Origin of the sequence: Listeria cornellensis FSL F6-0969, assembly GCF_000525855.1 — a bacterium.
GTDB classification, from domain to species: Bacteria; Bacillota; Bacilli; order Lactobacillales; family Listeriaceae; genus Listeria_A; species Listeria_A cornellensis.
Genome location: NZ_AODE01000007.1, coordinates 1 through 57,671, shown reverse-complemented (window position 1 = coordinate 57,671; position 57,671 = coordinate 1). Strand labels below are relative to the sequence as shown.

The 57,671-nt window shown below is 42.9% G+C and carries 51 protein-coding genes, 9 pseudogenes and 1 riboswitch (1 of these 61 running past the window's edge); of the genes and pseudogenes, 20 read left to right on the top strand and 40 right to left on the bottom strand.

Annotation, left to right across the window (positions count from 1 at the left end):
• Window positions 1–642: the 5' end (the start) of an ABC transporter permease/substrate-binding protein gene (locus PCORN_RS02745; RefSeq protein ID WP_036077329.1), read on the bottom strand. Its footprint begins 870 nt before the window's first position; 642 of the gene's 1,512 nt are visible here — the first part of the coding sequence; its start codon is at window positions 640–642; its stop codon lies off the left edge, out of view.
• Window positions 639–1,614 (bottom strand): annotated as a pseudogene (locus PCORN_RS02740) (ABC transporter ATP-binding protein). Before PCORN_RS02740 ends, PCORN_RS02745 begins: the two are co-directional and overlap by 4 nt.
• A gap of 243 nt (window positions 1,615–1,857) precedes the next feature.
• Between PCORN_RS02740 and PCORN_RS02735 the strand changes: the two are divergent.
• Window positions 1,858–2,322 (top strand): DUF1877 family protein, encoded by a 465-nt coding sequence (locus PCORN_RS02735; RefSeq protein ID WP_036077328.1) that lies wholly within the window; start codon window positions 1,858–1,860, stop codon window positions 2,320–2,322.
• 273 nt (window positions 2,323–2,595) lie between these two features.
• Here the strand turns inward: PCORN_RS02735 and PCORN_RS02730 are convergent, their stop codons facing one another.
• The 6 genes and pseudogenes from PCORN_RS02730 to PCORN_RS02705 all read right to left on the bottom strand — a co-directional run bounded on the left by PCORN_RS02730 (window position 2,596) and on the right by PCORN_RS02705 (window position 9,683).
• Window positions 2,596–3,897, bottom strand: a complete 1,302-nt coding sequence (locus PCORN_RS02730; RefSeq protein ID WP_036077326.1) for a pyrimidine-nucleoside phosphorylase — start codon at window positions 3,895–3,897, stop codon at window positions 2,596–2,598.
• A 20-nt stretch (window positions 3,898–3,917) separates the two neighbouring features.
• Entirely contained in the window at window positions 3,918–5,099 is a 1,182-nt protein-coding gene (gene deoB / locus PCORN_RS02725; RefSeq protein ID WP_036077324.1) for a phosphopentomutase, read from the bottom strand.
• 14 nt (window positions 5,100–5,113) lie between these two features.
• Complete coding sequence (locus tag PCORN_RS02720; protein WP_036077322.1) at window positions 5,114–6,295, bottom strand: NupC/NupG family nucleoside CNT transporter; 1,182 nt, start codon at window positions 6,293–6,295, stop codon at window positions 5,114–5,116.
• Window positions 6,296–6,486: 191 nt separating this feature from the next.
• A pseudogene (locus PCORN_RS02715) lies at window positions 6,487–7,501 on the bottom strand (LacI family DNA-binding transcriptional regulator).
• A gap of 66 nt (window positions 7,502–7,567) precedes the next feature.
• Window positions 7,568–8,242, bottom strand: a complete 675-nt coding sequence (gene deoC / locus PCORN_RS02710; protein ID WP_036077320.1) for a deoxyribose-phosphate aldolase — start codon at window positions 8,240–8,242, stop codon at window positions 7,568–7,570.
• Between the two features lie 504 nt (window positions 8,243–8,746).
• Window positions 8,747–9,683, bottom strand: a pseudogene (locus tag PCORN_RS02705) (sugar-binding transcriptional regulator).
• 262 nt (window positions 9,684–9,945) lie between these two features.
• Between PCORN_RS02705 and PCORN_RS19205 the strand changes: the two are divergent.
• On the top strand, window positions 9,946–10,170 hold the full coding sequence (locus PCORN_RS19205; protein WP_051999196.1) for a hypothetical protein: 225 nt from the start codon (window positions 9,946–9,948) through the stop codon (window positions 10,168–10,170).
• Window positions 10,142–10,798, top strand: coding sequence for a class A beta-lactamase (gene bla / locus PCORN_RS02700; protein ID WP_051999195.1), 657 nt, complete (start codon window positions 10,142–10,144; stop codon window positions 10,796–10,798). The genes PCORN_RS19205 and bla overlap by 29 nt, the downstream gene beginning before the upstream one ends.
• Window positions 10,799–10,916: 118 nt before the next feature.
• Here bla and PCORN_RS02695 read toward each other — a convergent pair.
• From PCORN_RS02695 to PCORN_RS02605, 19 genes and pseudogenes are all read right to left on the bottom strand, one after another.
• A pseudogene (locus PCORN_RS02695) lies at window positions 10,917–12,150 on the bottom strand (MFS transporter).
• A 138-nt stretch (window positions 12,151–12,288) separates the two neighbouring features.
• A complete protein-coding gene (locus tag PCORN_RS02690) occupies window positions 12,289–12,747 on the bottom strand; it encodes a MarR family transcriptional regulator (protein ID WP_036077316.1) in 459 nt (152 codons plus the stop codon).
• Between the two features lie 74 nt (window positions 12,748–12,821).
• Window positions 12,822–13,632 (bottom strand): annotated as a pseudogene (locus PCORN_RS02685) (amino acid ABC transporter ATP-binding protein).
• Complete coding sequence (locus tag PCORN_RS02680) at window positions 13,629–14,339, bottom strand: amino acid ABC transporter permease (RefSeq protein ID WP_036077313.1); 711 nt, start codon at window positions 14,337–14,339, stop codon at window positions 13,629–13,631. The pseudogene PCORN_RS02685 and the gene PCORN_RS02680 overlap by 4 nt, the downstream one beginning before the upstream one ends.
• 21 nt (window positions 14,340–14,360) lie before the next feature.
• Complete coding sequence (locus tag PCORN_RS02675) at window positions 14,361–15,065, bottom strand: amino acid ABC transporter permease (RefSeq protein WP_036077311.1); 705 nt, start codon at window positions 15,063–15,065, stop codon at window positions 14,361–14,363.
• A gap of 21 nt (window positions 15,066–15,086) precedes the next feature.
• The gene (locus tag PCORN_RS02670) at window positions 15,087–15,914 is read right to left on the bottom strand and encodes an amino acid ABC transporter substrate-binding protein (protein WP_036077309.1); all 828 of its coding nucleotides are present in this window, start codon (window positions 15,912–15,914) and stop codon (window positions 15,087–15,089) included.
• 11 nt (window positions 15,915–15,925) lie between these two features.
• Window positions 15,926–16,465 carry a GNAT family N-acetyltransferase gene (locus PCORN_RS02665; RefSeq protein WP_036077307.1) on the bottom strand — a complete coding sequence of 180 codons (540 nt, stop codon included), beginning with the start codon at window positions 16,463–16,465 and terminating at the stop codon, window positions 15,926–15,928.
• A gap of 12 nt (window positions 16,466–16,477) precedes the next feature.
• Window positions 16,478–17,803, bottom strand: coding sequence for an LLM class flavin-dependent oxidoreductase (locus PCORN_RS02660; RefSeq protein ID WP_036077305.1), 1,326 nt, complete (start codon window positions 17,801–17,803; stop codon window positions 16,478–16,480).
• A 17-nt stretch (window positions 17,804–17,820) separates the two neighbouring features.
• A complete protein-coding gene (locus PCORN_RS02655; protein WP_036077303.1) occupies window positions 17,821–18,822 on the bottom strand; it encodes an LLM class flavin-dependent oxidoreductase in 1,002 nt (333 codons plus the stop codon).
• On the bottom strand, window positions 18,798–19,082 hold the full coding sequence (locus tag PCORN_RS02650; protein ID WP_036077301.1) for a glutaredoxin family protein: 285 nt from the start codon (window positions 19,080–19,082) through the stop codon (window positions 18,798–18,800). Before PCORN_RS02650 ends, PCORN_RS02655 begins: the two co-directional genes overlap by 25 nt.
• A gap of 16 nt (window positions 19,083–19,098) precedes the next feature.
• Entirely contained in the window at window positions 19,099–19,644 is a 546-nt protein-coding gene (gene ssuE / locus PCORN_RS02645) for an NADPH-dependent FMN reductase (RefSeq protein ID WP_036077300.1), read from the bottom strand.
• A gap of 102 nt (window positions 19,645–19,746) precedes the next feature.
• A riboswitch (SAM riboswitch) is annotated at window positions 19,747–19,857 on the bottom strand.
• A 146-nt stretch (window positions 19,858–20,003) separates the two neighbouring features.
• Window positions 20,004–20,447, bottom strand: a complete 444-nt coding sequence (locus tag PCORN_RS02640) for a hypothetical protein (RefSeq protein WP_036077298.1) — start codon at window positions 20,445–20,447, stop codon at window positions 20,004–20,006.
• Window positions 20,448–20,533: 86 nt separating this feature from the next.
• On the bottom strand, window positions 20,534–20,935 hold the full coding sequence (locus PCORN_RS02635) for a hypothetical protein (protein ID WP_036077296.1): 402 nt from the start codon (window positions 20,933–20,935) through the stop codon (window positions 20,534–20,536).
• Entirely contained in the window at window positions 20,916–21,140 is a 225-nt protein-coding gene (locus PCORN_RS02630) for an ATP-binding cassette domain-containing protein (RefSeq protein WP_036077294.1), read from the bottom strand. The genes PCORN_RS02635 and PCORN_RS02630 overlap by 20 nt, the downstream gene beginning before the upstream one ends.
• Complete coding sequence (locus tag PCORN_RS02625; RefSeq protein WP_036077292.1) at window positions 21,133–21,549, bottom strand: ATP-binding cassette domain-containing protein; 417 nt, start codon at window positions 21,547–21,549, stop codon at window positions 21,133–21,135. The genes PCORN_RS02630 and PCORN_RS02625 overlap by 8 nt, the downstream gene beginning before the upstream one ends.
• A gap of 90 nt (window positions 21,550–21,639) precedes the next feature.
• The gene (locus PCORN_RS02620) at window positions 21,640–22,173 is read right to left on the bottom strand and encodes a hypothetical protein (protein ID WP_036077290.1); all 534 of its coding nucleotides are present in this window, start codon (window positions 22,171–22,173) and stop codon (window positions 21,640–21,642) included.
• Between the two features lie 415 nt (window positions 22,174–22,588).
• Window positions 22,589–22,927 (bottom strand): avidin-fold protein, encoded by a 339-nt coding sequence (locus PCORN_RS02615; RefSeq protein WP_036077287.1) that lies wholly within the window; start codon window positions 22,925–22,927, stop codon window positions 22,589–22,591.
• 100 nt (window positions 22,928–23,027) lie between these two features.
• Window positions 23,028–23,606 carry a nitroreductase family protein gene (locus tag PCORN_RS02610; protein ID WP_036077285.1) on the bottom strand — a complete coding sequence of 193 codons (579 nt, stop codon included), beginning with the start codon at window positions 23,604–23,606 and terminating at the stop codon, window positions 23,028–23,030.
• Window positions 23,607–23,844: 238 nt separating this feature from the next.
• Window positions 23,845–25,185 carry a metallophosphoesterase gene (locus PCORN_RS02605; protein ID WP_051999194.1) on the bottom strand — a complete coding sequence of 447 codons (1,341 nt, stop codon included), beginning with the start codon at window positions 25,183–25,185 and terminating at the stop codon, window positions 23,845–23,847.
• Between the two features lie 204 nt (window positions 25,186–25,389).
• Here PCORN_RS02605 and PCORN_RS20685 point away from each other — a divergent pair, with 204 nt between their 5' ends.
• From PCORN_RS20685 to PCORN_RS02595, 3 genes are read left to right on the top strand one after another with little or no spacing between them, the layout of a single operon-like run.
• Window positions 25,390–26,064, top strand: coding sequence for a DNA cytosine methyltransferase (locus PCORN_RS20685; protein ID WP_277620146.1), 675 nt, complete (start codon window positions 25,390–25,392; stop codon window positions 26,062–26,064).
• 7 nt (window positions 26,065–26,071) lie between these two features.
• Window positions 26,072–26,395 (top strand): DNA cytosine methyltransferase, encoded by a 324-nt coding sequence (locus PCORN_RS20680; RefSeq protein ID WP_277620145.1) that lies wholly within the window; start codon window positions 26,072–26,074, stop codon window positions 26,393–26,395.
• Complete coding sequence (locus PCORN_RS02595; RefSeq protein WP_036077284.1) at window positions 26,395–27,195, top strand: Eco47II family restriction endonuclease; 801 nt, start codon at window positions 26,395–26,397, stop codon at window positions 27,193–27,195. Before PCORN_RS20680 ends, PCORN_RS02595 begins: the two co-directional genes overlap by 1 nt.
• A 302-nt stretch (window positions 27,196–27,497) precedes the next feature.
• Here PCORN_RS02595 and PCORN_RS02590 read toward each other — a convergent pair whose 3' ends face one another.
• Window positions 27,498–28,352, bottom strand: coding sequence for an HNH endonuclease (locus PCORN_RS02590; protein ID WP_036077282.1), 855 nt, complete (start codon window positions 28,350–28,352; stop codon window positions 27,498–27,500).
• Window positions 28,353–28,746: 394 nt separating this feature from the next.
• Between PCORN_RS02590 and PCORN_RS02585 the strand changes: the two genes are divergently transcribed.
• Window positions 28,747–29,142, top strand: coding sequence for a (deoxy)nucleoside triphosphate pyrophosphohydrolase (locus tag PCORN_RS02585; RefSeq protein ID WP_036077280.1), 396 nt, complete (start codon window positions 28,747–28,749; stop codon window positions 29,140–29,142).
• Window positions 29,143–29,170: 28 nt separating this feature from the next.
• Here PCORN_RS02585 and PCORN_RS02580 read toward each other — a convergent pair whose 3' ends face one another.
• Window positions 29,171–30,577 carry a DEAD/DEAH box helicase gene (locus PCORN_RS02580; protein ID WP_051999193.1) on the bottom strand — a complete coding sequence of 469 codons (1,407 nt, stop codon included), beginning with the start codon at window positions 30,575–30,577 and terminating at the stop codon, window positions 29,171–29,173.
• A gap of 923 nt (window positions 30,578–31,500) precedes the next feature.
• Between PCORN_RS02580 and PCORN_RS02570 the strand changes: the two are divergent.
• The 3 genes and pseudogenes from PCORN_RS02570 to PCORN_RS02560 form a co-directional block, all read left to right on the top strand.
• Window positions 31,501–32,654, top strand: a pseudogene (locus tag PCORN_RS02570) (CapA family protein); the annotation flags it as partial.
• Between the two features lie 16 nt (window positions 32,655–32,670).
• Window positions 32,671–33,636 (top strand): cation diffusion facilitator family transporter, encoded by a 966-nt coding sequence (locus tag PCORN_RS02565; RefSeq protein ID WP_036077276.1) that lies wholly within the window; start codon window positions 32,671–32,673, stop codon window positions 33,634–33,636.
• A 217-nt stretch (window positions 33,637–33,853) separates the two neighbouring features.
• Window positions 33,854–35,335, top strand: a complete 1,482-nt coding sequence (locus PCORN_RS02560) for a DHA2 family efflux MFS transporter permease subunit (protein WP_036077273.1) — start codon at window positions 33,854–33,856, stop codon at window positions 35,333–35,335.
• Window positions 35,336–35,891: 556 nt separating this feature from the next.
• Here the strand turns inward: PCORN_RS02560 and PCORN_RS20000 are convergent.
• On the bottom strand, window positions 35,892–36,695 hold the full coding sequence (locus tag PCORN_RS20000; protein ID WP_241433047.1) for a hypothetical protein: 804 nt from the start codon (window positions 36,693–36,695) through the stop codon (window positions 35,892–35,894).
• Window positions 36,696–37,086: 391 nt separating this feature from the next.
• Here PCORN_RS20000 and PCORN_RS02550 point away from each other — a divergent pair.
• A pseudogene (locus PCORN_RS02550) lies at window positions 37,087–37,993 on the top strand (AEC family transporter).
• A gap of 69 nt (window positions 37,994–38,062) precedes the next feature.
• On the opposite strand, the gene PCORN_RS02545 reads toward PCORN_RS02550, so the two are convergent.
• The 3 genes and pseudogenes from PCORN_RS02545 to PCORN_RS02535 all read right to left on the bottom strand — a co-directional run bounded on the left by PCORN_RS02545 (window position 38,063) and on the right by PCORN_RS02535 (window position 40,943).
• Window positions 38,063–39,013 (bottom strand): quinone oxidoreductase family protein, encoded by a 951-nt coding sequence (locus PCORN_RS02545; protein ID WP_036077270.1) that lies wholly within the window; start codon window positions 39,011–39,013, stop codon window positions 38,063–38,065.
• Between the two features lie 54 nt (window positions 39,014–39,067).
• Entirely contained in the window at window positions 39,068–40,189 is a 1,122-nt protein-coding gene (gene rlmN / locus PCORN_RS02540) for a dual-specificity RNA methyltransferase RlmN (RefSeq protein ID WP_036077267.1), read from the bottom strand.
• A gap of 63 nt (window positions 40,190–40,252) precedes the next feature.
• Window positions 40,253–40,943, bottom strand: a pseudogene (locus PCORN_RS02535) (aspartate/glutamate racemase family protein).
• Between the two features lie 205 nt (window positions 40,944–41,148).
• Here PCORN_RS02535 and PCORN_RS02530 point away from each other — a divergent pair.
• Together PCORN_RS02530 and PCORN_RS02525 are read left to right on the top strand one after the other, a co-directional pair.
• Window positions 41,149–41,918, top strand: a pseudogene (locus PCORN_RS02530) (ABC transporter ATP-binding protein).
• On the top strand, window positions 41,905–43,833 hold the full coding sequence (locus PCORN_RS02525) for an ABC transporter permease (protein WP_036077265.1): 1,929 nt from the start codon (window positions 41,905–41,907) through the stop codon (window positions 43,831–43,833). The pseudogene PCORN_RS02530 and the gene PCORN_RS02525 overlap by 14 nt, the downstream one beginning before the upstream one ends.
• A 74-nt stretch (window positions 43,834–43,907) precedes the next feature.
• Here PCORN_RS02525 and PCORN_RS02520 read toward each other — a convergent pair whose 3' ends face one another.
• Entirely contained in the window at window positions 43,908–44,729 is an 822-nt protein-coding gene (locus PCORN_RS02520) for an alpha/beta hydrolase (RefSeq protein WP_051999192.1), read from the bottom strand.
• 531 nt (window positions 44,730–45,260) lie between these two features.
• Between PCORN_RS02520 and PCORN_RS02515 the strand changes: the two genes are divergently transcribed.
• The 6 genes from PCORN_RS02515 to PCORN_RS19995 all read left to right on the top strand — a co-directional run bounded on the left by PCORN_RS02515 (window position 45,261) and on the right by PCORN_RS19995 (window position 49,478).
• Window positions 45,261–45,680 (top strand): permease prefix domain 1-containing protein, encoded by a 420-nt coding sequence (locus PCORN_RS02515; protein WP_036077263.1) that lies wholly within the window; start codon window positions 45,261–45,263, stop codon window positions 45,678–45,680.
• Window positions 45,677–46,315, top strand: a complete 639-nt coding sequence (locus PCORN_RS02510) for a hypothetical protein (RefSeq protein ID WP_036077260.1) — start codon at window positions 45,677–45,679, stop codon at window positions 46,313–46,315. The genes PCORN_RS02515 and PCORN_RS02510 overlap by 4 nt, the downstream gene beginning before the upstream one ends.
• Before the next feature lie 64 nt (window positions 46,316–46,379).
• Window positions 46,380–46,808 (top strand): hypothetical protein, encoded by a 429-nt coding sequence (locus PCORN_RS02505; RefSeq protein ID WP_036077258.1) that lies wholly within the window; start codon window positions 46,380–46,382, stop codon window positions 46,806–46,808.
• 439 nt (window positions 46,809–47,247) lie between these two features.
• Entirely contained in the window at window positions 47,248–48,153 is a 906-nt protein-coding gene (locus PCORN_RS18130; RefSeq protein WP_159102513.1) for a hypothetical protein, read from the top strand.
• 172 nt (window positions 48,154–48,325) lie between these two features.
• On the top strand, window positions 48,326–49,153 hold the full coding sequence (locus PCORN_RS18125; RefSeq protein WP_241433050.1) for a polysaccharide lyase family 8 super-sandwich domain-containing protein: 828 nt from the start codon (window positions 48,326–48,328) through the stop codon (window positions 49,151–49,153).
• Window positions 49,062–49,478, top strand: a complete 417-nt coding sequence (locus PCORN_RS19995; protein ID WP_241433049.1) for a polysaccharide lyase beta-sandwich domain-containing protein — start codon at window positions 49,062–49,064, stop codon at window positions 49,476–49,478. The genes PCORN_RS18125 and PCORN_RS19995 overlap by 92 nt, the downstream gene beginning before the upstream one ends.
• Window positions 49,479–49,543: 65 nt before the next feature.
• Here PCORN_RS19995 and PCORN_RS19200 read toward each other — a convergent pair whose 3' ends face one another.
• The 6 genes from PCORN_RS19200 to PCORN_RS02475 are packed head-to-tail and all read right to left on the bottom strand — an operon-like array spanning window position 49,544 to window position 55,478.
• On the bottom strand, window positions 49,544–49,711 hold the full coding sequence (locus PCORN_RS19200) for a hypothetical protein (protein ID WP_159102511.1): 168 nt from the start codon (window positions 49,709–49,711) through the stop codon (window positions 49,544–49,546).
• Window positions 49,689–51,293 carry an HTH domain-containing protein gene (locus PCORN_RS02495; protein WP_051999188.1) on the bottom strand — a complete coding sequence of 535 codons (1,605 nt, stop codon included), beginning with the start codon at window positions 51,291–51,293 and terminating at the stop codon, window positions 49,689–49,691. Before PCORN_RS02495 ends, PCORN_RS19200 begins: the two co-directional genes overlap by 23 nt.
• 4 nt (window positions 51,294–51,297) lie before the next feature.
• Window positions 51,298–52,473 carry a MalY/PatB family protein gene (locus PCORN_RS02490; RefSeq protein WP_036077254.1) on the bottom strand — a complete coding sequence of 392 codons (1,176 nt, stop codon included), beginning with the start codon at window positions 52,471–52,473 and terminating at the stop codon, window positions 51,298–51,300.
• Between the two features lie 57 nt (window positions 52,474–52,530).
• Entirely contained in the window at window positions 52,531–53,592 is a 1,062-nt protein-coding gene (locus PCORN_RS02485) for a zinc-binding metallopeptidase family protein (RefSeq protein WP_036077368.1), read from the bottom strand.
• Window positions 53,546–55,018 (bottom strand): PTS fructose-like transporter subunit IIBC, encoded by a 1,473-nt coding sequence (locus tag PCORN_RS02480; protein ID WP_036077253.1) that lies wholly within the window; start codon window positions 55,016–55,018, stop codon window positions 53,546–53,548. The genes PCORN_RS02485 and PCORN_RS02480 overlap by 47 nt, the downstream gene beginning before the upstream one ends.
• Before the next feature lie 16 nt (window positions 55,019–55,034).
• Window positions 55,035–55,478: a PTS fructose transporter subunit IIA gene (locus PCORN_RS02475; protein WP_036077251.1), complete on the bottom strand. Its 444-nt coding sequence runs from the start codon at window positions 55,476–55,478 to the stop codon at window positions 55,035–55,037.
• 525 nt (window positions 55,479–56,003) lie between these two features.
• Between PCORN_RS02475 and PCORN_RS02470 the strand changes: the two genes are divergently transcribed.
• Entirely contained in the window at window positions 56,004–57,494 is a 1,491-nt protein-coding gene (locus PCORN_RS02470) for an SdrD B-like domain-containing protein (RefSeq protein ID WP_036077249.1), read from the top strand.
• The last annotated feature ends 177 nt before the right edge of the window (window positions 57,495–57,671 follow it).

Below are 57,671 nucleotides of genomic sequence, written 5' to 3'. Positions count from 1 at the left end.
TGTGATCGTGATAAGTGTGCGTTTGAATGTCGCTTTTTCCATGTAGCGCAGAATGACGTCAAATAGAATCGCGAGTAAGGCTGCTGGAATAGCTCCGAGTAGGATTAAGCTGTTGTCGTTGCGGTCGATTCCGAGTAGGATTAGATCCCCTAGTCCACCGGCTCCGATAAGAGCAGCGAGTGTCGCGGTTCCGATGATCAAGACCATCGCTGTGCGGATTCCAGCCATAATAACTGGCATCGCAAGCGGTAATTGGACTTTATATAATTTTTTCCATTTGTTCATTCCCATTGCTTCGGCGGCTTCCATCAAAACTGGATCAATTTCTTTAATACCAGTATATGTATTCCGCAAAATTGGCAGTAAGGCATAGATAACGAGCGCAATAATCGCTGGTACTGTGCCGATTCCGACAAGTGGAATAAGTAAACCTAGCAAGGCAAGTGATGGAATTGTTTGTAAAATAGCGGTCACTTGGATAATTGGTTCTGCCGCGCGCTTGTGGCTCGTCAAGTAGATTCCAAGCGGTACAGCGATGAATACGGCGATAAATAGCGAGACGAAGGATAATTCAATGTGTTGGACTAAAGCGGCCCAGAGAGCGTCCTGTCGTATCTGAAACGTATCGAATAATTGACTCATACGCGCTCAGCCTCCCTTTCTAGTTGCTTCGCCAGGAATTGGATGACGTGTTGTTGTGTGATGGTGCCAACTGGTTTCCCGTCTTTTTCAACGGATACAGATGCCTGATTTGCTAGTTGTTGCAGTAACACTTCTACCGCGACACGCTCCGCAAAATCGGCTACTCCGTTGATTGCTTGCGCCTCAAAATAGCCTTGTTCCACCATATCTTGTACGGTAAATTTAGATGATAATACGTGTTTGTTCACGTTGCCTGACTCCAAGAAATTCTGCACAAACTCATTCGCTGGATTTTGCAAAATTTCATTTGGTGTGTCGCATTGTACGACTTCCCCATCCTTCATAATACAAATCCGATCGCCGAGCATGAGCGCTTCTTGCATATCATGCGTGACGAACACAATGGTTTTTTTTGATTTGGCGCTGTAACACGATTATGTCTTGCTGCAATTTTTGGCGACTGATTGGGTCGAGCGCGCTGAACGGTTCATCCATTAAAATGATTTCGGGATCAGCAGCTAGAGCACGGACGACACCGACACGCTGCTGCTCTCCGCCAGAGAGCTCAGATGGCTTCCGGTTCCGATAACTTTCTGCGTCCAGACCAACGCTATTTAGCAATTCGGTAATCCGATCATGCGTTTTTTCCTTCTCCCATTGCTTCAGTTCTGGTACAATCGCGATATTTTCCTCAATCGTCATATGTGGGAAAAGCGCAATTTGTTGCAGTACGTAGCCAATATTCCAGCGCAGTTCATGAATATTATAATCACTAATTCGCTTTTCATCAATATAAATGGTGCCTGTTGTCAGCGGAATAAGACGGTTTATCATTTTCAGCGTCGTCGTTTTACCGCAACCACTCGGTCCAATCAATACGAAAAACTCGCCATCTATTATGTCCAAATCGATATTTTTGACGGCATGTTCGCCATTTTGATATTGTTTCGTTACATTTTCGAAGCGTATCATGGGTCACTTCCCTTTCCATTTCGTCATTAAAAGCATGTTTATTATGTTACCCTAATTTCCAAAACTAGAAACATTTGTTCTTAATTCTACCACTATCGACTATAAAGTTACACAGTTAAGCATTTCGTTGACAAATCAACTAAAATTGAGCATAATAAACTTTATCATAGTGAAGTAACTACCATCGCCTTCTTTATCAAGCAACAAAACCAACAAAGGACAACTTGAAAGGGGAATGACAAATTGGGATTACATGGGTACTACTATTATATTGACGAGCCAGGGATGCGAGAAATAAAAGCGGGGGATGAGTCTGTTTTCACGCTACCGATGCTTCTGTCACTAGATGAATATTGGGAGATTATTCATTATATATTTTGCGGGAAAACAAAAAATGGGAAAACTCCGTGGGGCTATATTGTTCCACTTAAAATCGAAAATGAAATTCGCGACTCCCTAGCCACCGTTTACTTCATCTACCCAGAGCAAGTACGCATGGCCAAGGATGCCTTATTTAGCATCACAGAGGAAGAATTCGTCGCGACGTATAGTTTTAAAGAATTAAAGAAAGCCGGTTTATACGGGATTAACTGGCGTACAAAGAAAGATAAGTTAGAAAAAGAATTACGAATTAACTTCCAAGCGTTGCGTACATTTTTTAATAAAGTAGCACAGAGCGATGATTGCATTATATTTTATGTTGTATAACGAAGTGCTGAAACAGCCCGTTTAGCCTCGACAGAAATTGTTAGAGGGCGCAGTAAAAGTCCTCCTTTGACTTTTGCGGAGGCCACGAAATTTCCGAGAGGCTGGCTGTTGAAGCCGGATCCGAAGGCGCCCAAGTATGACGCAGAGCAAAGAAGGTAGTTTCATTTCATTCCACTGCATATTGAGGTTCTAAAAAAGCAAACAACGCTTTTTTAGAACCTCAACAAAGCCACCGATTCAGACTCTTCAATCGGTGGCTTTTTTCTCGTCCTATTATTCCGTAATAATCGTATGAATCAACTTCGGCGCCACGGCCTTATCACTCACTCGAATATTCTCGTAAATCTTCGCCTCAACTGCCTTTACATCTTCCTTATTCGCGTAAATCGTCACAAGTGGCTCACCAGCTTCCACCTTATCTCCAACTTTCTTACGCAACATAATGCCAACTGCCAAGTCAATCTCGTCCTCTTTCGTCGCGCGTCCAGCTCCTAAAAGCATGGCAGCAATTCCAATTTCATCTGCCACAATTTCAGAAACAACACCGCTTTCCTTCGCTGGTACATCGATTTTGAATTTCGCTTGTGGCAATTTACTCGGATCATCGACAATCGAGCCGTCGCCGCCTTGGTTATTCAAGAAGTCCTTGAACTTCGCCAAAGCCTTCCCATTCGCCATCACTTCTTTCAACATCGCGCGAGCTTCATCCAAGTCCTTCGCTTTCTTAGCCAAAACAACCATTTGACTTCCTAAAATTAAAACTAATTCCGTCAAATCTTCCGGTCCTTCACCTTTTAGCGTATCAATCGCTTCTTGCACTTCCAAAGCGTTTCCAATCGCAAAACCTAGTGGCTGAGACATGTCCGAAATAACCGCCATCGTTTGGCGCCCAACATTGTTCCCAATTCGAACCATCGCATGTGCTAGATTTTCCGCATCTTTGTCTGTTTTCATGAATGCGCCAGCACCCGTTTTAACGTCCAACACGATCGCGTCTGCGCCTGCTGCGATTTTCTTACTCATAATTGAGCTCGCAATAAGCGGAATCGAATTAACCGTTCCTGTAACATCGCGTAACGCATATAATTTTTTATCAGCAGGAGTTAAGTTTCCAGATTGGCCGATAACAGCTACTTTATCGCGATTCACAAGGTCGATAAACTGTTCTTTCGTGATCTCCACGTGGAAACCTTCAATCGCTTCTAATTTATCGATTGTGCCTCCTGTGTGGCCCAACCCGCGTCCTGACATCTTCGCAACTGGCACATCAAGCGCTGCAACAAGTGGTGCCAATACAAGCGTCGTCGTGTCGCCTACACCACCTGTTGAGTGTTTATCAACCTTGATGCCTTCAATCGCTGACAAATCAATCGTTTCACCAGAATTGACCATCGCCATCGTTAAATCCGCGCGTTCCCGGTCTGTCATATCTTGAAAGAAAATCGCCATAGCCAAAGCGCTGACTTGATAATCTGGAATCTTGCCAGCCGTGTAACCATCGACTACAAATTGGATTTCTTCGGTCGTTAACTCTTTACCATCACGCTTTTTCGAAATTACGTCTACCATTCTCATATTCGTTCACCAATCCTTTTTTATTTTAAGTCGTTTAGGAAGCTTGTGCCGTATTCAGGCATTTTCACTTTAAAATTATCTGCGACAGTTGCGCCTAAATCGGAGAATGTTTTGCGCAAATCAAGTTCTTTGCCACCGTCTTTGAATTGTTTCGAATAAGCTAAAAGTGGCACGTATTCGCGTGTGTGGTCGGTGCCACGGTATGTTGGGTCGTTTCCGTGATCGGCTGTGATAAGTAGCAAATCGTCTTCTTGCATATTCGCAAACACTTCTGGAAGTCTTGCGTCAAAAGCTTCAAGCGCGTCACCATAACCGATTGGATCGCGACGATGTCCAAACAACGCATCAAAATCAACCAAGTTTAAGAAACTCATGCCGTGGAAATCTTCCGTCAACAAATCGATAAATTTATCCATGCCATCCATATTTGACTTCGTGCGAATCGATCTTGTTACGCCTTCATCATCAAAGATATCCGAAATTTTTCCGATTGCGATCGAATCTAAACCGCCATCTTTCAAGTGATCCATCACCGTTTTATCAAATGGTTTTAGCGCGTAGTCATGACGGTTGGAAGTACGTTCGAATGTTTTCGCTGTTTTACCAACAAAAGGACGGGCGATAATGCGACCTAACATGTAAGGCTCATCGCGCGTAATTTCGCGGCAATACTCACAAATACGATACAATTCTTTGAGTGGGATTAATTCTTCGTTCGCCGCGATTTGTAAAACAGAATCCGCGGACGTATAAACGATTAAAGCGCCTGTTTCCAGCTGTTCTTCACCAAGCTCTTCCATGATTTCCGTACCACTCGCCGGTTTATTTCCGATTACTTTACGACCAGAGAAGTCCTCGATTTTTTGAATCAATTCGTCTGGGAATCCGTCTGGGAACACGCGGAATGGTGTGTCGATGAATAACCCCATAATCTCCCAATGTCCCGTCATCGTGTCTTTCCCTGCGGACGTTTCTTGCATTTTTGTGAAATAGGCTTGTGGCTTGTCTGCAACTGGTACGCCTTCGATTTCGCGAATATTAGATAGACCGAGCATCGCCATATTCGGCATCTTTAGCCCTCCTTTTTCGCGGGCAATGTGTCCTAACGTATCGACGTCGAAATCGTCAAATTGTGCCGCATCTGGCGCTTCCCCAATACCTACCGAGTCCATAACTACAACGTGAATTCTTTTAAATGCCATTTTCAAAAACCTCCTTAATAGATTAAGCCAACGATTGTGGCTGTTAAGAAACTAACTAATGTGGCGCCGAATAACAGTTTCAAGCCGAATCTAGCAACAACGATACCTTGTTTGTCGTTCAAGCTTTTGACTGCCCCAGCGATAATGCCGATGGATGAAAAGTTCGCGAAAGATACTAAGAATACAGATACAATCGCGGTTGTTCTGCCTGAGAAGTTGAAATTGCCTTGTGCTAAGTCAGTCATCGCGACGAATTCATTGGATACCATTTTTGTTGCCATAATGCTCCCGGCTTTGACTGCTTCATCCCATGGAACACCGACCAGAAATGCAAATGGCGCAAAAACGTAACCGAGTAACTCTTGGAATGAAAGTCCGAAAATACCGCTGAAAATCGCATTGATCATCGCAATAATCGCAACGAATCCGATCAGCATCGCAGCAACGGTAATCGCCACTTTGAAACCGTCCATAATGTATTCGCCTAACACTTCGAAAAAGCTTTGTTTGGCTTCTTCTTTGACTTCGAGAATATCTTCTTGCTCGGTGACTTCGTATGGATTAATCATGGAAGCGATAATGAAACCGCCGAATAGGTTAAGAACTAGCGCAGTTACGACATACTCTGGCTTTAAGAGTACCATATAAGAGCCGACGATGCTCATCGAAACGGTTGACATCGCGGAAGCACAAAGCGTATATAGACGATGCTTTGGCAGTAAGCCCAGCTCTTTTTTCACGGAAATGAAGACTTCAGATTGACCAAGAATCGCGGACGCAACGGCGTTATATGATTCTAATTTCCCCATTCCGTTGACTTTACTCAGCACAAGGCCGATATATTTAATGATAAACGGTAGAATGCGCCAATGTTGCAAGATCCCAATCAATGCAGAAATAAAGACGATTGGCAATAACACGCTTAGAAAAAAGGACATTTGATCCGTGTTAACGATTCCTCCAAATACAAAATTCACACCTTCTGCAGCGTATGATAACAGTTTACCAAAACCATCTGCAATCCCGCCGATAAGCCAGTTTCCTGCGCTCGTGTTCAGTAGGATGAAACCTAAGATGAACTGTAAAACAATCATGACGATAATCGGTCTAAATTTTACCTTTCTGCGGTCGTTACTCGCAATCCAAGCGATACCTAAAACAACAATCAAACCAATAATACCAATTAGATATTTCATTATGAATCCCCCAATAATTTAAAGTATGGAACAATTATTGCTATGTTTGGTAAAACGGTTTACTAGTAATAGCGAAACCTTTTTTAGCAAGCGTTTACATTCACTTTTCAAAAAGTAAAACGTTTTACCAAAAGTAAGTATATCATCATTAACAAGAGATGGGAAATGATATCCCTCTCTCGTCTTGATTTCTATTTTGCATCAAGCCTCTTAGCGCTTTCGCGGACAATAAGTTGGAGTGGCATTTTTTTTATTCGCCATTTTTTCAGTTGGTTTTTGAATCGCTTTAAGTAAGTATTCTGCCGCAGTTTTGCCGATGTCATAGATTGGTTGGCGAATAGTTGTTAGCGTGGGCGCCATGTATTCCGCAAGCTCGATATCGTCGAAACCGATGATGGAGAGATCATCTGGAATCGTTATACCTAGTTCAAGGGCTGCCCGATAAGCGCCAACTGCCATCTGATCATTTGTCACGAATAGGGCTGTGATATCCGCGGTTTCCAGCAGTTTTTTCGATGCGATATAGCCACCCGGCATCGTTTGGTCGCCTTCCATAATCCACGTTGGCGAGCCTGATATTCCGTGTTCTTTTAGAGATGCTTGATAGCCCTGCAAACGCTCTTCCACAGAATAAAAGGAATCGTCTGACGTTATTATCCCAATATTCGTGTGCCCGAGTGAAATCAGGTGTTCCGTCGCCATGTATCCGCCTTCATAATCATCAATAAAAATATTGCCTTCCTCACGATGATGCCGTTTGCGATCGAGCAAAATATACGGTTTATGCAGTGTCTCCAACTGAGCAAACACATTTGATGCTAAAATATTCGGACTCGCGATAATCAAACCATCCACGGCCCGATGTAAAAGCTCCTCGACGTATAAATCTTCGCGGGTGCTGTCCTGCGACGAGTTACACAATAAAATCATATAATCATGCGCATTCAAATAATCCTCTGCGCCCTTCACCATCTGCGAAAAAAATGGGTCCGTTACTTCCGGTACAATCATGCCAATCGTATTCGTCCGATTCGTCACCATATTTTTCGCAAAAAAGTTCGGTTTATAGGCTAAATCTTTTGCGGTTTGAAACACTTTATTACGCGTTGTTTCACTAAAACGACTTCCTTTACCGTTTAGGATTTGGGAAATAGTCGTAATGGAAACACCCGTTTTTTCTGCAATATCTCGAATCGTTACACCCAATGTGGCTCGCCTCTTTTCACAGGAAAAATTACTTCTCCTCCATCATGCCACATTTCAGTGATTTTGTTAATAGTTATCTTTTGGATTTGCGTCATTTCCTGAAACAATCGACACGCCCGCGCTTGCTCCGATACGAGTTGCACCTGCTTCGATCATTTTATCCACATCTTCTTTTGTACGAATGCCGCCAGATGCTTTCACGCCGATATCAGGACCAACTGTTTTGCGCATTAACGCGATATCTTCGGCTGTAGCGCCACCTGTTGAAAAGCCTGTTGACGTTTTAACGAAATCAGTTCCTGCCGCTACCGCTAAACGGCATGCGCGTTCCTTTTCTTCGTCTGATAATAAGCACGTTTCGATGATGACTTTGACTAGTGCTTTGCCTTTTGCTGCGTCCACAACGGCTTTAATATCAGATTCCACCAATGCGTCGTTTTTATCTTTTAGGGCACCGATATTGATGACCATATCAACTTCTGTCGCGCCTTTTTGGATAGCGTCTGCCGCTTCGAAAGCTTTAGTAACGCTTGTGTTAGCGCCAAGTGGAAAGCCGATAACCGTACATACGTCCACGCCTGTTCCTGCTAATTGTTCGTGTGCTAGCTCAATCCAAGTTGGGTTCACACAAACAGATGCAAAATTGAATTGTTTCGCTTCTGCCGTTAGTTTTAGAATCATTTCCTTCGTTGTTTCTGGTTTTAAAGCTGTGTGGTCGATCATTTTGGCGATATTCGTCATGATTAATCTCCTCGCTTTTCTCTTATTTGTCTTCATCATAATACATCTATGAACATTTGTAAAGTTATATATGAAATTATGTTCAAAATGATAATTAGGCGATTTTTTCTTTGCGTAACATGGTATACTAGATGGGCAAACAAGTTTATGATGTGGTTTGGTAGCCTTCTTTTTATGAAAGTAGGTGATGCCGATGTTATTCGTGGTTTCTCCTAGAAAGGATTAATTATGACTGTGTTTGAGTCATTAACGCTTATGGTCGCCTTCGCGGGGCTTGTCGTTATGATAATGAACAGTAAAAATGACAGAGATAAGTAAAAACCACTCATAAGCTCTAGACAGCTGAGTGGTTTCGAAAAGAACTATGAAGGCTGGCACCATCTTAAACGGTGTTTTATGTTTGTGTGGAGGGCTATGTTGACGCATAGCCTTCTTTCTATTACATACTACCATAATTAGAAGCAAAAAAAACAGAGTTCAGCCATATATCTAGCTAAAAAGCTACTATCGAACTAATTCTTTCGCTGTGTACTGGTCGGTGATGAGGACGTTCGCGTATTCGCCTTGGAGTGCGCCGTGAATCGCGGCAACTTTCCTTGCTCCACCTGCAATTAGAATGGAGCGCTCTTTTTGCTTAAGTGATTCGAGTTCGATACCAATTGTGCGAGCATCGATTTCGGCACTACATATTTGGCCGTCTTTATCGTAAAAACGGGAACATATATCTCCAACACCAATCGTTTTCAGCAACTTTTTCTCGGCTTCGTTGAAATAGCCAAGTCGGAAAAGTAGTGCCTCATCGCGGACAGTTCCTACGGTGAACACGGCGATATTCGCTTGCTTTCCCATTTCGATGATGTGGTGAATATGACGGTCTTGCTCCACCATCTCCTTGACGGTCGCGTTGTCAAAAATAACTGGAAGCGGTAAGTGGCGTGGCATTGTTTGAAAATTTTCGGCGAAGAGAGAAATCGTTTCGGACGCGTAGGTGTTGACATTAGAATGGCTAATTCCGCCTTTTAATTGAATAACTTCGACGCCACGCACGTCTTGTGGCCGGATTTTTTTTCGCGACTTCGTACATCGTTGTTCCCCAGCTAACGCCTAGGATGTCGCCATTTTTGACGTTTTCTTCGAGGTATTCGGCTCCCTTTTTGCTGAGGAAATCGGTGATGGTTGTGTATTCGGTAGTCGGTGAAAAGACGACATGTGCTTCTTTCAAGTTATACTTTTCTTGGAGTGCCGTTTCCAGCGCGTCCAAATCAGCGAACGGATCGGTGACTTTAATCTCGACGTAACCACTTTCTTTGGCAAATTGCAAAAGTCGAGATACAGTTGGGCGCGAGATGCCGAGTTGGCTGGCGATTTCTTGTTGACTGTAGTCGGATTGGTAATAAAGTCGTGCTACTTCAATGCTTAGCTGCTGTTTTTGTTTATCCATTAGGCTCCTCCTTTCATCGAAACTATGTATGTTGCACAGTATACAAATTTTAAAATGAAATGTCCACTTCTATTATACCAGTTAAAAGATGTTAGCAAGATAACAGAATGCAAAAATAGAATGATTTACGACGCATTTTCTAACATTTATGCAAAATGAACCATCAAAACTTAATATTTTCTTTCTGTTTTCTGCAGTCCCGCTTTAACTTTGTGCCATAAACTAGAGCATGTAACACAAACTAAAGATAGGAGATGAAAACATGCGTATGAGAAAAATTTTGTTAGGTTTAACGGTCAGTTTGGCAGTGGCGGGGTTGGTAGCGTGTGGTACGCCAGATAAAGATGTGGCGGCCACTAAAAAAGAAGAAACGAAGCAGGAAACGGAAAATGCACAAGTCAAAGCAGCTCTCGAAAAATTGGAAAAAAAAGTATGGAGCGACATTAGGTGTTTACGGTATGGACATGGGAGGCAAGCAAACCATTAATTTTAATGCAGAGGAACGATTTGCTTATGCCTCCACTTTCAAAGCGATTGCTGGCGGGATATTACTGAAAAATTTGACAGATGAACAGCTGAATAAACGGTTTACTTTTTCAAAAGAGGATTTAGTGGATCATTCGCCGATTACGGAAAAACATGTGGCTAGCGGGATGACGATGAAGGAGCTTATTAACGCGTCGATGACTTACAGTGATAATACGGCGGCGAATCTGACGCTTCAACAGCTTGGTGGACCTAAAGGCTTTGAGAAAGAGCTCTTGAAAATCGGTGATAAGACGATGAAACCTGTTCGCTATGAGCCTGAACTAAATGATGCTGTGCCTGGTGATATACGTGATACGACGACTCCGGAAGCGATGGCTAAGACGCTCGCCTACCTACTAACCAATGGGAATCTGCCGGCTGATAGATTGGCTTATTTTAAGCAGACGTTGATTGCGAATACGACTGGTGGTACATTGATTCGTGCTGGTGTTCCGAATGGTTATGTTGTTGGTGACAGAACTGGCGCTGGTTCTTACGGCACTCGGAATGCTATCGCGATGATTTATCCTAAAAACAAGGACGCGAAACCGCTCGTATGGGTTATTTTTTCTAAAAAAAACTGGTAAAGATGATGAATATAACGATCAATTGATAGCGGATGCGGCCAAAGTACTTAGTGATTATTATTCTCTATAGCAAAAAGGGTGAACAGAAATCTACAACTGGATTTCTGTTCACCCTTTTTTAGTGTGCGCTAACTTGTTTGGCTTTATATAAAACGATAATTGCTGCGGCGAGTAGGATAACGCCCATCACGGCTGGTGCGGCATGTCCGAGTGATACATAGATGGCGCCTCCAAGTATTGGACCGATGATTCGCGCTAATGATTGGATGGATTGGCTACCACCTTGAATCCGTCCTTGTTCGCTGGCATCGACCGATTTGGATAGCATACCGTTGAATGATGGTCCGAAGATGGAATCGCCAAAACCGAATACAAAGAAACCGATGATGAAAAGTGGTACAGACGCGACGATGGTTGATGTTGCGATGAAGGCATAACCGGCGAGTTCTGCGATCATTCCAAGTATCGCGATTTGCTTGTCGCTGAGCTTTTTCAAAAGTTGGGGCATGATGAAGGCTTGTGAAATGATGTCTTGGAATCCCATGATGGAAAATACGAGTCCGATAAGTGCTGGTTTCCAGTTGAATGTATCGATGGTGAATTGGGACATGATGGCTTGTAGTGAACCGCTCGGTATCCAAAGTAGGAATGCCGCGATGAGTAGTCGGTTTAAATTTTTGATGGACAGGATGTTGAAAAGTTGGATAAATGGATTGAGTCGCGCTGCTGTGATTTTTTGGAGTCTATTTTTTTTCGTTGAGGCTTTCTGGCATGAAAAAGTAGCCGTAAATCATGTTGAGCAGTGCGATGATGGCGCCGAAATAAAGTGGTGCGGTGTAGCCGAAGTTGGTTGCGAGTAGCCCGCCGATTGTTGGACCCATAATCGAACCAGCGCCGGCCATCGCGCTTACCCAGCCGAAATATTTGGTGCGTTGTTCTGGCGGCGTGATGTCGGCAAAGTAGGCGAAGATGGTGCTGATGCTACCGCCTGTGATGCCCTCGATAATGCGTCCGGCGAATAGGACCCATAGCGCGCCGCCGATCCCGAAAACGAAGAATCCCATTGCGGCTCCTAGTAGGCTCACGATGAGTATGGGACGCCGCCCGTATCTGTCGCTAAGAGCTCCGAGCACGGGTGCTGAGAAGAACATGCAGACAGCGTACACCGACATGAGCAGAGTCACGACCATCGCTTGGTCTCCTGGATTCGTTATATATGGCTGTACTAAAAACGGAATGACTGGTGTAATAATGCTGAAACCTATTCCGATAAGAAATACAGAGATTAGGCCGAATACTAAGGCGTGTTTATTGACGATTGGTTGATTGTTGTGTGATTTGATTTGTGACATGGGTTTCGCTCCTTATGTGTCGTTATTTTGTTTCTCCGTCAACAATAACCTATTTTTGTTTCCTTGTCAACAAATTATTTTTAAAAATAAAAAAAGCTCTGACTCCAAATGAGGGTTGAGCTGTTTCATATTGTATCATCAGGATTCTGTTTTTCGTATTTCGGCATCCAAATGGTTACTGTATTTTTTTAGGAAGTTTAGTGTAGCATGGAATTGTTCCTCCGTTATTTGTTCAAAAATGGCTTTATCTCGCTCCTGAAACTCTTTGTGTAGCGTTTCGTGGATATCAAAAACTTCTTGTCCTTTTGGGGTGAGGCGGAAATAGATTTCTTTCTTGTTTTCTGCTTTTTGGTAGCTTTCGATGAGGTCTTTTTCCATTAGTTTTTTCGTCAATTTGCTGATGGCGCCTCGGGTCATGTAAAAGGCTTCCGCGAGCTTGGTTACGTTGGGGTCAGCCATTTTTCCGATGTATTCGACGCCGTGGACTTCGGACGATTTGTAGCCCTTAAGACTAACTTCCATTTTTGACTTGTTCAGCGAGGCCATTTTGTTAAATACATCTCTGACGCCCGACATGATTTCGTCTTCCTTGTTCATGACTTGCCCTCCTACCTGCTTCGTATGTTAAGGACAATTATAGCTCTTTTTTGTTTCTTTTTCAACAATAAATTTTAGAACGCAGTCGGCTTGGAAGGAGTCGCAATCCAAGCTTCTTTTAGTGGTACGATTACTTGTGGCACAGTCACATCGCCGGATATCCGTTTCAGGAATTGGCGGGTTCGTTCTTGTTTTGGTGCACCGAATAGTTCGGCTGGGCTTCCTTCTTCTACCACGATGCCGTCCGCCATGAACAGGACATGATCGGAAACTTCTTTCGCGAATTGCATCTCGTGCGTCACCACAACCATGGTCATGCCTTCTTCCGCGATCGCTTTTATCACCGCCAAAACTTCACCGACGAGCTCTGGATCGAGCGCGGAGGTTGGTTCGTCAAACAGGATAACTTCTGGATTTAAGACGAGTGCGCGCGCAATGCCGACGCGTTGTTGTTGTCCCCCTGAAAGCTGACTGGGGAAAAAATCGAGTTTATCGCCGAGTCCGACTTTTGCGAGGATGGCTTCACTGCGCGCGCGGGCTTCGGCTTTTTTCACTTTTTTGGGCGATAATGAGGCCTTCCATTACGTTTTGAATCACGGTTTTATGCGCAAATAGGTTGTAATGTTGGAACACCATCGCGGTTTGTTTGCGTAGAGCAATGATGTCTTTTTTCGTCGCTTTCTCCGTCGCCACAGTCACATTGCCAATTTCGATTAGGCCGCCGTTTGGTTTTTCTAAGTAATTGAGGCAGCGCAGGAGCGTCGTTTTTCCAGAGCCGCTGGGACCTAGAATCGTGATCACCTCGCCTTTATTGATCGTTAAATCGATGCCTTTAAGTACCTCTTGGTCGCCGAATTTCTTTTTAATTCCTTGTAAGCGAATCATCCAATCCCTCCTCGATTATAGGCCGTGGCTTTGCGGTCGACAAGTGACGCAACCAGTTCGATGATGATTGTAACACCCCAGTATAGCAGGCCCGCCGCGATGAATGCCTCGAGAAACTTGAGGTTGCTTGAGGCTACGATCTGCGCGGTTCCCGTGATTTCTTTGACGGAGACGAGGAAAGCGATAGACGATGCCTGCAAAAAGCCAACCACGATATTCGTCAAATTGGGAATCGACTGCGCGAGTGCTTGCGGTAAAATGATGCGCGTCATCACTTGGAATTTGGTCATCCCGACCGAATAGCCCGCCTCGATTTGGCCGCTTGGTACGGCAACAATGCCTGAGCGAATAATCTCGGAAAGGTAAGCCCCAGCACTAAGCGACAACGCGATAAGTACAAAAATCGTGATTGGTACGCCGTTGATGTTAAATGACCAGTCGTAGCGCTTCGCCAGACTATCGAGCAAGAGCGGTAAGCCGAAATAAATCAGCATGATGTGCATCACGATTGGCGTTCCGCGAACAAAAGATACGTAGCCATTCGCCACATGATAGACGCCCTTAACGCGATAAATCCGTGCTAACGCGACGCCAAGTCCGATTAAAAAACCAACAATAAGGGGTACAAATGTAAGCATTAAGGTAAGCGGGAGAGCCGTCAAAATTTCTTTAAAAGCCTCCCAAATAAACGGATAATCGAGTTGCATCGTGTATTTCGCCTCCTTTTCTTAGTCTAGAACCATGATCGGTGCTTTATGACGGTTTGCACGTTTTTCAAATACTTTTGCAGCTTGCTCTAAGATTAAAACAACCGCATAATAAATGATCGACATCGCGATATAGACTTCCAGCGCGTGAGCCGTCGCCGCAATCAGCGCTTCGCCGCGCCCCATCATGTCCATCAGCCCAATCGTGAACGCGAGCGACGTATCTTTCAGCGAGCTAATCACCGAATTCGCGACATTAGGAAACGCGATACTCGCACTCTGCGGCAACACAATTCGGAAAAAGCTCTGCATCGGGCTCATACCAACAGACATCGCGGCTTCCGTTTGCCCGTAATCCACGCCCTTGATCGCGCTTCGAAAAATCTCCGAGAAAATCGCCCCATCACGCAGCGCGTACGTCACAATCACGAAATACGCCGGCGCCATCCGCGAAATATCGACGCCAATCACGAGCAATAACGCCGGTAACCCATAAAACACCAAGAACAACTGAATCAACATCGGCGTCCCGCGAATAAAGGAAAGAAATACGATCACCAACTGACTCAAAACTGGCACTCGAAACAACCGAATCACCGCCAAAATCAGGCCTAAAACAAGCCCAATCACCGTCGCATAAAACAAAACCTGCAACGTTATCATCAAATATTCCAGCAACGTCGGAATAAAATCAAAAATCAAATGCCAATCAAACGCCTTCCCCATTCGCGTTCCACCCCTTATTCGTTAAAAATCAACCGAGTAATCAGCACCAAGCCATTTTTTACTCAATTTACTAACTACGCCTTCTTCTTTCAATTCCGCAAGCGCACCATCCAAATCATCCGACAACTGCGACTCATTTTTGCGTAACAAGAAGAAAACCTTCGAATTCAGCACAGGATCTCCGACTACTTTTTGTTGCGCGTCTGCCTGTTCATTCAGCAATTTCACCGCAAAAGGAGTCGTAATCGTAGCGTCCGCGCGACCCGTTCTAATTTGATTTGTCGCGTCATTATTTCCCGTTCCCGAATACACGATATTAATTTTATCCCCGTGTTCCTTGTTATATTTCTCCAAATACACCGCCGAATTACTCGTCGCACTCACGATCGCCGTCTTCCCAGCGAGATCCGCAACCGACTTAATAGCCGTATTCTTCTCGTTCACCGCCACCTGCAACGGGAAAACATTATATGGCTCCTTATTAAATAAAAACTTCTCCTTACGCTCATCGTTCACTTCCATTTGATGCGCCACAAAGTCGATTTTATTCGTTTGCAAACTCAGTAATAAATTCGAAAAGTCCATCGTTTTAAACTCAAACTTGTACTGCGGTAACTTCTTATCCAGCGCACGCACAAGCTCCACATCATACCCCGTCAAATTCCCCTTATCATCAATAAAGCAGATATTCGGAAATTGCGTTCCAGTCCCAACCACAACCGTTTGAACATCCTTACCATCTTTTGTAAGCGCATCACTCGACGCCCCCGTATCCGTTCCAAGCCCGCAACCCGCGAGCAGAACACCACTTGCCACAACTAACAACGCACCAAAAATCCATTTTTTCATAAAATCTCCCCTTATTTCGAATTTACTAGCACGTCCACATTTCCAAGTTCCGCAAACAACGACTCATCCAAAACCTTCCGCAAGAAAATAATAGTATCCCCTTCATATTCATGCTCATAAAACCCAACGTACCCGCGATGTTCATAAATCGAAACAAGCCAAGGATGCCGCGTCGCCGTCGCCAAGTAAACCGCCGGAGCCTTAATCTGCGCCACTAAAACCTGCTCCTCCACATAATCGAGGAGCGCCGTCCCTACACCTTGCCGCTTGAAATCCGGATCCACCGCAAACCACCAAATAAATGGATACGGCTGAATCGAGCGCTCCCCTAAAGCCCACGGAAAAGCCACCGTCACCGTCGCAATAATCCGCCCATCACGCTCCAACACATAATTCGCGTTACGCCGAATATTCTCCTCCACCGTCGCCAAATCCGCCGTTGCCCCAACAAATTTGATATCCATATCCTTCAGCGGCTTGTACCCACGAATCGAGACATCATGCACGACCACCGCATCCTCCAATGTAGCCAACCGAATAACATCCCCCACAAAAATTCCTCCTTAGTTTTGCGCCTCAACCTTGCTCGCGTAACGACTTTCCTTGAATGGCAGATCCAAATTCCCACGCAGCGTGTCGCTCGTATATTCCCGATCATAATACCCCCGCGCCTCCAAAATCGGAATCACTTTTTCAATAAAATCATCCAAGCCCTCACCCAAAACTGGCGCTCCGAAAATAAATCCATCCGCAGCCCCACCATCAAACCAAGCGATCAGCTCATCGGCGATTTTCTCCGGCGTGCTCACAAAATCCGATTTTGGCGTCGTCACCCGCAGCGCCACCTCACGCAACGTCAAATTCTCACGCTTCGCATCCGCCTTAATTTTCTGCGTCGTCGCCCGAAAACTATTCTCACCAACCGTCCCAATATCAGGAAACGGCTCATCTAGCGGAAACTTCCCGAAATCAAAATGATCAAAAAAGCGACCAAGATACGCGAGCGCCTCCGCGTCTGAAACCAAATTCTTAATCTGCTCATACTTCGCGTCCGCATCCTCCTGCGTCACCCCAACAATCGGCGCAAACCCAGGGAAAATCTTAATCTCATCCGCGTTCCGACCATTCGCCACCGTCCGCGCCTTCACATCCACATAAAACGCCTGCGCCTCCTCAAGTGAACCACCGTTAGTAAACACCGCATCGGCCTCTTTTGCCGCCAAATCCTTCCCCGGCTCCGACGCCCCCGCCTGAAATATTACCGGTTGTCCCTGTTTCGAACGACCAATATTCAGCGGTCCCTCCACCGAGAAAAATCGTCCCTTATAATTCAACCGATGCAACTTCTCCCGATCAAAAAACTGCCCCGACTCGCGGTCCCGCACAAACGCATCATCCTCCCACGAATCCCAAAGCCCCTTCACGACCTCCAAATGCTCCGTCGCAATCTCATAACGCAGCGCATGTTCCGGATGCGTTTTCTTACTATAATTATTCGCCGAACCCTCAAGAGGAGACGTCACCGCATTCCACCCAGCCCGACCATGACTAATCAAATCCAGCGACCCGAACTGCCGCGCCACCGTATACGGCTCACTATAAGACGTCGAAAGCGTTCCAACCAAGCCAATCCGCGACGTCACCGCAGCCAATCCCGAAAGCACCGTCAAAGGCTCAAAGCGATTCAAAAAATGCGGAATCGATTTTTCATTAATAAATAATCCATCCGCCACAAAAGCAAGCGTAAAACCCGCCGCCTCCGCCTTCAAAGCTTGTTCCTTATAGAACTCAAAATTCACACTCGCATCCGCCGGCACACTCGCATGTTTCCAAGCATTCATATGCCCACCAGGCCCATGCAACATCACGCCAAATTTAATTTTTCCCATCCATCATTTCCCCCTTCTCATCTCACATCCACCGTTAAAATCGCCTCACTAATCAACTGCACTGACCGGAACCTCGCGTCCTGTCTCGCAACCGGTGTATGAATCACGAACTCATCCACATCAAACGTCGCCCGCAACCGTACCAATTCCACCTTCACCTGCTGCGGCGTCCCAACAATAATATCCGCGACACGCTCCTCAATCTCGAAATCCGTCACACCAGCCTGTCTCGCAAATTCCTCCGCCTGTTCTACCGTCTGCAAAGTCACCGAAACACCCGTTGAAAGCGTCACCCGCACTACTTTTTGCTCACCCGCGAGCGCCCGTGCTTCCTCCTCCGTATCCGCCGCCAAAACCGGAACCGCAATAATCAACGAACCATCCGGATTCGCCGCCCGAAACACTGTCACCGCCTCCTTAAGCGCCACCTCATCACTATTAATAAATTTCGCAAAACAATAATTCACACCTTGCACACCCGCCAATTCCGCACTTGCCACACTCGCACCTAGCAAGAAAATCTCCGGTTTCGTCGGTGGCGCCGGGTCAACACCAACACCCGCCAACACGTGATCCGCAGGCACATCATCATCCACGAACTGCTTCAAAAGCACCAACTGCTCCTCAAAATCCGTTTTTTCCGACCGTCCAAATTGCAAAGCCTTCGTCGATAACGGCAAACCACCAGGCGCCTTCCCAACACCCAAATCCACTCGATTCGGCGCTAACGTGGCTAACAAATTAAAGTTCTCCGCGACCTTATACGCACTATAATGCTGCAACATCACGCCACCCGAACCAACCCGAATCCTTGACGTTCTCGCCAACAAATGCGACACCAAAACCTCCGGCGAAACACCAGCAAGCAATTTCGTATCATGATGCTCCGACACCCAAAACCTGTGATATCCCCATTCCTCGGCCTTCTCCGCAAGCGCAATCGTCTGTTGCAACGCCTGATAAGCACTTTTCCCATCCGCAATCGGGCTCTGATCTAATAAACTGAGTCTAAATCCCATTTCTCCGCCTCCCTCAAAGCCGTCTCAAGCGCTGGCAAACCGAGTTCCGTCACGCCCCGATATGTATGCCCCCGACCAATTTCGACCACTGGAACATAACGCACCCCGTATTTCGCCTGCAAAATATCCCGCTGCTCATCATGATCCGTCACATCCACCACCTGAAATTCGCGCCCCTCCTTCGTCAAAAAATCCTTAACCTCCGCACAATACGCACAACCCTGTTTCGCCCAAACTACAATCGCTAAATTTTCCGCCATCTCACTCGTCCCCTTTTCAAATAATTTGTCCCACTTCACGCCTACCGACCGCCACGACCAATTCCGTCAACTGCCCACGCAAACGCTCTTCCAACTCCACATCCCGAATCGGCACAACCGCCGCCTTATCCACCTGCGCATCCACCACATAAACCCCTTGCAAAACCTCGCCCTTCAACACACCAAGCAGCGGTTTGAGCGCAAAATCAATCGCCAACACATGCCCACCGCTCCCACCCAACATAATCGGCAGAACAACCTTATTTTTCAAAATATTCTCCGGCAACAAATCCAAAACCGCCTTCAAAACCCCCGTGTACGAAGCCTTATAAACCGGCGATCCCACAATCACACCATCCGCAGCCTCAATATCCGCGACCAATTCCCGAATTCCAGCATCCTTAAAATTCGCGTTCACCAACGTTTCCGCCGCAAAATCCCGCACCGAGTGAAAACTAACCGCCACCCCATTCCCCTGCAAAATCCCACCAGCATACCGCAAAACCTTATCCGTCCCCGATTGCGCCGATGGACTACCAGACAAAATCACGATTCGACTCATCTCATCCCCACTTTCTTTTAAATCATATATATCCGATGTATTTACTATGAATTAAGACAAAAAAGAACCTCCCTTCCGAATTTGGAAAAGAGATCCCTCTTCTCCCTATTTGCCAGGCCAAAAACGCTCGCCTGCTGGAATGAGCACCGTTCTATCACTAGTGGTTGCTGTGGGATCAAAGGACCAGGTTCCTCCCCCAACTCTTAATAAGGACTGTATAATTTTTATGATTGGATGTATCTTACCATCCCCAAAATCAGATGTCAACAAATAATTTGTCTTTTTAGACTAGTTAGCTTTTTCACAAAAAGGATGAAACCTTGCCCATCCTAGAATCCGGAGTATCAAATTTTTTCTATTCAAAGCCTCGGACACAACCTCTCCTTATCCCACTTATATACAACAAAAACCAATACTGCAAAAACCACAAACACAACCAAATAACCCAACATCAAATTCGTATTCTCCCCAGAAATCACATCCATCGTGGAAGCAGAAGTATTATATATTTTCGGCACAGTAAGAAGCATCAAATTTTTCAAATCAAAGCCACCTAAATTAGGAATAAGTAGCATGTACACAAACAACGCAACAATGCTAACCAACGTTGACCGCACAGCAATTGTCAGCAAAAAGAAGAAGCACCCGAATAAAATCAAGACTGCAGATTGATACACAAATTGCATCGGTAATTCCGACAAATAATTCACGCTCATGTTCGGCTGAATCCCCATCACTAGGTTGAACAAATACTGAATTCCCATCGAAATAAGTACCGTCCCAACAACCGAAACAACAGCCATAACCACTATCGAGAGAAGCTTACTAAAAAAATAACGATGTGTAGCCTTTTAGTAGCAGCTGACTCTTTATAGTTCTATGCTTGAAATCAAAAAAACGCAACATGACTGCTGTATATACCAAAAATAATAGGCAAAAACAAAATCGCAACAGACGTAAAAATCTGATTCGGAGCATTCAGCGGATTCAGCGCAACCTTTGCCGCAATCACACGATAATAATCATACTTTAATATATTACTTATCTCCTCTGAATTCCCATCCTTTATAATTTCTAAATCCTCCGATAAGGCTTGCTTCAAAGTAATACCGTCTTTTTCATACATCTCCATTGTATCATCAAAGCGAGCCTCTTTTTGGTGCATCGAACTATATTGCGCATAGCTCGAAAAGCCACATAACACAACAAGAAACAGCAGCAATGTAATCACATATTTCGCCTTCCATTGATAAAATAATTGCATCCTGACACTACCCCACATATTTTTCATATACGCTCTCCAAATCTGTAAACTCATTTCTAGCAACATGGATTAATGCCGCATCATGGATCACAAAAACCTCATCTAAAATCCGATTATAAAAATCAAACTGATGCCCACAAACTAAAATAAGCATGTCCTTTTTGCACGATACTAATAAATTCTTGACTTGTTTCGCAGTCTCATAATCCAGCCCATTAGATACCTCATCCAAGATAAGCATTTCCGGCTTTGTGAATATAGCGATAAGAATCGACAAAATCTTTTTTTTGCCCCAGTGAATAGGATTTTACCTTTCGCTTTAACACGCTAACATCTATGTATTTCAACAACAATTCCTGCTCGTTTTCATCCAAATCCCGTCTAACTAGTAAAGCGATGTTGTCATACGCGTTTAGATTGCAGTATAAATGCGATTCATCAAAAACAGCAGCAATATTTCTTGATTTCATAATCTCGCCAGAATAATCCTCAAATCCCATGATACAGTTGAAAAAAGTCGTTTTCCCCGCGCCGTTCTTCCCTAAGAAAAAGATAATGCCAGTGGAATCTAGCCTCATGTTGACACTAGATAGTACTATTTTATTTTTAAATTTTTTATCTAGATTAATAATTTCTAGCATTTTATCACCTCTTTATTTATAATACAATCAAAGTAGCTGTCCTTTGAAAATAAGCTAAAGTACAACTGCTTCACTGAAATCTAACTCCCCCTACTTCAGATAACCCGTACCATTTGACTTCACTCTGTAATAATCTGATCTATCAAATTGTGCAAATGCAACATCACCCCAAGGGCTCGGTGTTCCAACCTTATATGTTTTTGTTCCCCTGTAGTCTTTGTACCCCGTACCATTTGCATAATTTGTAATTCCTTTTTTCCCAATAATATTCGGAAAAATATACCCAGCTTCTTGCCATTTGTTATTCTCTGCTACAGTAGTACCATTGTATTTATAGCTTATATAATCTTTACACCAAGCAGCAAAACCACCTCTTTTATATGAATATGTCTTATTTTTATACGCGGCTGCTTTGAGTAACATTTTAGTATTTTGCGGCTCTTCCCCAGTTACTTCCTCAATCCCTACATTATCAATTTCAGAAATTGCTTGAGCTGTCGTTAAAGATTCTAAATCACTAAAACTCTCTTCCGCATGGACATTTAAAGCTGGTGCCACCATTGTAAATGCGATGGCGAATGAAAATGCTAGCGCTATCAATTTAACTCGCTGCTTACTTAACATAATTCAATCTCCTCTTTTCTTCTCTATTTTTCTGACCAATCTTTAGCATACACCAATAAAAATAAAGTGTCAAATATAACTTTATTGCGTAAAAAAAGATGCTTTTAATAGCCTCTAATATTAATAGGATACTTTAGATAAATTAGCTAAAAACACCTTCTACAATTTCCTTAAAAGGCTTTTATAAAGACAAATAACTCTCTTATACACCTTTCTATCCTACTACCTTATCGACTATTTTTATAACTTCCTGCAAACTTCACCACCCACATTAAAGTTATATATGTACAAAATAATACGTATTAATAACTCTCCATTTTAATACCGGTGACTCCGAATCGAGTTTTATACAAACAAGAAACCCTAAGTGTGTTTAAAAATTGAAAAAAGCCCCTCAAAAAGGAGCAATAACCTCTCAAATCTCTTCCACAATCGATGTTCCAGAATCTCTCTCCAGCCCATTCCATTGCCATTTCTCGTACATACGAAGTTTTCCATCTGGTAAAAATTCTGGTGTCGAATGGCACGTCCCGCTTCGAATTTTCTTGTGGACGCTTACATGATTATAGCGAAAATCAATCGACCCATCCTTGTGAACAACGCCAATCAATGTGCCACGCTCAATCTCGCCACCCTCGTATGTCCCCGAAATAACATCGCCATCTTGAAAATAATGAAAAACCGTTTTTTCAGACACCTCGCCATTTCCCGAGTTTTCGACCACTGTGAACTTTTTACCCTGATAATTAACGATCAGAATCCCTCCTAGTTTTCGAACTAATCACACAACTATTATAGCACAAAATGACAAAAATGCCCTAGCCAAGTGTTGCATGACTAGAGCCCTATTTTTACTATTCGCCTAAATTCTTAACCCACGTATCCATTGCTCGGCGTGGCTTCGCATCGGGAACCTCGTTGACACGCGTAATCTGCAAGCAACCAACGATCTGCTGACCATCCAGCCCCAGCTCCGTCACAACCGCCGGATCAAAAATAAAGTTATTCGTCCGCCACAGCACGCCAAGACCAACTTCCCATGCCAAAAGTTGGATATTCTGAATAAACGCACTCGTCGCAGCAATCGCCTCAAAATCTTTCTTACCGCTACCGATAATATCCGTCGTCACAATCAGCGTATAAGGCGGCGCCACAATCTTGCGCTCATTGCCAGCACGAATCTGCTCGCGTCGCTCATGCGTCAACGGCTCGCCCTGCATCCGCTCCATCGAATTCACAATCGCCTCCACAAAACGGCGCTTCTCCGCTTCCGTCGACAAAACCGCCACATGCCACGGTTCTATTTTACTATGAAACGGTGCAAAAGCCGATTTCTCCAAAATGTCATTAATAACCCCGCGCTCGATTGGCGTCTCGTCCACCTGCTTGATACTACGGCGTTCCATTATAATTTCTGATATATTTTTATTCATCGATAGTCCCCCTAGTGATAATCATTCTCACTAAGTATAGCACGCCAACCCACCTTTGACCATCTCAGCGCGTCGACAAACGCTCATTCTCGTCGTTAAAAACTCCGTTCCAGTGCTCACATACTCTAGTATGCTCCGCGCTGGTACTCGCTTTTGCCTAGAGACTAAGCGTTTGTCGACGCGCTGAGGTTTGGAGGGGAATCATGTGAAGTAGTTTTTCTACGGTCTCCTCCTTTACCTAATTTTCTGGAATTTCCAATGTGAGGTCATTTTTCGTTTTATGCGCCACAATATAATCAATATACTGCGTCATAAACTCTCCGTCCGCCTTCTGCCACAACGCATAACCCGGCGTCTTCTCCACACCATTCAAAAAGCGCTTATCCCCGGTGAAATACGCAAAATTGACCTGTTCCATCGTTTTTGCCATCTCCTCCACATCATCCGGATCATATTTTCCAGTTAAGAACAAATCGCTGAGCGCCTTCGTATAGCTAAACTGGCCAAAATAAGCCTTCGAATACTGCTGAAAACCGAGCAAATTCGGGTCCTTCGAATTTATTTTTCGCGCATATTTTCCCACATCCACACGCTGCGTTTTATAAGACAACCCCTTATTTGGCGCGTAGTTAATGACACCATACTGCTGCGGATACATCGCCATCGAGCTCGTCGCGACATCATAAATCGTGCGGTCATGCGACGTTTCCGACCTAATATCCTGAATATGCACATGCCCACTCAAGTTCAGCGCCAGATCATTCTTCGCAAAAAGCGACACCGCCTCCTTGTTCTGCACAATCGTGAACCCCTTCGTCAAAAGCTCACTATGATCCAGCAAATTGTGATGCGTCACCGTAACCAGCTCCGCCCCATGCTTCTTCGCCAAATCAATACATTCCTGAATCCACGCAAACGTCTCCGTGCTAATATATCCGTTCGTTTCCGGCGCACCATACCGCTTATTATTCTCATAATCTGCCGTATCCACCATCAAAAGCCAAACATCCTCAGACGGCGCCGCGAGGTAACTAAGCGTGGAATCATCCCGCATCACCGCCTCATCATAACCCGAATTATGATAAATTTTGGCAAACTCAGACGGCGTAATATCCTCCACTTTCAACTGCTTATCCCCCTCAAATTTACGCGCATAAGGGTTCAAAACATCATGATTCCCAGGAATAACAAACGTTTGGACACCCGCTTTCTCGATATCCTCCAATTTCTCCGCCATTTCCTCGTGGCTGACTTTCTCACCATTATTCGTGATGTCCCCACTGAGCACAAGAACATCCGGTTTCTGCGCCTTCACATCGTCGACAAAAGCATCCGTGATTTCGGTGATGTAATTCTGCTGCTTTCCGTCCCCCGTCGCGAGGTAGGTTTTGAATGCCTGTTTGCCGTCGGTGAGCGTGTTCGAGAGATAATGGATATCAGTGGCTTGGTAAATAGTGAGCGGTTGGTTCATAGTAATTTTTGGCGCTATATGAGGTTCAGAAGATGGTTCAGTTGGTTGCGTGCATCCAGTTAGCGCAAGACCTAGTAACGCGATACATGCAAGTACGGCTTTTTTCATTTGGCGGAGCTCCTTTGTTTATATATTCACATGATTTAGTATAACATATCCTGTGATTTTGAAAAATAGACCGTTTTGTATTATGATATAGTTAGCTTAAGGAAAAAATATTAACTTAATGCATGAATAAGTTCTCTTAAATTGCTAAATAAGAACATATATTCTATACTAAGAGATATACTACTTTTAAAGGATGTAATTAAATTGGAAAATTTTAAATCAATAGAACTGTTTGCAGGCGCTGGTGGATTGGCACTTGGCCTACATGAATCAGGTTTCACCCCTCAATTATTAGTGGAAATAGATAAATATGCGTCCGATACACTCAGACTTAATATGCCCGACTGGAATGTACTTAACACTGATATTAGAGCTATTGACTTAAACACTTTAGATATCTCTCAGGACATAGATTTAATCAGTGGAGGAGCGCCCTGCCAAAGCTTTAGCTATGCTGGTCTTAGAGGTGGACTAGAGGACACCAGAGGGACACTATTTTACGACTTTGCGCGTTTTATAGATTTCTTTAAACCTAAAGTTTTCTTATTCGAAAATGTCAAGGGTTTGATTACACATGAAGGTGGGCATACAATAAACACTATCATATCAACTTTCGAAAATTTAGGTTATACAGTGAGATGGGAACTCCTCAAGGCTATCCACTATGAGGTTGCTCAGAAGCGAGAGAGAATAATTATGATTGGTGTTCGAAAAGATATCCATGACGTCAACGGAGATTTTACCTATCCGAAACCCCAAAATAAGATTTTAACTTTACGAGATGCGCTCGTAGATGTTCCTGAAAGTATTGGAGCTAGTTACCCCGAAACAAAGAAAAAAAGTGCTAGACTTAGTACCACCTGGTGGCTATTGGCGTGATTTACCTGTGGAAATTGCAAAGGATTATATGGGTGTGAGTTACTATTCTGGGGGCGGTAGAACTGGCATGGCTCGCAGAATTAGCTGGGATGAGCCATCACTTACTCTCACAACTTCTCCTGCCCAAAAACAAACAGAAAGATGTCATCCTGATGAAACGCGGCCATTTACTACTAGGGAGTACGCTAGAATCCAATCTTTCCCTGATAGTTGGGAGTTTTATGGCTCACTAGGGAATATATATAAACAAATTGGCAACGCAGTACCTGTTAATTTAGCAAAACATGTAGGGAATTCTATAAATAAATATTTATCAAAGGGGATTAAATAATGTATTTTTCAGAAGAAGAATGGGATATGCCGTTTATAGCTCAAGCAGATTTTTTTACACATGTACAAAACACATTGCTTAGCATGTACAGCAAGAAAGATATCAGTACCCTGAAAAAGTTTAATCAAAATTTGGTCGACCCAATTAAATTGACTTTTGATGGATTTACAAACTCATTAAATAAAGAAACATTAATTAGTACAGAGATAATGCGTCAGGTAGATAAAAGCATGACTAATGACATCGGTAAATTCCATCAGGATATTTTTCATTTCATAGAAGGTTGGGAAGTTCCTACCTCTGGTTTTGATATTGAGAATGAGCGAGATCATATCTATGTAGAATTGAAGAATAAGCATAATACTATGAACTCATCTTCCAGCCAAAAAACCTATATGAACATGCAAAAGAAACTACTTGCTGACTCAAATGCTACTTGCTTTCTAGTTGAAGTTATTGCAAAGAAAAGTCAAAATATAAATTGGAAAGTAAAATTAGATGGGGAGAACTATGATCATGATAAAATAAGGAGGGTCTCTATAGATAAATTTTATGAACTTGCTACAGGAGATAGTAACGCCTTCGAAAAAATATGCTCTTGGCTTCCAATTGTTATAAAAATTATAAAGGAACGTATTACATCCGATACTGCTGAGAATAAAATTATTCAAGAACTAAATCAAATTTCCGATTCTTTCATGAACAGTCTGTATCTACTCTCATTTGAAAGCTATATTGGCTTCGATAACTTAGAATTTAAGCACTTAAATGAACTAGAAGAAGTACCACTTTTTAAATAATCGATAACAAGGATTGAGGTTCATATAGCTGAACCTCAATCCTTGTTATAAACTTTTTCATTCATAGCCACACTGCTATATCTCACCATTGCTTACTACCACTTATTATCATCTAAAAAAACTCTCACTAATCTATCATTTAATCCCTCTAAATACTTAGTCCACTTATGTTCTCAGACCAATCGCACAACTCATTAGTGAATATTTAATCGAGGAAATAAATATTACAAATACAAAATTAAATTGAAAATACATTTTCTTCCTCGAAGTAACTACTATAATTAACCTCATTTATTCTTGTGTTAAACAATCCCATAAAAAATCAAAAGTAATTTCTCATCAATCTCTATCCCATGTTTTAAATAAAGATGCCTTCTTTTCATAAAAAGTCTCACTATCATTTCCTTTTTCTCAGCTCGCACAGCATAGTGTATCCTACTATGGCAGTTTGGGCAAAGACAAAGAATGTTATCAGCAAAATCTATAGTGTTTTCAAAATAATCCTGTGCCGCCATAGGTATAAGATGATGGGCTTCGACATGAGGATGACTATTTTTATTATTAGTAAATGTCTCATGCTGTTGATTGAACTCGCATGTCCAATTACTTCTCCTCTTTGCCTCCAATGCCTCCCTAGGACTTCTTGGGTAAGAGTAAGTCCCACTATCCATACTTTTATCAGGTTTTAGTTTTGGTTTATTAACTGAATATATTACGTTCTCTTCTCTGATGCTGAATTCTTTATCATCCAAATTTTTCATCGGATAGTTAAACTCTCCGCCCACCAATTCCTCGTCAGTAGTATTCTTATGAGTTACATATGCCAAATAACAGTTCAGCGTAGCACTATAAAAACGGCTAGATTCCTGATTAAACAACTTAAAACCCTCGGCGTATTTTATCTCCTCTATCTTCTTTAGTGTTTCAAATGAAGTTAAATCGCTTAATCCGTCATTATTACTTTCTTCGCAAAAAATGATTAATCTTATTAGGTATCTAGTATAAGAACTAGCCTTACCACTTTCAGCCTTCGCATTTCCAGCTTGAATAGTTAAGCTCTGTGCATAATGTTTAAAATCTTCTAATACCACATGAAACTTATCTCTTGTTTTTATAAAAATGTCTTCTTTAGCTTTAATAACTCTAAAATTATACAAAAAAATCTCTCCGCTTCATAATGATACTATAGTTTCAGAAATATTATGTAAGTGAGTATAGACATTCTTTACCTCGTTACTAGTTATTTCTAAAATTTCATAATAAATTCATTATAGCGGAACCAGCTATATTTTGTAAAATCATCCAAACCCAAAAATAACCCCAACAATCTCGCCAAAACGAAATTGTTGGGGTTATACGGGTTCAAGACCCTTGAAACGGCTGCTGCTTTTGCATCTAGTGCACGGACTCAAAGGCCCTTCAATATCTCCATAGTATAGCATCACGATTGTCATGTCAATTAATTTCCGACCTTCCACCTAAACTCAATATGTACCTATTGTTATCAAGGGTTATTATGCTATGATAAAGGGTGAAAAAGGAGGAATCCCAATGCAAAAAGATATCTATGTCGTCGGCGCCATCATTCAAAGGAACAATAAAATCCTCTGTGTCCAGCGTGCTGATTCTGCAGTAAACGGCGCTGACTGGGAGTTCCCCGGTGGCAAAATCGAGCCTGGCGAAACGCCCGAACAAGCGCTCATCCGCGAAGTCCAAGAGGAAATCGGCTGTGTCATCACGGTAAATCAAGCGTTGGATCACACCGTTTACGCCTACGAATTCGCCAATGTCCATCTCACTTGTTTCCTTTGCGAACTCATCACTGGCGAACCCATTTTGCACGTCCATCAGGCGATGAAATGGCTTGACACCAGCGAAATGTCTAACTTGAAATGGTCGCCTGCCAATCTCCCAGCCGTTGAAAAACTCCAGAAAAAAGATGCCTAATCGCGCTGACTAGGCATCTTTTTCTAACTTATCTCCGTGCTTTGCTGACTTTCAATTTCTTTCCTTTTACCGTCACCGTTTGCATCGCCTTCACGACTTGCGCACCTTTTCCGTTCAGAATCTCCACAAACGATACGTTATCCTCAATCGTGATAATCCCGATATCATCCGCGCTAACTCCGTCCAATTTCGCAATCGTTCCGACAAAATCCACCGCGCGCAGCTTCTTCTTTTTGCCGCCGTTAAAATAAATCTTCATAATATCTTTACTCAGCGCCGCGCTCTTGTCCTTCTTCACGACTGGCGCTTCTTCCATTTTCTCATCAAAAGCTGGTTTTCGCGCCGCTACAATCGCTTCATTCGGCAAATCAACCTGCGGAATTTCAAAACCAATATACTCCTCGATTTCACCGATAAAACGATTCTCAAACGGCGTCACAAAAGTAATTGCCTTCCCGCTTCGCCCAGCGCGCCCTGTCCGGCCAGTTCGATGTACATAGCTCTCTTTTTCAAGCGGCACATCGTAATTCACCACAAGCGTTATATTCTCAATATCAATCCCGCGCGCCGCCACATCTGTCGCCACTAAAAAGCGAAACATACCGCGTTTAAAATCGTTCATCACACCAAAACGATCTTCTTGCGTCAAACCACCGTGAATCTTCTCGGCAGGATAACCCATGCGGCGCAACTGATCATACGTGTCATCCACGCGCTCTTGCGTCCGACAAAAAATAATCGCGCTCTCCGGGTTCTGAACAATCAACGTATCGCGTAACGCGACCATTTTGCGATCATCTTTCACCGTCACTTTTTCATGCGTAATATCCGCTGTTGTCAGCCCCGTTGCAGCAATTTCCACATGCTTCGGCGTCTTCATATATTTATCACTCAATACCGCGATATCCGTCGGTAAAGTCGCCGAGAAAAGCATCGTCACGCGGTTCTTAGGCAAGGCTTGAATAATCGCCTCAACCTGCTCAATAAAGCCCATGTTCAGCATCTCGTCCGCCTCATCAATGACCAAATAACGCACCTTCTCCAAGCTCAGCGTTCCTTTTTCAATGTGATCCAGCGTCCGGCCAGGCGTCCCCACAACAACATGGCTCTTCTGCTTCAACTCCAATTTCTGTTTTGCAAAAGGAGACTTCCCAAAAATCGCCGTCGCCTTGATTCGTTTAAAACGACCAATATTCGTAAAATCAGCCTGAACCTGCGCTGCCAATTCCCGCGTCGGTTCCAAGACCAGCGCCTGTGGTTTATTCTCGCCCCAATCCACGAGCTCACAAATCGGAATCGCAAACGAAGCCGTCTTCCCACTCCCAGTCTGCGCCTTCACCACAACATCCTTCTCTTCTAAAACAAGCGGCACAACCTCGCGCTGCACCTCCGTCGCCTCCGTATACCCCCAAACCAGCAAGCGCCTTCTCAATATCCGAACTTATATTATCAAATTTCATAACCCTACCTCATATCTATATTGTGTTTTGTTAAGTATAACATGAAAAGCTGAGGGAGCCCGTTAGATCCGAAAAAAATTGTTAGGGCGCGTAGGAAAAGTCCTCCCTTGACTTTTTTGGAGGGCACGAAATTTTCGAGGATTTGGCTCCCGAAGCTGGATCCGGAGGCGATAAACACGATTCGCGAACATGGATCGATTGCTCCCTAGGCTCGCACTCATATTGAGGCTCTAAGGAAATACAATACCTTTCCTAAGAACCACAACAAAGCTGAAACGGCCCGTTAGATCCGAAAAAAATTTTGAACAGGCGCAGGAAAAATCCGCTCTTGATTTTTTTGGAGGCTGTGTAAATTTCGAGGATCTGGCCGTTGAAGCTGGATCTGATGAAATGCTGAGGGAGCCCGTTAGATCCGAAAAAAAATTGTTAGGGGCCGCAGGAAAAATCCTCCCTTGATTTTTTTGGAGGGCACGAAATTTTCGAGGATCTGGCTCCCGAAGCTGGATCCGGAGGCGATAAACACGATTCGCGAACATGGATCGATTGCTCCCTACGCCCGCACTCATATTGCCATTTCCCCACTAACATACTATACTAAAAAGAAAACCGCTCTTGAAAGGGGCAACAATGAAGAAAAAAAACACTCATAAGTCTAGGCATCATCATTCTATTTTTTGCAGCAGGAATTTTTTGGATCGTCCATTCTTTAAATCAATCGCCAAAATCTGAACCGCTCAAAAATATCACCCAGAAATCCGTTCAACAGCTCTCCAAACAAACGAAATCAACGCTCCAATCTCTAGCTAATTCAGGCGGAGATACTGCTTCACAAAAGCAATTATCCGCTCTAGTAAGCAACACAAAACAGTACAAATTAGCAAGCGACACCAACAGCACGTACGTCAAAAATCTAACCGCTTGCCTAAAAACGCTACAACAATACAAATCCGGAAAAGCCGATAAAAAAGCGCTCGGAAAGGTCTATCCAACTTTTGTCACGAGTGAAAACAAGCTTAGTGATATCACCAAAACCACGCAATACCAGTGGTTCTACGCAGCTGCAGCAAACTATGAACAAGGTCTCAAGCAACAAGGCGTCATCACACTAACTATGGTCGGCGACAACTCGTTCGGCACCTATCCCGAAACGCCTGAGCACCTCAAATTCGACAATGTTTTCAAGAAAAATAACGGCACCAACACGTACGTCTATCAAAACTGCTTACCGTGGTTCAAATCTGATGACTACACCGTTATCAACGCCGAGAGTGCCTTCACGAATGCGGCCAGAGCCGAAGTGAAGATGTGGCGCATTAAAAGCGATCCAGCGCACGTCGCGTTCCTGTCAGCAAGCGGTGTCGATGCCGCCAATCTCGCCAACAACCACACAATGGACTACTTCCAAGTTGGCTATGACGACACGCTAAAAGCTTTTCAAGACAACGATATTCCCGTTTTCAATAAAAATATGCCGCTCATCACCAAAATCGGCGGTATCCAAACCATACTACTCGGTTACGATTGCCGCTCGAGCCAACAATCCGCGAGCTATCTTGCAAAAATCGAAGCGGACGTAAAAAAATATAAAAAACCAAATAATCTTGTTATCGTCAATATGCACTGGGGCGTCGAATATCGCGCAACACCCGTCGATTACCAAACCCAATACGGCCATGCCATCATTGATGCCGGCGCGGATATCATCATGGGCTCTCACCCTCACCGCCTCGAAAGCGTGGAAAAATATAACGGTAAATACATCGTATACAGCATGGGAGACTTCGCTTTTGGCGCCGATCCAACCCTGCTTTCTCGCATGACCTCGATGTTCCGATTGCGCTTCACAGAAGATAATGGTAAAGTAGTTCTTAAAAACATCTCCATCGTCCCAACGTACGAAAATTCAGACGGTAGCTTAAACGAAAATAACTACCAGCCACTTCCCGTTTTTGGCGACGATGCAAAAAAAAAATTGTGAACGAACTCATCCGAATAAGTAAACCAATACAGGGTGGAGTAACCAAATACGATTATTTTGATCCATTTATGTAGAAAGAAGGAACCCAATTTGAAAGAAATATTTCAACTGCTAAAAAAGGGAAACAAATCAGCACTCACCGCGGCGATCGTCAACGTGCTTGTCTCCATCATTAAAGGAACCACCTACATCTTCACAGGAAATGTCGCCATGTTCGCCGAAACGCTTCATAGTCTCGGGGATGCGGCCAATCAATTTTTCGTCTTCGTTGGTTCTGCACTCAGCAAAAAACGCCCAACGAAGCGCTTTCCAAATGGCTTTGGTCGTGTCGTGAATCTCGTGCTTCTCGGCGCTGTCCTTATCGTTGGTATCATGGCATTCGAAACGATTAAAGAAGGTCTCGCGCACATTTTCCATCCAACAGAATCGACTGGTTTCCTCATTAACCTTATCGTTTTGGCTGTTTGTACCATTCTAGAAGGCTTCGTACTCGTGAAGGCGATGCATGAAATCGCGCATGATGTTGGCCTGGAATCGCGTGGCCTCAAGCTTTTCAAAGATAGTCTCGCGAATTTTGGTAAAGCAAAAGCGGCGACTCGTCTCGTTTTCCTCGAAGATTCGGTAGCAACTGGTGGTGGGCTTTTAGCGATGATTGCAATTATTATCTCCTATTACACGCCTTACCATCAAGCAGAAGGAATCGCTTCTGTCCTCATCGGTATCCTCATGTTCCTCGTTGTCGGCAAGGTATTCCTCGATAATGCGGCCGGCGCGATTGGAGAGTCTGACGAAGTGATGCAAGTTCAAATTGGCCAGCTAGTCATGACAGATCCCGACGTGCAAGATATCCAAGTCATTACCGTTCTAAAAGAAGGCGACTTTTTCCATGTCGAAGTGGAGGTAGAACTCGATCCAGAAATGACGCTCGCTCAGGTGGATGACGTCAAAGATCGACTTGAAGAAAGTATCCTGACTGTAAAAGGTGTCGCGGATGTCCTCGTGACATTCGATGAAAATGATACAATCACTAATTGGGAATACGGCGACGGTCGGTAAATTTTACAATCAAAAAATACGGTGAACAGGGTTTTCATTTCTGCTCGCCGTATTTTTTTCCATCCTAAAAATAGGTCTGCAAACAAAGATAGCGCTATCATTTTCGAATTCCAAATTTTTTTAAAGTTTTCCATTGACTCTTTTCCTAATTTGCCCTATAATAATCAAATAGTTAATTAAGTGAACTAATTACTTTTAAATCAAAAGGAGATTGAACATGACACAAACAGCGCACGCAGAAAGACCTGTTGACATCCAGGGGAAACCTTATAATCGTTTGTTACTAATGACAGTAATGCTTGTGGGGGCATTCGTTGCTATCTTAAACCAAACAATTCTATCAACAGCTCTTCCACACATTATGACCGACTTAAACATCACAGCAGCAACGGGACAATGGCTAACAACCGCATTCTTACTTACAAACGGGATTATGATTCCGATTACGGCTATGTTAATCGGTAAAATCAACTCGAAAACACTATTTTTAACAGCGATGATCGTCTTTACAATTGGTACGGTTATCTCAGCTTTCTCAGACAGCTTTGCATTACTACTAACTGGACGTATCATTCAAGCGGCAGGGGCCGGAATCCTGATGCCTCTAATGCAAACGATTTTCCTACTTATTTTCCCACCAGATCGTCGTGGGGCAGCAATGGGTATGGTCGGACTAGTTATCGCTTTTGCACCAGCTATTGGGCCCACTTTATCAGGTTGGATTGTTGACAGCTATGATTGGCAAATGCTTTTCATCATCTTGATTCCAATTGCCGTTCTTGATATCATCTTCGCCTTCTTCGCTATGAGAAAAGTGGTAGAACTGACAAATCCGAAAATCGATGTTCTCTCGATTGCGCTTTCTACAATCGGTTTTGGTGCTCTACTTTACGGATTCAGTAGCGCGGGTACAGACGGTTGGACAGATGGCCTAGTGCTTACCATGTTCGCAGTCGGCATTATTGGTTTAGTCCTATTCGTATGGCGTCAACTGAAAATGGAAAAACCGATGCTCGAACTTCGCGTTTTCCAATCACCAGTTTTCACACTTTCAACCATTATTAGTGCCATCGTCATGATGTCCATGATTGGCGCAGAAATCGTATTACCGCTCTACATTCAAACGATTCTTGGTGAAACGGCGCTACACTCTGGATTATTACTACTTCCAGGTGCGATCGTGATGGGTGTTATGAGCCCGATTACCGGTATTATTTTCGATAAAATCGGGCCGAAATTGCTCGCAATCGTTGGTATGACGTTGCTTGTTGCAGGTACCATTCCGTTCATGTTCTTGACGAAAGACACGTCTACTATGTACATTATCGTCTTCTACGCCGTGCGTTTCTTCGGTATTTCGATGGTCATGATGCCGATGTCAACAGCTGGTATGAACTCGTTGCCACTGAACATGATGAGCCACGGTACCGCGGTGAACAATACGATTCGCCAAGTTGCCGGTTCGATTGGTACGGCGATTCTAATCACTGTACTAAGTAACGTAACGAAGAACAACATGCCTGAAAAAGCTTTGGCGATGACCGATCCAAAAGGTTTTGCTAGCCAAGCGATGACGGCGAACCTTGACGGTATGCAAGCAGCCTTCCTCGTTGCCGTAGCCTTCGCGGTTGTAGGTTTGATTCTGAGTCTATTCGTGAAAGACATTCGTCCTCAAGGTAAGAAATCAGTAAGTAAATAGGAATGTAGTCGCTGAGTTTGATATCATATGCTCCCTATAGAGTAGACAATGGAGAAACAAAAACTCCAAATCTACTTTATAAGGGAGCTTTTGTATGCCAAGATGCACAAGTTTATAAGTCATGGAAAAGTATGCTACATTAAAAAACGGACCAACAAAGCGAAACATCCCTAGTATACTAGCACTTCACTTCTTTACTGATTTTCTAATCATTATTGTTAATACTACTATAGCAATAATAAATACAGCAACCATTGTTATAGGTATATATTGTCCCATATAACACTCTCCTCATTATGTAAATCCCTGATTAAAGCTCCATCAGGGATTTTTCTTATCAACCACGCTCGGCGTAGATTCTTACGCACGTGTCTGATTGCCTCTATCAAATAATTTTATAATCAACAAACATCCTAAACCTACTACTGGAATACTCACGATGAACCATGTAATAGTTCTTGGGAAAATTTCATAGTAATAGTACATTGAAACGGTTAGCCATATAAACAGTACAACATACTTCAATATATTTTTTCAAAAAAAGTCACCTCTACATTCAGTATATATCTACATATCCATTATTCGGTCGTTTGTCCCTTTTATCCAGTTGTTTAGCTATCTGCGTTCCAATGTCTAAGTAATTAAGCGCGACTGTTACCGCAACTCCCACGGATACAGCTAATTTCTTAGCACCCCACGCTTTTAATCTACTTACAACTGTACGAGAAAATAGCTTTTCAGCTTCTCTTTTCCCTTTTTTAATAATAAAAGCTTGAATAGCCCCAACACCACCACCAACTGCGAAACCAATAGCCGTATTTAGTAAAGCCCCTGCCCATTTTACACTTAATCTCACTTGAAAAGCTTCGACTTGTTTTGGAGCTAGTGCTTGAAGTATATCATTTTTATACATAGAAACAGTATCCCCACTCTCTGATTCTTGTAAACGTTCGTCAAAATCCTGTTGGGATGCTTCTAAATCATTGTATGTTTCAGCATCAGCATCGAAAAAATCTGTCAAAGCTTCTTCCATAACTGCCAAATCTTCAATACCAGATAGCTCAGCTTGTTCTTCTACAATACTATCAAATAGAGCACGCTCTTCCTCCGTCATTTCTGAAACCGATGGCATTTCCGCAACTGCCTCTTCTAAATCGAAATCATCAGATAATACCTCAGCATCTAGCTTCACGTCTGTATCAATTCCTTTGACATCTTCCGAGGCCAATACACCTTCTAAAACAGATGCTTTTGGCGTAGTTGCATCCTCTGCTAAACTACTTAATGGTGCTACTGCAGTAAGTGATAATGCCATAATCGTCATTACTGTTACTCCCTTAATAAAATGAATTTTTTTCATACTAAACTCCCTTTCTAATTTATAATCTAAATAATCATATCATTAAAAGAAGAGTTATTGCTAAATTTGTCGTGAACGTCGCTTTTTCGTTCGTAAATGCGAAAAACAACGTGAATTGTATAATTAAGTCGGATAAAAATAGGCAAGCAACTTTACATACGGTGAAATAGATATTAAAAAAATAACACTTCCAGCTATTTTCTTGAAATACCTGCAAAACAAGCGGAAATGTTGGCGCAAAAACCATTATACTAGATGCTGAATCCATCGCTTTGGAGCAAGAGCGAACAGAGTTTGGTTGCACAGGGAGCAATTCATTTTTTCGATTCTATTTAAAAAAGTATGCTAAAATAAGTAAAAAGGTTTTCTAACTAGGAAAAGGATGTTTTGGATGGAATTTGTTTTAATTTTGCTACCGATTTTCGGAATTTTCGCGATTGGCTTTATTGGGCAGAAAACGCTCAAGTTTGATATTCCGAATTTATCGAAGTTAACGCTTTATTTGATGTCGCCGTTTTTGGCATTTAATACGTTTTATACGAATAAATTGACGATCGATTATGCCTATTTACTCATTTTTGTTGTCGGGCTTTGTTTGTCGATTATTGCGATTGTTTATGTAATTGCGAAAGTGATGAACTACGATATTCAGGATGCGTGTGCGATGATTCTGGCTTCTGCTTTTATGAATAACGGGAATTACGGGACGCCTGTGGTTTTGCTTATTTTTTGGCGCGGCGGGGCTTGATATCGCGGTTATTTTGATGGTGCTGCAACAACTCGCGATGAGCACGATTGGGGTCTTTTTCGCCGCGCGAGGAAGCTCGCAAAACGCTGGGATGAAAATGGTTTGGCAACGTGTTGTGCGGATGCCGGTCGCTTATGGGGCGCTACTTGGGATTCTACTGCAATTGGTCCATTTTCCGGTTCCTGCAAGCGTGATGACATGCGTAAAACTCGTTGGAGACGCTGCGATTCCGACGATTATGATTGTACTTGGGATGCAACTCGCGGTTATTTCGTTCCGCCGAATTGATATTCCAAAAGTCTCGATTTCGCTTATTTTACGACTGCTTATTTCACCGATGATCGCCGTTTTATTCACGATGATCTTGCCTGTCGATACGATGACGAAACAAATTATGATCCTGCTTGCGGCGATGCCAACTGCAGCTAACACAACTTTACTTGCCGTGCAATTCAATACGAAGCCAGATCTTGTTTCCAGCACTACTTTTATCAGCACGGTTCTCAGTATTATCACAATTCCGGTAGTTTTATGGATGCTTTTCCCTTAGTACATCGAATATATCTAAAAATAGCGGGCAAGATGGATGTTGATACGCATCCATCTTGCCCGCTATTTTTTAAGGAATCAACAAAATTTTACCGGTACTTTTTCTACTTTCAAGCAAATCATGCGCGGCTTTTCCTTCTGATAACGCGAATTTTCGCGGCTGATTTACCGTTATTTTACCGCTGCTAATCATTTCGAATAGAGCATGCGAGCGCTTGATACGTTCATCTTTACTCGTCAAGAAGCTCCACAAATCACCGCCAGTCAAGGTTTTGGAAGTGTCCATCAACATACGCGGATCCACTGCAATCGGATTGCCGCCGGACATGCCGTAAAAAACGACCGTTCCTTTATCGCGCACTGCCGTGAAGCTATCCATCAGCGTCGAACCTACAGAATCATACGCGACATCGATTTTGCCAGCAAGTTTTTCAGCCCAATTGTCACTGTATAACAAAACTTCTTCGGCTCCTAGTTTGCGCGCCACTTCTGCTTTTTCTTCACTGGAAGTAAGGCCGATAACCTGACCGCCAAGCGATGTGATGATTTGCGTCAACATTTGGCCGACACCGCCAGCTACCGCGTGAACGAGCGCCACGTCACCGTATTTAATCGCGTAACTATCTTTTGCCAAGTAGCTTGCAGTCAAACCTTGCAGCAACACAGAAGCTGCGACGTCATCACGAATGGCATCTGGAATTGGAATCGCTTTAGATACAGGAACCGCCACAAGTTCAGCATTCGCAAGCGGTACATCCACAAAAGCAACACGATCACCAACCGCAAACTCCGTCACGCCTTCACCAAGCGCTACGACAACACCCGCGCCCTCGTAACCAAGCACATATGGCGGCTCACCAACAAGATGGTAGTTCCCTTTTCGACGATAAATATCCGCAAAATTAAGTCCAATCGCGGTCGTACTAAGTAAGATCTCACCTTTTTGCGCCGTGGCATCTGGAACATCTACATATTGCAATACATCTGAATTTCCAAACTCGTTAAACACCAATGCTTTCATAAAAAATCGTCTCCTTATATGTAAGAAAAGCCCGCAAAATCGCAGGCTCTCTTCTTATTCCGCAGCTGCTTCTTGTTTCGCTTCTGCCTCTGCTTTTTCACGCATCCGTTCCCGAACGCCTTTTTTCTTAATTTGTTTACTACGCAATTGGCCACACGCCGCGTCGATATCCGTTCCATGCTCGCGACGAACGACACAGTTAATGCCTTTACGCTTCAAAGTTTCATAAAAAGCGTCAATAACCTCGGTATCGCTACGTTGGTACTGATCATGCTCATCGACCGGATTATATGGAATCAAGTTCACCCAAGCTAGATGGCGTTTCTCACCGATTAAAGCCGCGAGTTCAAGCGCTTCTTGCCTGTGATCATTGACATCTTTTAGCATAATGTACTCATACGTAATACGGCGATTCGTTTTCTCCAAGTAATACTCGACCGCTTCCATCAATTTCTCAAGTGGATACGTCTTGTTAATCCGCATCACGCGTGTACGCAAATCGTTGTTCGGCGCATGTAGAGACACGGCCAAATTGACACGAATATCCTCATTCGCAAAATCAATAATGCGCGGCGCCAAGCCACTTGTCGAAACCGTAATATGACGCGCTCCGATAGCTAAGCCCTTCTGATCATTCACAACACGAAGGAAATCCATCACGTTATCGTAATTATCAAACGGCTCGCCGATACCCATCACCACAATATGACTGACACGCTCGCCATTGCCCTTCGAATCCAAATAAAGCTGCACGTTCATAATCTGCTCCACAATCTCACCAGCATTCAGGTCACGCTGCTTCTTCAGTAACCCACTCGCACAAAAAGTACAACCGATATTACATCCCACTTGCGTCGTCACACAAACACTCAGCCCGTAAGAATGCGTCATCATAACCGTTTCAATCAAGTTGCCATCCGATAGTTGGAATAAATATTTCGTCGTACCATCTTTAGATTCCTGTTTAATTTGTTCATTTAGCGTATGCATCGTGAAGTTTTCCTCCAGCATATCCACACACGTTTTATTCAAGTTCGACATCTGCGCGAATTCTGTGACACGTTTGACATAAAGCCAGTCCCACACTTGCGTCGCGCGGAATTTCTTCTCGCCTTTTTCTTCAAACCAATCGCCAAGCTGCGCCATCGTTAACCCGTAAATCGAGCTTTTTTCCATTCTTTAAAAACCTCTTTTCAAAATTTCATTACGCCTTATCCAAATTATAACGGTTTTAGCGCCTTATCGCAAGGCTTCCTTTGCCGCATATTCCGCGTGAAGTTCGGCGGTTTTGAAGATTGGCAACGCAACGTCCTGCTCCCGAATCAACAACTCCAATTCCGTACATCCCCAAAACAACGCCCTGCGCCCCTTTCGCGCTCGCTTTTTCAATCATCGCCAACATCTTCGCCCGCGAATCCTCACGTATCACGCCCAAACATAATTCCTCAAAAATAATCCGATTCACCACGTCGCGATCCGTCGCGTCTGGAATCTGAACCTCAATTCCACTACCAGCATAACGTCCTTTATAAAAATCCTCGACCATCGTGTACCGCGTCCCAAGCAACAAAATCCGCTCCAATTTTCGCGCACCAATCGCCCGAATCGTAGGCTCCGCAATGTGTAGAAGCGGAATACCAATCGTGTCCTCCACCTGCCGCGCCACCTTATGCATCGTGTTCGTACAAATCACAATAAAATCCGCTCCAACCCGTTCCAATTTCATCGCAATATCCGCCAAAACGCGCCCAGCCTCATCCCATTTCCCCTCATGCTGCAACTGCTCAATCACATAAAAATCCACACTATACAAAATAATCTCCGCCGAATGGAGCTCACCCCGCATTTCACGAACCGTCTCATTGATAATCCGATAATACTCCGTCGTCGATTCCCAACTCATGCCACCAATTAGCCCGATTTTTTTCACAACCGTACGCCCCTTCCAAAGCCGACTTATCCTTATCTACGTCAAAAAGTATACCATGGAAACAATAGGAACAATATCTTTTTCAATCCAAACCACGTTACAAAAGTGTAAGCTCCCTTGTCCATAATGTCATCTTGGGCAATGGTTTACTCCCACTTTTATCGTTACACTAAGAGTAGAAGTCATCTATATAGGAGGAGTTTACATGGAAATAGTTCTACAAGCAAAGAATGTTCGCAAAGTTTATGGTATTAAAGGAAATGTCTATACCGCTTTAAATAATATAAGTCTGGAAATTACAAAGGGGGATTTTGTCGGCATCATGGGCCCAAGTGGTGCTGGGAAATCGACGCTGCTTAACGTTTTCTCCACCATCGACAAACCTACTTCTGGTGAAATTCAAATCTCCGGTCAAGAATTGGGGACAATGAATGAGCAACAAATGTCTTCATTCCGCCGTGATCAGCTAGGATTTATTTTCCAAGATTATAACCTACTCGACACACTGAGTGTCCGTGAAAATATCATTTTACCCCTTGCGCTCGCAAAACGTCCTGTGAAAGAAATGGAAACACGACTGGAAAAAGTAGCCGACACATTCCATATCCGCGACATTTTGGATAAGTATCCCAACGAAATCTCTGGTGGTCAGAAACAACGAACCGCTGCAAGTCGCGCCATTATCGCTAACCCTAGCTTGATTTTTGCAGATGAGCCTACTGGTGCCCTTGATTCAAAATCAGCGACTGATTTATTGGAAAATTTAAAAGAATTGAATGAACAAGACTATTCGACAATCATGATGGTAACGCATGATGCTTATGCGGCCAGCTTCTGTAAACGAATTTTGTTTATTACGGATGGCGCGCTTTATACTGAAATTTATCGTGGTACAAAAACCCGCAAAGAGTTTTTTTCAAAAAAATTCTGGATGTATTGGCGCAATTAGGAGGGGATATGAATGACGTTATTTGATTTAGCAAAAAAGAACATCAAACATAATTTCATTCACTATTTTCTCTACTTCGCCTCCATGATTTTCTCTATCATGATTTATTATACCTTCGTATCGCTGTCAAAAGATCCAGAAGTCGTTGCCCTCATGGATAATAACGACAATCTTGCCAGCATTTTTAACGCATCCTCGATTATCTTAATTATTTTCGTCGCGATCTTTATTTTGTATTCGAATCACTTTTTTACCCGCAAACGAAAAAAAGAAATTGGTATTTACTCCCTTCTAGGCCTTCGCAAAAAAGAAATCGGTCGGATGCTCTTTTATGAAAATTTTCTAATGGGTATTGGTGCTCTCATTATCGGGATAGGCCTCGGCACGCTCTTGTCAAAGCTATTCGTCGCGATACTAATCAAGATCATGAAGCTTGATGGAATTAGTAATTTCGTCTTCTCTACCGATGCTATGATTAATACAGTTGTTATTTTTATTATCATCACACTGATCACCTCGGTGACCGGTTACCGCATCATTTACCGGACGACATTACTCGATCTATTCCACTCAGAAAGTAAACGTGAAAAAATACCGAAAAGTAATCCGTTCTTAGCAATACTCTCGCTCGTTTTAATTTTAGGCGGCTACTTTATTGCTTTACAACCCTTACTAACCGAGGATGCTATTTGGATAAAACTCAAATTTGAGCCAGGCATGCTACTCATCCTAACGTCCGTTATTACAGGGACAGTGCTCTTACTCAACAGCTTCCTACCATTTTCACTCAATAAGATTCGTAAAAATAAACGGATTTTTTATAATGGCACGAATATTATCAGCAATTCACAGCTCACATTCCGAATCGCTTCCAACGCCAGGACGCTTTCTACTATCGCGGTTTTGACCGGCATGACATTAGTTGCAATCGGCATGGTCGGCGGCCTCTATAACAACGCGAATAAAGATGCTGGCTTGAATAATCCTGCGACTTTCGAATATCATATCGTGGATGAAAAAAGTAATAAACAAGCATTAACACTTGCACAAAACAATACAAAAACGCCAATGACTGGGAATCAGGAGACAACTATCAACTATGTAAAAACAACAAGCGATCGCAAAATGCCAACTGCGTATGGTCCAGAAGATGGTTTTGCAGTCATTAGTCTCACCGCTTACAATAAACTACTAACCCTAGAAAAACATACTAGTTCAAAAATGGCAGCACTAAAAGACGATGAAGCCATACTTATCTCGTCTGATTTGACTACTGAAAATGATGTACTAAATCAAAGCTTCACCTTAAAAAATAGCACCCCTCAAAAAGTAACAGTCACAAAAACGATCACAGAATTACCCTTTAGCACACTTTACAGCCTACTTGTGGTCTCCGATGACGTCGCAAATACACTCTCCAGCAAAAATCAAACAACGATCCAGTCCATCATGATTGATCAACCAAAAGATGCCGTCGCACTCAGCAAACAAATGGCGAAAGTACTTCCAGAAAATGCAGTGTTCCGAAGTTACCCAGAGAATTATGAAGCGTTGATGAGGGAAACAGGTGTCTTACTATTTATCGGTATGTTCATCGGTCTGGTTTTCCTAGCAGCAACTGGAAGTATCATCTACTTCAAGCAACTAACGGAAGCCTATAATGATGTGCTAACGTATGATATTTTGAAAAAAATCGGTTTAGATCGAAAAGAAATTCGTAAAACGATCGCTAAACAAGTACTCGTCATCTTCTTAATCCCACTTGTTTTAGGAATTGCACACAGCTCTGTCGCACTTGTCGCATTAGCCCACTTGTTGCAAATGAACATAACACTCGCAGCCAGCATAAGTACGGGAGCCTTCACATTGATATTCATCGTTTATTACTTCATAACAGTAAATACGTATACTAATATTGTAATAGGCAAAAAAAGAGATTAGATTGATATAAAGAAAACCTCTTATTGTAGTCTTGATGTGCACATCATAGTTACTACGATAAGAGGTTTTTTAATTCAATAAATAAATGCTGCAACAATCGCGTCTACCGTCGTATTTTCATGCAAATCACTATGTTGCGCGTTCGAACCCGTCACGACCTGCTCACTATACTCCGCAACTGCACTATCAAAAATCAAACGTGAAGCTAGCGCGCTCTGCACTGGTACGACACCATCCGATACCGAGTCACTTTCCAAGTCTCCCGCAATCGAGAGCACCTTCAAATTCGCATCCAAATTGGAACTATCCGCAATATACTTCTGCAATTCCGCCGTTCTATTCGTTACATCCACAAAATCCGTCGTCGCCGCATTATCATCCGAATCTAAATCATTAAATGGCGTTCCAATCACGACCAATTTTTCCATTGTAGGCGACGAATCATCTTCCAATTCCTCCGCATACGTAGTCAGCGCCAAGCCCCCATTCGAGTGCCCAATCGCATTATATTGCGTCACATGATACTTCTTCTGAATATCCTTTATTACCGCGTCAACCCACTCGGCTTCTTGAGCAATCGGTGCGTCATTATTCTCAAACACAATCTGGATAAAAGGATTCTTCGACTTGGCGCTTAGCGTCCCTTGATATTCTAGCGTGCCATCTTTTTTCACCAACACAATCACTTTATCCGTGGATTTGCCATATGTAGCTGTCATTCGCGAAATCATCCCGTTAAACGAATTCGCCGTCCCATGCGTTCCGTGGACAAGCACAATCGGGGTTGTATCCGATAAGTCAATATCCTTGACCTTCGCTGAATACGCCTTAATCGAACCAAACAAAGCAACCGCCACAAGTAAACATCCGCCAAATAACACTAATTTCCGCCACATATCCCATCAAATCCTTCCGAAATTTCCTCATATCCTTACTTTACCCATAAAAGATGAACAAATTATTACCAAAATATTAGGTTTTAAAGAAGTTTTGAAGATTGGGTTTAAAAATGGGGTATTGGGGGTTCGCTTACTTGCTTTGCTCCTAGCCATATTGGAGGACTAACTCAAGGTGAGGCCGTCGTCATCGCCGCTGGGGGATTACATGCTCGCTTCGCTCTCATGCATATTGTGGCTCTTTTGGTTTGCCGAGGCGTCTTTGTTCAGTAGTTGTTCGAGGCTCTCTGCTGCCTTCTGTCTTATTCTCTGGTAGAATCAGAATTTTGCTTTTTTTCACGTTTCGTGCGCTTGTCGGTTCCGCCTACTCGCTTCGCTCCTAGCCATATTGAAACTCTAACTCGGCAAAGTACGCCGAGCAAGACTTACAATAATTACTTTGACACGTAGAGTAATCCGTGTTATTATTACTCTATCAGATAGAACACTGTGCGCGCAGTTGTATTTTTGAATACTTTGGAGGTTTTAAAAATGATAACTATTAAAAAACATGTCGAACAATTATTCACAGATATTCCTGTAACGGAGGAAAGTCTTTTCATGAAAGAGGAAATTCTACACGGGCTCGAGGACAAAGTTGATATTCTCATGGCGCAAGGAAAATCGGAGGAGGACGCGATCAATAAAGCGATTGTCGAACTCGGTGATTTAACGGATCTACGTATGGAGCTGGCTGAAGCGCGTGTGAAACCGCCTAAATCCTACCTCGCTTGGACGCATTTCCAATTCTCACTCGTTGGCGCAGCTCTCATCATCGGCTTGCTTCTCTTCATCAATGTCTACTACACGCCAACCGTTTTGTGGGTTGTTTTCCCAGCTTTTGCAATCGTTTGGTGGCCGCTAGCGATGTACTTTGGATGCCTTCGCGTCCAAGGGGAGGTCATGAATTGAAAGGTTTAGTCAGCTTCTCTATCGTCGGTAGCGCGATTTGTATGTTTTTCCTAGTCATGCTAAATTATTTCTTAACGCCCTCGCTCGACTGGAGCATCTACCCATGTATCGCCCTACTTCTCTGGCCCTTATCGATGTATTTTGTTTACCGCCAAAATTTGAAACAGTTCGCTTTCTTCACGAGTTTCGTCTTCATTATCCTGCTAACTGTCATCAACCTACGCGAATCCCCAGACGTCCTTTGGGTTTTATATGCTCTTTATCCGCTTGTTTTCTGGCCTGTTTTTACAGCCTTCGGAAAAAAAGCGTACACGATGACTGCCGCGGTAATCGGCGCTATAACAACGATTATCTATTACGCGTTGCTTAACATTGCCATTTCACCGAGCTATCCGTGGGTCATTGCGATTATTTTTGCGGTTGGGTGGTGGCCATTATCTCTATACCACGCAAAACACAAAAACTTTTTCGCCTTCTCCATCCAAGCAAGTATTTGGATTAGCGTTTTCGTTATCGGCATGAACTGGGCATTTTCACCAAGCGTGATTTGGGCCATTTATCCGATTTTCGCTGTTGTTTGGTGGCCGATCTCGATGTACTTTTTTAGTGCAAAACGTCACATAACAACTTTATAATTCGGCTCATCTATGGTACATTCAAATAGAATCAAAAACTTTATTTGAAGGAGCTATTATAAAAATGGGAAATCAACTAGACGAAAAAGCCGTTTTGCGCGCTCAGTTGACGAATCCGCGTTGGATGACATTGACGCTCGCGATTATTTGTTCGCTGTTCGCCATATTTACGCTGCTAGGTGTGTTCGTTCTATTCATGTTGTCGACAAAGGACATTAAACCAGACGCAATCCATGCCTTACAAATTGCTAAGATTCTAGCCTCTGTATTTTGTGTACTTTACGCGATATTCGCCTTACTGCTATTCAATAACTACTCAAAACTAAGAAAAGGCACCATCGTTCCAAAAATGCTCTATTTCGCGCTAAGCATCTTCGTTATCCTATCCGCAGCAAATAGCATTTTCAGCGGACAATTAGGCGGCGTCTTTTTACCCCTTATCATCTTATTATTCGCGATTAAAATCATCTTAGACCTGGACAAAATCAAATAATCCATAGAAAACAAAAAACCTGCTGGCTCTCAGTAGGTTTTTTTGCGTCTTAAAACCTCATAAATAAAAAAAATTTTTTTATCTGAATGTGAAAAGTAATATTTTTTACATCACAACAAGATATTCTTTTGTCGCAATATGCGAAATCATGTAATATTTCATACATATTGTCTATTTAACCGCTTCTCAAATGTGTCTAATGTGTGTCCATATATACAAATTTGTGTTTTCCCTCGCATTTCCACGGGTACTTAAGTAAAGAAACCAACTTTATGACAGGGAATGTGTCTAAAATATGAAGATGGAGGTGCAATTACCATGAAAAAATATATTGTTGTTTTTTTTCCTAGTTCTATTCTCACTACTAGCTATTGGTGAAAAAACATTTGCCCAAACAATCGCAGAACAAAATATGTCTCTAAACAATTGGAAAGTCTCATTGACTGGTAAAACTTTTCCGGCTTCCAATGTTGCCTTGAAACTAACTTTAGCTGAAAAAGAACAGGCGTTACAGAAAAATGTATTATCTAGACTAAATAAAGATCCCAAGAAGAGCTATCTTTTTTCAAATATCACAGCTTGGAAAACCAATTCAACACAATCCACAATCATTGCAGCCAATATCGAAAAAATGGCCACTCTATACCAGACTCCAAACTCGATTTATTATCGTAACGCTTCTTTAAAACAAGATATTATCTACTCTCTAACCTGGTTTTATAACAACCTTTACAGCGAAAAAGTGGGTAAATTTAATAGGAACTGGTATGACTTGCAAATTGGTACACCGATTTCACTTGTAAATACGCTAGTTTTAATGAAACCTGATATTTCTAATACGTTTTTACAAAATTACTTAAAAGCTATCGACTATTTTGAACCTGCAACTGCTACAGCAAAAGATGTCGGGACTGGCGCAAACCGTCTCGATAAAGGATTTATTGTGACAATTCGTGGTGTCCTTGGAGGGAATCAAGCTAAAATCAACATGGGTACTGAGATGGTAAAACGCGTTTATATGCCTGTCACTTCTGGCGATGGATTTTACGCAGACGGCTCATTTATTCAGCACACAAATACGCCGTACACAACAGGTTACGGTGCTGCAATCTTAGCTCGTAGCGCAGATTTTTATCAATTGCTTTCTGGTACAAAATCATTCGGCAACCTGCGTTCACTTCCTATGATGTTCACTTACTTAGATACTACTTATCTTCCTGTACTTTACAAAGATGAAGTTCTTGATATGACTCGTGGTCGCGGTGTTTCTCTAAAAGCTATTTCTAACCAACAAATCGCACAAACGATGCTCTATGACATGTTTACAATTAGTCAAAAAAAATAGTAATGTCGCATATCGCGGGAAATATGCCAATATTATGAAATCTTCAATTATCAGTCAATCTCTACATCTCGATTTCTATAAAAACCTGACAATACCGCAAGCTCAAACATTCCAATCCATTTTGCTAAACAAAAAAATTCCCGCAACCTACCCAGCTCGGACACAAAACAAAATGATGGCCAGTGCAAGTCAGATGGTTGATATCAAGCCCACCTATGTTGCTGGAATCAGCATGTTCTCAAAAAAAATATCAGCATTTGAGAGCATTGGAGGCCAAAATAAACTTGGCTTTTACACAGGAACCGGCGCCCTTTATCTCTATAATGGCGACGAAGCTTTTGAAGGAAACTACTACCCAACCGTTGACATGACAAGTCTTGTAGGCACAACAACCGACCACAAAACAAAACCGATTACATCCGATAATGCCAAATATCTCAATACCCAAGCCTGGTCCGGCGGCGTTTCCGATCAACAAAACGGTGCCACAACGATGCACTACAACATGAAAAACGTAACTGGAAGCTCTCTTGAAGCACGCAAATCTTGGTTCTTCTTAAACGGCAAAATAGTTGCTTTAGGCGCAGGCATCACATCAAAAGAAAATCTCAATACCGAAACTATTGTCGAAAATCGTAAACTATTTAACACGAATCTCAACTCATTCATCGTTGGCGGCCAAACGATCAATCTCGGCCAAACAAAAAACATCACGACCAAATGGGCATACCTAAACGGCGCAGTTCCTAGCAAAATATCGGCTATGTCTTCCCAACTGCCACTAACATCACAGCCTACAAAAAAAACAAAGACCGGCAATTGGAACACCCTAAATATACGCAACCGTAACGAACCAGTAAGTGCCAACTACGCAGGCATCACGATTTCTCACGGCAAAAAACCAACCAATAAATCCTACAGCTACATCTTACTACCAGGAAAATCCAAACAAGCAACCGAAGTCTACAGCAAAAAAAATCGACATCGAAATTCGCGCTAACAACCTTAATCAACAAGCTGTATTCGATAAAACACAAAATCTCTGGATCGCAAATTTCCGTCAGGCTAGCACGCTAAACAGTATCGTGGCACAAACTCGCGGCTCCATCATGATTCGCAAATCCGCGACATTACAAAAAATCACACTTGCCGATCCAAGCATGGAACAAAGCAAAATCGTATTTTTAGTACCTAAAGTCGCAGGTCATAAAATCAAAAGCAAATCCCCTGAAGCGACTATAACAACTCAAGGCAAGAACTGGCGTATTCAAGTGAATACTGCAGCTAAAAACGGAAAATCATTTCATGTTACTTTTGGAAAATAATTTCATTGGAATTCCTCAAATAGGGGTATAAAATCTAATTACAGATTTTATACCCCTATTTTCACCTATCCCTCAATACAACCAATAAACGCATCATAATCTGTCAACCTCAAAATATCCTCACCATCGTGTTCATTAAGCACATAATAAAGGTAGCTAAAAACCTTCAACTCAGTGCTCACATTCGGATTCACACAAGCCACCAAAGCATTATGCACAAGTGTTCCATCCACCTGAACCGCCTCCGCAAGGTGCACAAACACCGCAAAAAAAAGCTTGGTTTCGCTGCGTCGTACAGTGCGGTAAAGCAAGATGATTAATCACCAAATTATTTCCTTTTTGCTCACGCTCTTGGATTTTAACGGACTCATCCGAACTTAAAATTCCACGCGTCTCTAATTCCTCACAAATCCCCTGAACAATCGTGTTCCAATCTTCCCCTGGTGCATTATGATAATCCATCGCCAAATTTTCTGGGAAAAATGTCCGAATATTTTTACGCACATCGATTTTTTCTAGCATATCTTGTACTGTGCGCAATTCAGCCTTCGTGATGACCTGCTTAATATCAAGGCAATCCACATCCGTATTAAATTCCTGAAACGTCGCATGATTATTTAAAATGAGCTTAATATCCTGATCTTGCAATGTCGCCTGTAACTCTTGGCGGTGCATAACAACAATAACTTCAATGCTCTGCAACTCTTTTTCAATCATCTGCTTATTAATGCTCGCAACGGCATATTGATCAGAAAACAAGATAACTTTCGCAGCTGACTGCTTGATTCGCTCCATCGCACAAGAAAAATAGAGACCAATCAAATCAATATCATATAATTCAATGCCAAAAGTCTCGTTCGCACTGCTTACAAACGCGATACTCAAGTCAAAAGCAAGTGGATACACGGCTTTAATATTCGAGATATTGTGTAGCTTACGATCGTGAAGAATAATCGGATAAGCAATGCTCCGCTTCAAATGCCCGACTAATTGCTCCACCAACTCCAAATCATAAACCGGTGTACTATATTGCTCCGCCAACCCTTGCAAAATTTCTTGCACTTTCTGTGGCGAAACCTCCGCACTCTTTCGTTGCTGTTCCTCCATGAAAGACGTTAGGAAACTTTGCGCCTTATCCTGATTATCCTCATCTATCCAATGCTGAAACCAGTCAGATGTTTGCTCACCCATCTCCTGCTCGCCCTCCAAAATATTCGTAGCTAGCATCAAGCTCACTAAATGTGCGGAATGAATATTCGGATAATACCGAGTCCCGTCCAGCTTCCTGATACCATCTAATAAAGACGCATAATCATGCCCGGAAATACCAAGCCGTTCGCAGAAAAATGTCGGATTTTTATCAATCAAATTAGCCAATAAAATCATTTTTCGAAACCGAGGTTCATCTAAATAATGCCCGTAATTCGGCTTCGACTTTATCTGCAAACGATTCGCATAATGCCCACGCAAAAACACAATTTTCTCCGATATCACGGCTTTTGACAAAAATAAGGTTGTCGCTAAATCATCAAGAGTCCTAAAATCATGGCGCAGTAGTTCCAACAAAATTAGTTCATCATCGTACATTGACTGGTGTAAAAGGTTCTTATAAGCCGCTTTATCCTGAATGTCTAACTGATAACCGCCTGCTTGACTTGAGGTAATTTCACCAATCGTTTGAAGAATATGATTGATCTGGGAAATATCACGCAAAATGGTTCTTTTCGAAGTTCCTGTTAATTTTGCGAGTTCTAAACCGCTTGCTTTCTCATTTTCTAAACGACCCATGATTTGTACTTGTCTCTGATTTAGCATTCTTTTACCTCCTTAATGTCTGAATTGCTTGATGCATTCGTTCTAAACCGTCCAGTAACTTACTGCGAGAACAAGCAACGTTCATCCGTATAAAACCATTTCCTCCGTAGGTTTCCCCCGGCATGATTGCGACTTTCCCAACATGTATTAATGCCTCTTGTAGCGCATCCTCTGTCACACCGAGCGCAGATACATCAAGCCAAGCCAAGTAAGTTCCTTCTGGTATTTCAAAACGAATTTCTGGTATATGATTCGTAATATAATTTTTCAAAAAGTGCATATTGCTCTCTAAATGGACCACGAGTTCATCGACATAATCAGCGCTTTCGTTATAGCCGGCCATCGTCGCGTACATGCCTAAAATACTGACAGATGAAAGCGCATCTTGCTGCTTCAATTGCTTCAAAAATGCTTCTCGCAAAGTTGCATCCGGCACTAGCAAATAAGAACCGATGAGACCCGGCGTATTCATTGTTTTACTCGCCGAAGTACAAATACACATATTGACTGGATTTTCGACCATGCTGAGAATCGGTGTGTACCGCGCATCTCCATATACAATATCCATGTGAATATCATCCGAAATGATAAAAACATTTTGGCGCATACAAATCTCGATAATTCTCGCGAGTTCCCTCTTATCAAAAACACGCCCCGTCGGATTATGCGGATTGGTAAGCAACAATATTTTAGCTCCCTGCAATTGCTTTTCCAATCGTTCAAAATCAATGCGATACGTACCATTATCCCACAAAAGTTTATTTTCAACTAGTTCGCGATTATTTTCCCGAATCAGGCTATAAAAAGCATCATACATCGGTGAAAAAACAACGACACGATCCCGTTCTGCACTTTTCAATCGTATTAAAACCGAAATCGCATAACAAACCGTCGGACTATATAGCACCCAATCCATGTCAAACTGCGCATCAAAACGCGTCTGGTACCAATGGGTAACACTCCCCTTAAACGCCTCATGATTCCACCTCGAATAGCCAAAAACACCGTGCTGCACCCGTTCCTGAATCGCTGTTAAGACTGGCGTCGGCACCCGAAACTCCGTATCCGAAATCGAAAACGGCAATAAATCCGCTTCCCCAAACCGGTCCTCAATATAATCCCACTGCGTACAATATGTATTTTTCCGATCCACGACTTCATTAAAATCGTATTTTCCCATCCCTAATTCAGCTCTTTCCTATGAAAAGGCCAGCGCGTCCGCCGAGCCTTCCGAATTTCATCCAATATAGCGACAAATCGCCGCGTGTTTTTCCGTGTTATACGTCGCTAAAAACTGATCGATCAACGTTGCCAAACTATCATAATCTGACCTCGAGATCATCGCTGAATTCGCGTGCAAGTAACGCGTCGGTAAACAGAACGCCACCACCGGACGACCGCCACCCATCACATTATAACGCCCACCATCCGTTGCCCCCGTCTTCATCGTACAAAACTGCAACGGTTCCGCAATACTTCGCGCCATATCTATCAAATCCTGCTTCAATTTTTGATGCGGAATATAGCGTTTATCAAAAAGCGCCAATGCCGCGCCAGAACCAAGTTTCAGCGGAAATTTAATTCGATCAAAGCCCGGCGTATCACCAGCGACCATCGTATCAATGACAATCGCAATATCTGGTTGAATCGCTTCCGCCGATGTTTGCGCACCGCGAAGTCCGACCTCTTCCTGCACCGTCGCCACTGCATACAACGTGATTTCCTCGTTCTCACACCGTTTGAAAAGCTCCGCAACAAGCGCACATCCAGCTCGGTTATCAAGTGCCTTTCCCAAAATCCGATCCTGTGTCAACTCCGCAAAATTCGGCTCAGGACAAACAAAATCACCAACCGTGACACCCATCTCAGCTACCATTTTCGCCGAGTCCGCACCGATATCAATAAACATCGCGTCGTGTTCCATCGGGCGCGCCTTATCCGCCTCACTCAGCGCATGCGGGGCAATTGAACCGATAATCCCCGCCACTTTTCCAGTCCTAGTCCGAATCTCCACACGATGGTTCAACATACTCTGATTCCACCACGAACCAACCGTATCAAACGACAGAAACCCATCCTCCGAAACATGCTTCACGATAAAACCAACCTCATCCATATGCCCAATAATCGCCACTTTCGGCCCCCTAGAACCTTTACGCGCGATAAAACTGCCCAAACCATCGAACGTAATTTCATCCGCCTCATTTACCAATTCTCGATATAAAATTTCGCGGATTTCTTGCTCATCACCACTAGTTCCCGATGCCATCACCAGTTGTTTCAGTAAATTCGTCTCCATCTTTTCGTTTCGCCTCTTTCCGCTTTAACCACCATGTTTTCAATACAATAATAAGGAAAATATTCAAAGCCAAACCAAACGCTAAAACAAGATAGAACCAATACCAGGGCGACATCAAACCGATTAGCGGGTCAAACATTCCAATTCCAGGTGCTAGCCTTTGAATCCCAAACATAATCGTCAACATTCCAGCGATACCACCACTCAGCGTGTTTGCTGTAATCATCGGTAGCGGAGCAGCAAGCGCATATGGAATCGCAGGCTCCGTCGCAACCGTCGAACCGACAATAATCGAACTAATCGCCGCGCCTTTTTCCTGTTTCGTAAATAATTTTGGTGCGATAAAAGTCGAAATCCCAGCAGCCATCGGAGGCATCAACGCAACAACCCCAACAATCGCATACCAATCATAAATTCCCTTGTCGAGCAACGAGAAACAGAAGAACCACGCCGTTTTATTCACCGGTCCACCCATGTCAAACGCAAGCATCGCGCCAACTAAGAACGCCGCTGCCAATTTCATTTCAGTCGGAATCGTGTTCAAGAAATGAAGCATTCCGTCCATCATGCCACCCATCACAGGCCCTAATACGTAAAATGTCAAAATACCAAAAATAAACAACGTCACAAACGGAATCAACATCGAACCTAAGAGCGGTTGCAACGCCTTGCCCAGCTTCACTTTTCGGAAGTATTTCACAAAATAACCAATCGCGAGTCCTAGAACCACCGCGCCTAAAAAGCCAGCACCCGACTCCGTTCCAAGCATCGTGTTATCGTTCGCCAAATACGTGACCAAAAACGCTGGTGCAAACGCAGGCTTATCCCCAATCGAGCTCGCAATATACGCACCCATAATCGGAATCATGAATTTGAACCCTAAGTACCCAATTGTTTCAACAACCCACGCAAACGACGGATCGCCATTCGCCATATCCACATAAGGCATCCCAAACTGCACAAGCATGTTGGCAATCGCAACGAGTAAACCACCACCGATGACAAACGGCAATGCAGCAGAAACCCCCGCCATCAAATGACTCATCACACTTCCAGTTGGCGCATCCTGACTTCCCATTTTAATATTACTATCCGCTGTAAATAATGTTGCCTTGCCTTCCAAATCATCATAAATCGTTTCGATCTGCTTCAACGCCTCCGAAACCTTCAGCTCCACAACCTTCTTATTCGCAAAACGGAATCGGTCTTCCTCACTAATCGTCCGTCCCAGCGCCAGAATCACGTAATCCGCCGCCTTAATTTCCGCCGGTGTTAAATGATTCTCCACACCACTCGCGCCTTGCGTCTCCACTTTTATCGTGTACCCTAGCGAAACTGCCTTACGTTCCAGCGCTTCTGCCACCATATACGTATGCGCAATACCCGCCGGACAGTTCGTAATCGCTACAATGTTTAAACTTGTCATCTTCCTTCGCTCCCTTTTATGAAATAACGCCTTGAACTAGCGTCAAAATCTCGTTTTCCGTACCCGTTTTTAATTTCCCAACGAAATCAGGATCCATCAGTTTCCGACTCAGCTGCGACAACAATCGCAAATGCTCCTGCCCGCCAGTTTCCGGAACAAGCAAGCAAATCCAGCAATGCACTGGCTGATCGTCCATCGCTTCCCAAGCCACCTGATTCTCCCCGCGACCAACTAACACACCAACCTCTGTCACAAAAGTCGATTTCGCATGTGGAATCGCAATCCCACCACCAAATCCAGTAGTCGATTCCTCTTCCCGCAAACAAAGATCCTTATAAAATCCCGCTGCATCCGTCACCTTCCCATTCACAACAGCCAAATCTGCAAATTCTTCCAAAATTTCCGCTTTCGTCTTTCCTTGCATTTCCAAGTTTATCCCACTAATCGTCATGATTTCCATTTCCACTCAACTCCAAATTCTATTTACTTGCCACATTGACACTGTTTTCCTGTCCTACTTCAGTATAGTTGATAACGCTTACTAAAAAAACAACAGAAATGTCACACTGGTGATGACATAATACACAATAACTAAAAAAGTTCTAAAAAATACGTTTTTAAATTGAATTTTTAACCTACTTCGCCTTCAGAATAAGTTTTCTTTCTCATATGTGAAATCTTTATGAACTTTCTATGGAAAATCATAGGATATATTGATGCAATTAGCCTCTTTATTGCATCAATAAGAATTTTTAATCCTCTTTTATATTCCAACAAACAACTTTTATATATAATCATTCAATACTTTTATAACTATTAAAAACATTATCAACAACATATATTCATTATTTAATTATTTAATATAACTTTTATAATAGGGAACATTATAGCTTATTTATCAATACCTCTCCTATTTTCTATACCATTGCCTTTTACTAGTTCACCCGCTAAACTAAAATTAGAACCAAAAAGGGAGGAATCATTAATGAAACAGTTTTTCAATAAACGCTTTGTTGCTCTAGTCATTATTTTTGCAGTCTTTTTTGCATCTTTTGCACCAACAGCGAACGCTAGTATCCTGAATCCGGCTATTTACACAGTCTCTGGAACAGTATACGCAGACACAAATGGCAACGGCGTGATGGAATTGCACAACTTGGATTTACCACTCGCAAACATGTCGGTAACACTTCACAAAACACTGGCTGACGCACAAGCAGGAACAAACATCGTTGCTAGCGCTAAAACAAATGCGGTTGGTGTTTACAACTTCACAAAACTTGCAAAAGGAAACTACTTCATCAAGTACGGCACAGAAACAACGACAAAACCAGTCGTACAAAGAAATTCAGCAACAGACGCAGCCGGAAAACAAATTCCTGGCATCGCGACAATCACGATTAATACACTAAACATCGTCACTTGGGCAGACTTAGCAACAAAGAAAACAACAAACCTAACGATGACACCATTTGAAGATTTAAATGGGAACGGAGCGAAAGACAGCAATGAATCCATTTCAGATGGTAAAACACTTCTCTTCATTAACTTAGAAAAAACAGCAGACCTTATTTCAAGCGGTCGTTTATCACAACTTGATTTAAATTCTAAAATTATGGGCGCGCTTGGTGGTAGCTTAGACATCGAAGACGCAATTCTTTTCAGAACAAGTAGTAAAGGCGCAGCAATCACAATGCCAAACGTTAATCCAGGTATGTATGTGATGGTTCGCTCGCCGTTTAATCTAACCATTGGCGACTTACTTGGTAACATCGACAAAGTAACGGCAATTATTGACATCATTTCTGGCGGAGACATTCAAGGCATCTTAAACAATCCAACATTGCTAGACACAGGCGACATCTCAACAACACCGAACAACGACTACATCAAAGCACTCGCAAACTTCCTACCAAAAGCAATTAAAGCCGTAGAGAAAGTCGATGTAGAAAAAGTTCTAGGTACAGATGCTGCAACAAGTGTCAATTCAACGCTTGCTGATGTTCAATCGGTTGCAACGCTTCTAAATCACATTCCAGCGATGCGTTTTGCAAAAGTCGACATCTGGGGTAACTCTTATGATTTAACCGCCCTGAAATTCACAAAAACAACAGACTTCCAATTCGGAATCCGCAAACTCCCAGTCATCACTGGTGACCTTTTCGTGGATAAAAACAAGAACGGTAAAAAAGACTTCCTAGAGTTTGGTAAAGTAACAAAAGTAACAGCTTACGATGCAAACGGAAACGTACTCCAATCCGTAACAACATCATCACTTACTACCAAATTCACACTAGACAAGTTAGCATTTGATAAAACAATCTACATTGGTATCGATGGCACAAACAGCTACAGCCCAGTATACACAGGAACAATTCCTCCTGCATTACAAGGCCTACGCTTAGTCGGCGCTTATACGTTTGATTCGAAAGCTTCTATCCAAGAAATAAAACAAAACATACCTTTATTACCTTAATAAAATAGACAAAAGCCATTACTCGATGAATTGAACTGCTCCCTGTCAAGTAGACAGGCTAAAAAAACAAAAAAGAAATAATATGACTTGGAACAAAAATACCATATTTATCTGTTCAACTACGCTTCATTGATGGCCTTATTTCGATATTCACTCGGAGTAAGGCTATTAAATTTG

Bases quoted from the DNA above. Each gene is read 5' to 3' on its own strand.
- PCORN_RS02560 (WP_036077273.1), top strand. From the start codon at position 33,854: ATGACACAAACAGCGCACGCAGAAAGACCTGTTGACATCCAGGGGAAA.
- PCORN_RS02525 (WP_036077265.1), top strand. From the start codon at position 41,905: ATGACGTTATTTGATTTAGCAAAAAAGAACATCAAACATAATTTCATT.
- PCORN_RS02505 (WP_036077258.1), top strand. From the start codon at position 46,380: ATGGGAAATCAACTAGACGAAAAAGCCGTTTTGCGCGCTCAGTTGACG.
- PCORN_RS02610 (WP_036077285.1), bottom strand. From the start codon at position 23,606: ATGAATAAAAATATATCAGAAATTATAATGGAACGCCGTAGTATCAAG.
- PCORN_RS02475 (WP_036077251.1), bottom strand. From the start codon at position 55,478: ATGGAAATCATGACGATTAGTGGGATAAACTTGGAAATGCAAGGAAAG.
- PCORN_RS20000 (WP_241433047.1), bottom strand. From the start codon at position 36,695: ATGAAAAAAATTCATTTTATTAAGGGAGTAACAGTAATGACGATTATG.
- PCORN_RS02730 (WP_036077326.1), bottom strand. From the start codon at position 3,897: ATGAGAATGGTAGACGTAATTTCGAAAAAGCGTGATGGTAAAGAGTTA.
- PCORN_RS02520 (WP_051999192.1), bottom strand. From the start codon at position 44,729: ATGTGGCGGAAATTAGTGTTATTTGGCGGATGTTTACTTGTGGCGGTT.
- PCORN_RS02620 (WP_036077290.1), bottom strand. From the start codon at position 22,173: ATGTTAAGTAAGCAGCGAGTTAAATTGATAGCGCTAGCATTTTCATTC.
- PCORN_RS02470 (WP_036077249.1), top strand. From the start codon at position 56,004: ATGAAACAGTTTTTCAATAAACGCTTTGTTGCTCTAGTCATTATTTTT.
- PCORN_RS02585 (WP_036077280.1), top strand. From the start codon at position 28,747: ATGCAAAAAGATATCTATGTCGTCGGCGCCATCATTCAAAGGAACAAT.
- PCORN_RS02605 (WP_051999194.1), bottom strand. From the start codon at position 25,185: ATGAAAAAAGCCGTACTTGCATGTATCGCGTTACTAGGTCTTGCGCTA.
- PCORN_RS02640 (WP_036077298.1), bottom strand. From the start codon at position 20,447: ATGGCTGTTGTTTCGGTTGTTGGGACGGTACTTATTTCGATGGGAATT.
- PCORN_RS02495 (WP_051999188.1), bottom strand. From the start codon at position 51,293: ATGCTAAATCAGAGACAAGTACAAATCATGGGTCGTTTAGAAAATGAG.
- PCORN_RS18125 (WP_241433050.1), top strand. From the start codon at position 48,326: ATGATGGCCAGTGCAAGTCAGATGGTTGATATCAAGCCCACCTATGTT.
- PCORN_RS02635 (WP_036077296.1), bottom strand. From the start codon at position 20,935: ATGAAAAATATGTGGGGTAGTGTCAGGATGCAATTATTTTATCAATGG.
- PCORN_RS02670 (WP_036077309.1), bottom strand. From the start codon at position 15,914: ATGAAAAAATGGATTTTTGGTGCGTTGTTAGTTGTGGCAAGTGGTGTT.
- PCORN_RS02675 (WP_036077311.1), bottom strand. From the start codon at position 15,065: ATGGGGAAGGCGTTTGATTGGCATTTGATTTTTGATTTTATTCCGACG.
- deoB (WP_036077324.1), bottom strand. From the start codon at position 5,099: ATGGCATTTAAAAGAATTCACGTTGTAGTTATGGACTCGGTAGGTATT.
- PCORN_RS02480 (WP_036077253.1), bottom strand. From the start codon at position 55,018: ATGACAAGTTTAAACATTGTAGCGATTACGAACTGTCCGGCGGGTATT.
- PCORN_RS02720 (WP_036077322.1), bottom strand. From the start codon at position 6,295: ATGAAATATCTAATTGGTATTATTGGTTTGATTGTTGTTTTAGGTATC.
- PCORN_RS02595 (WP_036077284.1), top strand. From the start codon at position 26,395: ATGTATTTTTCAGAAGAAGAATGGGATATGCCGTTTATAGCTCAAGCA.
- PCORN_RS02485 (WP_036077368.1), bottom strand. From the start codon at position 53,592: ATGGAGACGAATTTACTGAAACAACTGGTGATGGCATCGGGAACTAGT.
- PCORN_RS02515 (WP_036077263.1), top strand. From the start codon at position 45,261: ATGATAACTATTAAAAAACATGTCGAACAATTATTCACAGATATTCCT.
- bla (WP_051999195.1), top strand. From the start codon at position 10,142: ATGGACATGGGAGGCAAGCAAACCATTAATTTTAATGCAGAGGAACGA.
- PCORN_RS02660 (WP_036077305.1), bottom strand. From the start codon at position 17,803: ATGGGAAAAATTAAATTTGGCGTGATGTTGCATGGGCCTGGTGGGCAT.
- PCORN_RS02490 (WP_036077254.1), bottom strand. From the start codon at position 52,473: ATGGGAAAATACGATTTTAATGAAGTCGTGGATCGGAAAAATACATAT.
- ssuE (WP_036077300.1), bottom strand. From the start codon at position 19,644: ATGAGTCGAATCGTGATTTTGTCTGGTAGTCCATCGGCGCAATCGGGG.
- PCORN_RS02625 (WP_036077292.1), bottom strand. From the start codon at position 21,549: ATGCTAGAAATTATTAATCTAGATAAAAAATTTAAAAATAAAATAGTA.
- PCORN_RS02680 (WP_036077313.1), bottom strand. From the start codon at position 14,339: ATGCAACTCGATTATCCGTTTATTTGGGAGGCTTTTAAAGAAATTTTG.
- rlmN (WP_036077267.1), bottom strand. From the start codon at position 40,189: ATGGAAAAAAGCTCGATTTACGGGTTAACGATGGCGCAGCTTGGCGAT.
- PCORN_RS02690 (WP_036077316.1), bottom strand. From the start codon at position 12,747: ATGAACAAGGAAGACGAAATCATGTCGGGCGTCAGAGATGTATTTAAC.
- PCORN_RS19205 (WP_051999196.1), top strand. From the start codon at position 9,946: ATGCGTATGAGAAAAATTTTGTTAGGTTTAACGGTCAGTTTGGCAGTG.
- PCORN_RS02545 (WP_036077270.1), bottom strand. From the start codon at position 39,013: ATGAAAGCATTGGTGTTTAACGAGTTTGGAAATTCAGATGTATTGCAA.
- deoC (WP_036077320.1), bottom strand. From the start codon at position 8,242: ATGACGAATATCGCCAAAATGATCGACCACACAGCTTTAAAACCAGAA.
- PCORN_RS02655 (WP_036077303.1), bottom strand. From the start codon at position 18,822: ATGGGATTTAGACTCAGTTTATTAGATCAGAGCCCGATTGCGGATGGG.
- PCORN_RS02650 (WP_036077301.1), bottom strand. From the start codon at position 19,082: ATGGCGGAAAATTTAGCGATTGTAGTTTGGGCGAAACAGGGTTGTGCG.